Origin of the sequence: Falsiphaeobacter marinintestinus (genome assembly GCF_007923355.1) — a bacterium.
GTDB classification, from domain to species: domain Bacteria; phylum Pseudomonadota; class Alphaproteobacteria; order Rhodobacterales; family Rhodobacteraceae; genus Phaeobacter_A; species Phaeobacter_A marinintestinus.
The window spans coordinates 281,652-336,755 of sequence record NZ_VOGO01000006.1; the positions used below are offsets into that span (position 1 = coordinate 281,652).

59 protein-coding genes (1 of these 59 cut by a window edge) are annotated in these 55,104 nt (G+C 56.5%); 37 read left to right on the forward strand and 22 right to left on the reverse strand.

Translation table 11 applies throughout. The features are described 5' to 3' along the window. The 10 genes from FOY56_RS14915 to pedB form a co-directional block, all read right to left on the reverse strand. A protein-coding gene (locus FOY56_RS14915; protein ID WP_146346656.1) for a TRAP transporter permease crosses the window boundary here: on the reverse strand, positions 1–266 show its 5' portion. 1,741 nt of this gene lie to the left of the window's left edge; the window shows 266 of its 2,007 coding nt (coding positions 1–266); the start codon lies at positions 264–266; the stop codon falls past the left edge of the window. An 83-nt stretch (positions 267–349) separates the two neighbouring features. Further along, positions 350–1,510 (reverse strand): TAXI family TRAP transporter solute-binding subunit, encoded by a 1,161-nt coding sequence (locus FOY56_RS14920; RefSeq protein WP_146346657.1) that lies wholly within the window; start codon positions 1,508–1,510, stop codon positions 350–352. A gap of 337 nt (positions 1,511–1,847) precedes the next feature. Continuing rightward, entirely contained in the window at positions 1,848–2,954 is a 1,107-nt protein-coding gene (gene pqqE, locus FOY56_RS14925; protein WP_146346658.1) for a pyrroloquinoline quinone biosynthesis protein PqqE, read from the reverse strand. After that, positions 2,951–3,226 (reverse strand): pyrroloquinoline quinone biosynthesis peptide chaperone PqqD, encoded by a 276-nt coding sequence (gene pqqD / locus FOY56_RS14930; protein WP_146346659.1) that lies wholly within the window; start codon positions 3,224–3,226, stop codon positions 2,951–2,953. The genes pqqE and pqqD overlap by 4 nt, the downstream gene beginning before the upstream one ends. A 1-nt stretch (position 3,227) precedes the next feature. After that, entirely contained in the window at positions 3,228–4,121 is an 894-nt protein-coding gene (gene pqqB / locus FOY56_RS14935) for a pyrroloquinoline quinone biosynthesis protein PqqB (protein ID WP_146346660.1), read from the reverse strand. A gap of 26 nt (positions 4,122–4,147) precedes the next feature. Then, positions 4,148–4,252 carry a pyrroloquinoline quinone precursor peptide PqqA gene (gene pqqA / locus FOY56_RS14940; protein WP_093916145.1) on the reverse strand — a complete coding sequence of 35 codons (105 nt, stop codon included), beginning with the start codon at positions 4,250–4,252 and terminating at the stop codon, positions 4,148–4,150. 102 nt (positions 4,253–4,354) lie between these two features. After that, on the reverse strand, positions 4,355–5,038 hold the full coding sequence (locus FOY56_RS14945; RefSeq protein WP_146346661.1) for a response regulator transcription factor: 684 nt from the start codon (positions 5,036–5,038) through the stop codon (positions 4,355–4,357). Positions 5,039–5,047: 9 nt separating this feature from the next. Beyond that, complete coding sequence (locus FOY56_RS14950) at positions 5,048–6,646, reverse strand: sensor histidine kinase (protein ID WP_246139496.1); 1,599 nt, start codon at positions 6,644–6,646, stop codon at positions 5,048–5,050. A gap of 80 nt (positions 6,647–6,726) precedes the next feature. Then, on the reverse strand, positions 6,727–7,518 hold the full coding sequence (gene pedC / locus FOY56_RS14955) for a lanthanide ABC transporter permease protein PedC (RefSeq protein ID WP_146346662.1): 792 nt from the start codon (positions 7,516–7,518) through the stop codon (positions 6,727–6,729). Continuing rightward, positions 7,515–8,234: a lanthanide ABC transporter ATP-binding protein PedB/LutE gene (gene pedB, locus FOY56_RS14960; protein ID WP_146346663.1), complete on the reverse strand. Its 720-nt coding sequence runs from the start codon at positions 8,232–8,234 to the stop codon at positions 7,515–7,517. Before pedB ends, pedC begins: the two co-directional genes overlap by 4 nt. A gap of 180 nt (positions 8,235–8,414) precedes the next feature. Between pedB and FOY56_RS14965 the strand changes: the two genes are divergently transcribed. From FOY56_RS14965 to FOY56_RS15025, 13 genes are all read left to right on the forward strand, one after another. After that, a complete protein-coding gene (locus FOY56_RS14965) occupies positions 8,415–9,332 on the forward strand; it encodes a hypothetical protein (protein WP_146346664.1) in 918 nt (305 codons plus the stop codon). 104 nt (positions 9,333–9,436) lie between these two features. Beyond that, positions 9,437–10,393 (forward strand): AAA family ATPase, encoded by a 957-nt coding sequence (locus tag FOY56_RS14970; protein ID WP_146346665.1) that lies wholly within the window; start codon positions 9,437–9,439, stop codon positions 10,391–10,393. Next, positions 10,390–11,295: a DUF58 domain-containing protein gene (locus FOY56_RS14975; protein ID WP_146346666.1), complete on the forward strand. Its 906-nt coding sequence runs from the start codon at positions 10,390–10,392 to the stop codon at positions 11,293–11,295. The genes FOY56_RS14970 and FOY56_RS14975 overlap by 4 nt, the downstream gene beginning before the upstream one ends. After that, positions 11,292–11,663: a hypothetical protein gene (locus FOY56_RS14980; protein ID WP_146346667.1), complete on the forward strand. Its 372-nt coding sequence runs from the start codon at positions 11,292–11,294 to the stop codon at positions 11,661–11,663. The genes FOY56_RS14975 and FOY56_RS14980 overlap by 4 nt, the downstream gene beginning before the upstream one ends. Beyond that, positions 11,656–12,618, forward strand: a complete 963-nt coding sequence (locus tag FOY56_RS14985; protein ID WP_146346668.1) for a VWA domain-containing protein — start codon at positions 11,656–11,658, stop codon at positions 12,616–12,618. The genes FOY56_RS14980 and FOY56_RS14985 overlap by 8 nt, the downstream gene beginning before the upstream one ends. Beyond that, positions 12,615–13,514: a vWA domain-containing protein gene (locus FOY56_RS14990; protein WP_146346669.1), complete on the forward strand. Its 900-nt coding sequence runs from the start codon at positions 12,615–12,617 to the stop codon at positions 13,512–13,514. Before FOY56_RS14985 ends, FOY56_RS14990 begins: the two co-directional genes overlap by 4 nt. After that, positions 13,511–14,185 carry a tetratricopeptide repeat protein gene (locus tag FOY56_RS14995; RefSeq protein WP_146346670.1) on the forward strand — a complete coding sequence of 225 codons (675 nt, stop codon included), beginning with the start codon at positions 13,511–13,513 and terminating at the stop codon, positions 14,183–14,185. The genes FOY56_RS14990 and FOY56_RS14995 overlap by 4 nt, the downstream gene beginning before the upstream one ends. Next, entirely contained in the window at positions 14,182–15,372 is a 1,191-nt protein-coding gene (locus FOY56_RS15000) for a BatD family protein (protein WP_146346671.1), read from the forward strand. The genes FOY56_RS14995 and FOY56_RS15000 overlap by 4 nt, the downstream gene beginning before the upstream one ends. A gap of 173 nt (positions 15,373–15,545) precedes the next feature. After that, on the forward strand, positions 15,546–16,265 hold the full coding sequence (locus FOY56_RS15005; protein ID WP_146346672.1) for a LuxR C-terminal-related transcriptional regulator: 720 nt from the start codon (positions 15,546–15,548) through the stop codon (positions 16,263–16,265). Positions 16,266–16,276: 11 nt separating this feature from the next. After that, on the forward strand, positions 16,277–17,434 hold the full coding sequence (locus FOY56_RS15010; RefSeq protein WP_146346673.1) for an FIST N-terminal domain-containing protein: 1,158 nt from the start codon (positions 16,277–16,279) through the stop codon (positions 17,432–17,434). A gap of 95 nt (positions 17,435–17,529) precedes the next feature. After that, the gene (locus tag FOY56_RS15015) at positions 17,530–19,704 is read left to right on the forward strand and encodes a hybrid sensor histidine kinase/response regulator (RefSeq protein WP_342779808.1); all 2,175 of its coding nucleotides are present in this window, start codon (positions 17,530–17,532) and stop codon (positions 19,702–19,704) included. 33 nt (positions 19,705–19,737) lie between these two features. Further along, a complete protein-coding gene (locus tag FOY56_RS15020) occupies positions 19,738–20,400 on the forward strand; it encodes a hypothetical protein (RefSeq protein WP_146346675.1) in 663 nt (220 codons plus the stop codon). Between the two features lie 56 nt (positions 20,401–20,456). After that, positions 20,457–20,756: a hypothetical protein gene (locus FOY56_RS15025; protein ID WP_246139497.1), complete on the forward strand. Its 300-nt coding sequence runs from the start codon at positions 20,457–20,459 to the stop codon at positions 20,754–20,756. Between the two features lie 204 nt (positions 20,757–20,960). Here FOY56_RS15025 and FOY56_RS15030 read toward each other — a convergent pair whose 3' ends face one another. Then, the gene (locus FOY56_RS15030) at positions 20,961–21,776 is read right to left on the reverse strand and encodes a quinoprotein dehydrogenase-associated SoxYZ-like carrier (RefSeq protein ID WP_146346676.1); all 816 of its coding nucleotides are present in this window, start codon (positions 21,774–21,776) and stop codon (positions 20,961–20,963) included. Positions 21,777–21,958: 182 nt separating this feature from the next. Here FOY56_RS15030 and FOY56_RS15035 point away from each other — a divergent pair, with 182 nt between their 5' ends. Then, complete coding sequence (locus FOY56_RS15035) at positions 21,959–23,002, forward strand: quinoprotein relay system zinc metallohydrolase 2 (protein WP_146346677.1); 1,044 nt, start codon at positions 21,959–21,961, stop codon at positions 23,000–23,002. 9 nt (positions 23,003–23,011) lie between these two features. On the opposite strand, the gene FOY56_RS15040 is transcribed toward FOY56_RS15035, so the two are convergent. After that, positions 23,012–23,674 carry a hypothetical protein gene (locus FOY56_RS15040; RefSeq protein WP_246139501.1) on the reverse strand — a complete coding sequence of 221 codons (663 nt, stop codon included), beginning with the start codon at positions 23,672–23,674 and terminating at the stop codon, positions 23,012–23,014. A gap of 127 nt (positions 23,675–23,801) precedes the next feature. Here FOY56_RS15040 and FOY56_RS15045 point away from each other — a divergent pair, with 127 nt between their 5' ends. The 7 genes from FOY56_RS15045 to FOY56_RS15075 all read left to right on the forward strand — a co-directional run bounded on the left by FOY56_RS15045 (position 23,802) and on the right by FOY56_RS15075 (position 30,079). Further along, positions 23,802–24,914, forward strand: coding sequence for an S-(hydroxymethyl)glutathione dehydrogenase/class III alcohol dehydrogenase (locus FOY56_RS15045; protein WP_146346678.1), 1,113 nt, complete (start codon positions 23,802–23,804; stop codon positions 24,912–24,914). A 5-nt stretch (positions 24,915–24,919) separates the two neighbouring features. Further along, positions 24,920–25,744, forward strand: a complete 825-nt coding sequence (gene fghA / locus FOY56_RS15050) for an S-formylglutathione hydrolase (protein ID WP_146346679.1) — start codon at positions 24,920–24,922, stop codon at positions 25,742–25,744. 31 nt (positions 25,745–25,775) lie between these two features. Then, positions 25,776–26,177 carry a c-type cytochrome gene (locus tag FOY56_RS15055; protein ID WP_146346680.1) on the forward strand — a complete coding sequence of 134 codons (402 nt, stop codon included), beginning with the start codon at positions 25,776–25,778 and terminating at the stop codon, positions 26,175–26,177. A 126-nt stretch (positions 26,178–26,303) separates the two neighbouring features. Then, entirely contained in the window at positions 26,304–28,106 is a 1,803-nt protein-coding gene (locus FOY56_RS15060) for a methanol/ethanol family PQQ-dependent dehydrogenase (RefSeq protein ID WP_146346681.1), read from the forward strand. An 80-nt stretch (positions 28,107–28,186) separates the two neighbouring features. Further along, on the forward strand, positions 28,187–28,702 hold the full coding sequence (locus tag FOY56_RS15065; protein WP_146346682.1) for a c-type cytochrome, methanol metabolism-related: 516 nt from the start codon (positions 28,187–28,189) through the stop codon (positions 28,700–28,702). Further along, on the forward strand, positions 28,683–29,528 hold the full coding sequence (locus FOY56_RS15070) for a substrate-binding domain-containing protein (RefSeq protein WP_146346683.1): 846 nt from the start codon (positions 28,683–28,685) through the stop codon (positions 29,526–29,528). The genes FOY56_RS15065 and FOY56_RS15070 overlap by 20 nt, the downstream gene beginning before the upstream one ends. Next, positions 29,525–30,079: a PQQ-dependent catabolism-associated CXXCW motif protein gene (locus FOY56_RS15075; protein WP_146346684.1), complete on the forward strand. Its 555-nt coding sequence runs from the start codon at positions 29,525–29,527 to the stop codon at positions 30,077–30,079. Before FOY56_RS15070 ends, FOY56_RS15075 begins: the two co-directional genes overlap by 4 nt. Before the next feature lie 27 nt (positions 30,080–30,106). On the opposite strand, the gene FOY56_RS15080 is transcribed toward FOY56_RS15075, so the two are convergent. The 3 genes from FOY56_RS15080 to FOY56_RS15090 form a co-directional block, all read right to left on the reverse strand. Further along, positions 30,107–30,919: a quinoprotein dehydrogenase-associated SoxYZ-like carrier gene (locus tag FOY56_RS15080; RefSeq protein ID WP_146346685.1), complete on the reverse strand. Its 813-nt coding sequence runs from the start codon at positions 30,917–30,919 to the stop codon at positions 30,107–30,109. Beyond that, complete coding sequence (locus tag FOY56_RS15085; protein ID WP_246139498.1) at positions 30,916–31,782, reverse strand: YncE family protein; 867 nt, start codon at positions 31,780–31,782, stop codon at positions 30,916–30,918. Before FOY56_RS15085 ends, FOY56_RS15080 begins: the two co-directional genes overlap by 4 nt. Before the next feature lie 64 nt (positions 31,783–31,846). Further along, positions 31,847–32,392 carry an SRPBCC family protein gene (locus tag FOY56_RS15090; protein WP_146346687.1) on the reverse strand — a complete coding sequence of 182 codons (546 nt, stop codon included), beginning with the start codon at positions 32,390–32,392 and terminating at the stop codon, positions 31,847–31,849. A gap of 482 nt (positions 32,393–32,874) precedes the next feature. Between FOY56_RS15090 and pedA1 the strand changes: the two genes are divergently transcribed. The 8 genes from pedA1 to FOY56_RS15130 all read left to right on the forward strand — a co-directional run bounded on the left by pedA1 (position 32,875) and on the right by FOY56_RS15130 (position 39,263). Next, the gene (pedA1, locus tag FOY56_RS15095; RefSeq protein ID WP_146346722.1) at positions 32,875–34,047 is read left to right on the forward strand and encodes a lanthanide ABC transporter ABC transporter substrate-binding protein PedA1; all 1,173 of its coding nucleotides are present in this window, start codon (positions 32,875–32,877) and stop codon (positions 34,045–34,047) included. A gap of 66 nt (positions 34,048–34,113) precedes the next feature. Then, a complete protein-coding gene (locus tag FOY56_RS15100; protein ID WP_146346723.1) occupies positions 34,114–35,031 on the forward strand; it encodes a YVTN family beta-propeller repeat protein in 918 nt (305 codons plus the stop codon). A gap of 43 nt (positions 35,032–35,074) precedes the next feature. Continuing rightward, the gene (locus FOY56_RS15105; RefSeq protein WP_222434992.1) at positions 35,075–35,515 is read left to right on the forward strand and encodes a cupredoxin domain-containing protein; all 441 of its coding nucleotides are present in this window, start codon (positions 35,075–35,077) and stop codon (positions 35,513–35,515) included. An 18-nt stretch (positions 35,516–35,533) separates the two neighbouring features. Further along, complete coding sequence (locus FOY56_RS15110; protein WP_146346689.1) at positions 35,534–35,782, forward strand: PepSY domain-containing protein; 249 nt, start codon at positions 35,534–35,536, stop codon at positions 35,780–35,782. A 27-nt stretch (positions 35,783–35,809) separates the two neighbouring features. Then, positions 35,810–36,775 carry an ABC transporter substrate-binding protein gene (locus tag FOY56_RS15115; protein WP_146346690.1) on the forward strand — a complete coding sequence of 322 codons (966 nt, stop codon included), beginning with the start codon at positions 35,810–35,812 and terminating at the stop codon, positions 36,773–36,775. A 5-nt stretch (positions 36,776–36,780) separates the two neighbouring features. Further along, entirely contained in the window at positions 36,781–37,536 is a 756-nt protein-coding gene (locus FOY56_RS15120; protein ID WP_146346691.1) for an ABC transporter permease, read from the forward strand. Continuing rightward, positions 37,533–38,132: an ABC transporter ATP-binding protein gene (locus tag FOY56_RS15125; protein ID WP_146346692.1), complete on the forward strand. Its 600-nt coding sequence runs from the start codon at positions 37,533–37,535 to the stop codon at positions 38,130–38,132. Before FOY56_RS15120 ends, FOY56_RS15125 begins: the two co-directional genes overlap by 4 nt. A 723-nt stretch (positions 38,133–38,855) precedes the next feature. Beyond that, positions 38,856–39,263, forward strand: a complete 408-nt coding sequence (locus tag FOY56_RS15130; protein ID WP_146346693.1) for a helix-turn-helix domain-containing protein — start codon at positions 38,856–38,858, stop codon at positions 39,261–39,263. A 611-nt stretch (positions 39,264–39,874) separates the two neighbouring features. On the opposite strand, the gene FOY56_RS15135 is transcribed toward FOY56_RS15130, so the two are convergent. After that, entirely contained in the window at positions 39,875–40,306 is a 432-nt protein-coding gene (locus tag FOY56_RS15135) for a hypothetical protein (RefSeq protein WP_146346694.1), read from the reverse strand. Positions 40,307–40,546: 240 nt separating this feature from the next. Between FOY56_RS15135 and FOY56_RS15140 the strand changes: the two genes are divergently transcribed. After that, positions 40,547–43,162 (forward strand): AsmA family protein, encoded by a 2,616-nt coding sequence (locus tag FOY56_RS15140; protein WP_186766340.1) that lies wholly within the window; start codon positions 40,547–40,549, stop codon positions 43,160–43,162. A 126-nt stretch (positions 43,163–43,288) separates the two neighbouring features. On the opposite strand, the gene FOY56_RS15145 is transcribed toward FOY56_RS15140, so the two are convergent. From FOY56_RS15145 to FOY56_RS15160, 4 genes are all read right to left on the reverse strand, one after another. Further along, a complete protein-coding gene (locus FOY56_RS15145) occupies positions 43,289–44,587 on the reverse strand; it encodes a TolC family protein (RefSeq protein ID WP_146346696.1) in 1,299 nt (432 codons plus the stop codon). Between the two features lie 19 nt (positions 44,588–44,606). Further along, positions 44,607–45,116 carry an HlyD family secretion protein gene (locus FOY56_RS15150; RefSeq protein ID WP_146346697.1) on the reverse strand — a complete coding sequence of 170 codons (510 nt, stop codon included), beginning with the start codon at positions 45,114–45,116 and terminating at the stop codon, positions 44,607–44,609. Positions 45,117–45,212: 96 nt separating this feature from the next. Then, entirely contained in the window at positions 45,213–45,752 is a 540-nt protein-coding gene (locus FOY56_RS15155; protein WP_146346698.1) for an HlyD family secretion protein, read from the reverse strand. 3 nt (positions 45,753–45,755) lie between these two features. Further along, the gene (locus tag FOY56_RS15160) at positions 45,756–45,986 is read right to left on the reverse strand and encodes a hypothetical protein (RefSeq protein WP_146346699.1); all 231 of its coding nucleotides are present in this window, start codon (positions 45,984–45,986) and stop codon (positions 45,756–45,758) included. Between the two features lie 401 nt (positions 45,987–46,387). Here FOY56_RS15160 and mprF point away from each other — a divergent pair, with 401 nt between their 5' ends. The 7 genes from mprF to cyoD all read left to right on the forward strand — a co-directional run bounded on the left by mprF (position 46,388) and on the right by cyoD (position 53,634). Next, positions 46,388–48,976, forward strand: a complete 2,589-nt coding sequence (gene mprF, locus FOY56_RS15165) for a bifunctional lysylphosphatidylglycerol flippase/synthetase MprF (protein WP_146346700.1) — start codon at positions 46,388–46,390, stop codon at positions 48,974–48,976. Positions 48,977–48,986: 10 nt separating this feature from the next. Next, a complete protein-coding gene (locus FOY56_RS15170) occupies positions 48,987–49,307 on the forward strand; it encodes a YidH family protein (protein WP_146346701.1) in 321 nt (106 codons plus the stop codon). An 11-nt stretch (positions 49,308–49,318) separates the two neighbouring features. Next, entirely contained in the window at positions 49,319–49,921 is a 603-nt protein-coding gene (locus FOY56_RS15175; RefSeq protein ID WP_146346702.1) for a hypothetical protein, read from the forward strand. A gap of 89 nt (positions 49,922–50,010) precedes the next feature. Beyond that, positions 50,011–50,802 (forward strand): ubiquinol oxidase subunit II, encoded by a 792-nt coding sequence (gene cyoA / locus FOY56_RS15180; RefSeq protein ID WP_146346703.1) that lies wholly within the window; start codon positions 50,011–50,013, stop codon positions 50,800–50,802. Beyond that, positions 50,799–52,760 carry a cbb3-type cytochrome c oxidase subunit I gene (locus tag FOY56_RS15185; RefSeq protein ID WP_186766341.1) on the forward strand — a complete coding sequence of 654 codons (1,962 nt, stop codon included), beginning with the start codon at positions 50,799–50,801 and terminating at the stop codon, positions 52,758–52,760. The genes cyoA and FOY56_RS15185 overlap by 4 nt, the downstream gene beginning before the upstream one ends. After that, entirely contained in the window at positions 52,757–53,344 is a 588-nt protein-coding gene (locus FOY56_RS15190) for a cytochrome c oxidase subunit 3 (protein ID WP_146346704.1), read from the forward strand. Before FOY56_RS15185 ends, FOY56_RS15190 begins: the two co-directional genes overlap by 4 nt. Next, positions 53,344–53,634, forward strand: a complete 291-nt coding sequence (gene cyoD / locus FOY56_RS15195; RefSeq protein ID WP_146346705.1) for a cytochrome o ubiquinol oxidase subunit IV — start codon at positions 53,344–53,346, stop codon at positions 53,632–53,634. The genes FOY56_RS15190 and cyoD overlap by 1 nt, the downstream gene beginning before the upstream one ends. Before the next feature lie 53 nt (positions 53,635–53,687). On the opposite strand, the gene FOY56_RS15200 is transcribed toward cyoD, so the two are convergent. Both FOY56_RS15200 and FOY56_RS23615 read right to left on the reverse strand, forming a co-directional pair. After that, positions 53,688–54,269: a disulfide bond formation protein B gene (locus FOY56_RS15200; RefSeq protein ID WP_146346706.1), complete on the reverse strand. Its 582-nt coding sequence runs from the start codon at positions 54,267–54,269 to the stop codon at positions 53,688–53,690. Between the two features lie 10 nt (positions 54,270–54,279). Continuing rightward, positions 54,280–54,435 carry a DUF5993 family protein gene (locus tag FOY56_RS23615; RefSeq protein WP_186766342.1) on the reverse strand — a complete coding sequence of 52 codons (156 nt, stop codon included), beginning with the start codon at positions 54,433–54,435 and terminating at the stop codon, positions 54,280–54,282. Positions 54,436–55,104 lie beyond the last annotated feature (669 nt).

Below are 55,104 nucleotides of genomic sequence, written 5' to 3' on the forward strand. Positions count from 1 at the left end.
ACATGGGTCGATCTGGATCCGCTGGCGCGAAACGTGATGAATGTCAGGCTGAGGAAAAGCGCGGCCAGGACGTAAAGATACATGCCCTCCAAAAGGGAATAGCCAGCGATCCGCAAATTGAACAACTGATTGATGGCGACACCGATGGCAGCAACGGTGCAAAATATGATCATCCAGCGCGCAGCGCCGGTAAACACCATGCGTTCGACCGCGCGTTCGGCCTCGATCGCCGAAAGTCCACGGTCACGGGTATTGGTTTGCGTCATGAAATCCACACTGATCTTGCCCGCCATACCGCGAGCGAAAAGGGCGGGCCTGAAAGCCCGCCCCGAAAGGTCACTTCATGTGGTCAGAAGACAACGCCGAAACCACCTGCGCTTAACGCATCGCGGCGCTTTTGATCCCAGGCCTCGGCCCAGTTGTCGGGGTTTTCGGCCTTCAGTTCGCTCCAGGCAGCGCTCAGCGCGGCCTGACGCGCGATCAGGGTGTCATTATGCGCCTGTGCGGCATCGTTCCAGACGCCGATTTCCTTGTAATACCGGATTGCCCCATCGTGATACGGTGCCACCCACTGGAAGTTCTGCTTATCAAGCGCCCAGCCGTTGATACCCGGTGCATTGCCTGCAAAGCCATCGAAGAAAACGTTCATCGCCTTCGTCATGTTATAGGTCAGGTCTTCGTCCTGTGCGGCATAGGTCATCAGAACGGGATAGGCATAGCCCGCAGTCGGTGTGCCCGGTGTCCCGTCAATTGTTGCGCCAACGGTCGCAATCATTGGACTGAAGAACGGAGCAATCTCCTGCATCCGCTCCAACCCAGCAGCATCGTTGGCATCAATGGGAGGCCAGAAAACACCGCGCGGTCCGGATTCAGCTTCGTAGGCGCGGCCCGAGTTTGTCGATGCAAACGCAGCATCAACGCTGCCGTCGATCATCCCGGCCCATGAATCGCCAAAACCACCAAACTCAACGCGTTCGACATCGTCCCAGGTCAATCCACCATAGGCCAGATAGGCCTGATTGTTGACATTCAGCGCCGGTGCACCCTTGACCCACGCCACACGCATGCCTTTGAGGTCGGAATAGGTGAACCCCTCGCACCCGGGCTTTCCAGCCTTTTCGCAGGCCTCGGCCGCGACGGCCAACGATAGGCCCACGGCACCACCGTTGTTTGCTGCCAGAATGCGAACCGGTTGCGGCCCCCAGTTTTCGGCCCCAAACTGAAACACGCCTTCCTGCGCCATGAACGATCCGCCCACGCCATTGGCCGAAAACTGAACCTTGCCCTGCCGCAGCGGTTCGGTACGGGCGATATCATTCTTGCCCGGCAAAACCCGCAAATTCACATCCAGCGCTTCTTGCAGCGCAGCACCGATCGCAATCGACTGGTTATAGCCCGCCGATCCGGTTCCATACGCCGTCCAAGTCAGTTGTTTTGGCAGTTCAACCTGTTGTGCCAGCGCTGGCATGGCTGCCAGACAAAGGGACACCGCTAGTGAAGTAACACGCATGATTTTTCCTCCCAGATTACGTAAGTCGAATGAAGTCCGTCCAATTCTATGAAAGTGTCCGTACGCAGTGATCACTTGTCAACTTGACGCAGCTTCAGCCTCGCATTGACGCTACGTTACTGTCTGTTTGCGCGTTGGCGACCGGATCACTTGTCCAAGCGCCTTGACCAACAGTGGGTGTCGGGTTCCGGTTCTTCGAAACTCCACCACTCTGGTCTTCTTTTCTGACCTACAGGACCGAAAGCGCCAAGGTTTGTTCGGGGGAGGGAGAGGGTGACATCACGGAAACAGCTGATCAGCGTCGCTTTCCCAAAAATCGGCCGCGTGGAAACAGGCCCTAGTTGATCGGGTCGGATGATTTTTGGGGCGCTTCGCGGTAGATAAGCGGTGCGTCGTCCTGTGCTGAGAATGCACTTGCCTGCGTTTGCAGGCTTTCGTGGTGTGGCGACTTGATGCAAACCGGATCGGTCGCCGCAGGGTCACCGATCACCGCCATAGCCTGACAACGGCAGCCGCCAAAATCTATGGTTTTGCGATCACAACTGCGGCAGGGTTCCTGCATCCAGTCAGTCCCGCGGTAAGCATTGAAAGCAGCGCCATTGTACCAGATTTCGTTCAGCGATTTGTCCTGAACCCGGTCAAACGTCAGATGCGGAATCGACTGAGCGGCATGGCAGGGCAGGACCTGCCCATCTGGTGTTACGTTCAGGCCAGTTGTGCCCCAACCGCCCATGCAGCGTTTGGGGAAATCTTCATGATAATCCGCCGGCACATAGTCGATCACCAACCGACCTTTAAGCCGTTTGCGGGCTTGTGTGACAATCTGATTGGCCTCTTTCGCCTGTTCACGGGTCGGCATCAGAGCCGCGCGGTTTTTCAACGCCCAGCCGTGGAACTGGACAGTCGCCACTTCGATCCGCCGGGCCCCCATCTCCTGGGCCATTTCCAACGCACGGGGCAATTGGTGCAGGTTGCGCCGGTGCAGAACGGCATTGAGCGTAAGCGGGAAACCAATTTTTCCGATCCACTCCGCAACCTGCAATTTGCGTGCAAACCCGCCACGATACCCGCCGATTTCATCGGCCATTTCGGGGTTGGTGCCCTGAAGAGACAGCTGCACATGATCAAGTCCCGCGTCGTCAAGCTGCGTCAGCCGCTTTTCAGTGAGACCAATGCCGGAGGTGATCAGGTTCGTATACAGGCCTGCCTTACGCGCGGCGGACACAAGATCGGTCAGATCCCGGCGAGAGGCCGGCTCTCCGCCTGAAAGGTGCAATTGCAGGACGCCCATCTCGGCGGCTTCGCGAAACACACGCGCCCAGTCGGCAGTGTCCAACTCGCTGTCCTGCGCGGCCATTTGCACCGGGTTCGAACAATATGGGCATGACAGCGGGCAACGGTACGTCAACTCGGCCAACATGGCGATGGGGGCAGGAGCGGTCATTCTGAAACATCCAGAAACCGACGGCTGCGCAAGGCGTCGAGAAAGCCGGAACTGTCCGTGCGAATTTCATCGACCGGCGCGCTGTAGCGTTCGGCCAGCGCGCCGGTGATTTCGCCAAAGCTGCGGGTTCCGTCCACTTCGTTCAGGATCGCATGTCCAACGGCATCCAGTGTAATCGCCCGTTCAGGGGCCAACAGAACCCAGGTTCCGCGGACTTTGTCGTGATGCAGCCGAACGCCGCGGGGCAGGATGGGGATATCGGTGGTCAACATGTCAGGTGATCTCCATTCCGTCCTGGCCAATCGTCCATCCGGCGGCTTCTGCAGCGGCTTTTTCAACCGAATTCGGTCGAAGCACCGGGTTCGTGTTGTTCATATGTACATAGATTTTTTGCCCGATACTCAGGGACTGAAAAGCAACCAATGACCCGTCGGCACCATTCATTGACATATGCCCCATGCGCTTGCCGGTTTTCTGGCCAAGGCCAGCGCGGACCATTTCATCATCCTGCCAAAGCGTCCCATCAAAGAAAAGCAGATCAGCCCCGTCAAGCCGGGTCCGCAGATCGTCGTTCAACAGGGCACATCCGGGGATATAGAAGACCGTCTTACCAGCCGTTTCAAGTTTTACGCCCACCGTCTGATCGCCGATCAGATCAGTCTGGATCTCGCCTTTCTCAAGGTACAGCGGCACCTTGCCAGGGACGGCAAACAGAGTGGCCGTCATGCCGGGCAATATTGAAAAAGGCGTGTCGAGCGCGATGGTCTGGCGTGTCACCACATCGTGGTTCAGCGCGTCGAACATCGGGTTCTGGGCCAATACGTCATGGATACCAGTTGTGGCAAACAGCGTGAATGGCTGCATTTCGCGCAATGTCAGCAACCCTGCGACATGGTCGATATCCCCGTTTGTCACCAACACCGCGCTCAGGGGCAGACTGCGCAGATCGGTCGGATGCAGGGGCGTGGCATCGGCAAGTTGTTGACGCACGTCCGGAGACGCATTCAGAATGGCCCAAGATTCGCCATCGGCGGTAACCGCAAGCGAAGACTGTGTCTGTGAAGGGATCGCACCTGTGCGTGCAAGATTGCAGATTTCACAACCGCAGTTCCACTGAGGCAATCCACCGCCGGCAGCCGCCCCAAGGATGTACGCGCGGAAAGTCATGTTTGCCTTCCGCACGCTGTATTGATTTAGAACAGTACGCCGCCAGCGTCTTCGCCGTCGCCATCTGGTCCGTACATGTTGATTTCCATGCCGCATTCGATTTCGCGGATGATAGGTTTGGTCCAGGCCATTGTCGTATCCTTTCCAGAGATTGAATTCTGCAAACAGGCTGACAGAGAAGACGTTTTCAAGCGACTCTTAATTACTAAGAACCGTTTAGACTTTGGTGGGTATCAGGCATCCGTTAAAATCGGAGCCTGCCCCGAAAGAACAAAGCCCTTGTTGCGTAGAGTTTTGATTTCAAAATGAAAATCATTGGAGGCCAGCTTTTTCCGCAGATATCCGATATAGACATCGACGACGTTCTCGTTGCCTGAACCATCGCTGGCCCACAGGGTATCATAAAGGGTGCCCCGTGAAACTGGTCTGTCAACATGTTGCATCAGAAGCGTCAAAAGCTCGTACTCACGTTCTGTCAAAGTGGTTTGCGCAGCCCCTTGTTGCAGAATGCGGGTTCGGTGCGACAACTGGCTTGGGTTGGGGCGCTGGGTGCTGACGCGGTGTTCCTGTACACGCAATCGCGCCACCAATTCTTCAAAGTCAAACGGTTTGACGACATAGTCATCGGCACCGGCCTCCAGGCCTGCGGTGCGATGTTCGACGTCAGACAGGGCCGAAAGCATAAGTATCGGCAACACCGCACCCGAGGCACGGATGGTGCGCACAAGATCAATACCGCTGTCTGCCCCCAACATGACGTCGACAATTGCTCCGGAATAATCGGCGGACTGAAGCCGTTGCAAAGCGAGGTCCGCGCGGTTTTCTGTTTCGGCCGCATAGCCATGCAGTGCCAGCCCGCGTGCCAAAGCAGATGTGATTTCGGGGTCGTCATCAATGATAAGCAGGCGGCCAGACATACCTGCAGATTACCCTTGGGCAACTGGAAGGAGAACCGAGATTTTGGTACCGGGTGCATCGCCGATTGCCTCAGATCGCGAGAGCGGGCTGGTCACCGCGATTCTGCCGCCCTGTTCCGTGATCACCCAGCGGGCAAGGGCAAGTCCGACGCCAAACCCCTGACTTCGGTGTTTGGAAGACCCCTGCGCGAACCGGTCAAAGATGCGCGATTGATCCTGGGGGTCGATGCCGGGTCCATTGTCTGTGATCGATAAACCGGCAAGTTCTTCGCCGGTTGCCAGAGCCAGTTGTACCATCTTGCCATCACGGGCATGTCTGACAGCATTCCGGATCAGGCTGACGACCACTTGCCGGACCCAGTTGGGATCAATCTGAAGCTCAATGTCGGGCACGTCTTCGACTTCAAGTATCATCCCCGCGTTATCAATTTCAGCCTGTATTTCTGACTGCACCTCAGCGACCAGAACTGGCAAACCTACGGGGTGTGTTTCCAGCGCGAGTTGACCTGTTTCAGACCGCGCAAGACGCAGCAGATCATCAACCCGACGGTTCAGACGCAGCGCCCGCGCTTCGATGATCGCAAAAGCGTCTTGCGTATCTGCGGGACCTTTTTTGCCAATCTGCGCCTCCATCAGAATGACAGTCAGTGGCGTGCGCAATTCGTGGCTTATGTCTGCAAAAAAGCGCCGCCTGTTCCCGTCGATCTCTTCAAGCGCTGTGTTCGCGGCACGCAACTCTTCGGTGCGCTCGGCAATCGTCTCGGTCAGACGTGCCCATTCGGCTGCGACCTTCTGCTGTCTGTCACGCAATGCGGCGGCCATTCGGTTTGTTTCTGCTGCAAGCAAACCGATTTCATCCTGATGCGTGACAGGCAAGGCAACGGCAAAGTCTGCTTTTCCGATTTGCATGGCCGCAGCGCGCAGGTGATCAAGTCGGCGAAACTGTGGCCGGACAAGACCAAAGTAGAAGGCGGCCACCAAGGGAACCGTTGCGGCCGCGATCAGCAACGCCAACCACGCCAGCCGCTGCCTTAACGTGTCGATCCCGGCCAGAATGGTATTTCGAAACATGACTTCTGTGTTGACCGCCTGACCCAGCAATGGATCAAAGCCCGAGGCGAAGCTGTCGATATGGGCGCGAAGGCGCGACTTGTCTGCTGTGTCCACAGCCAGTCCCCGAAGGGTTGTGTCCAGCAAGGCCTGCATTCGGGCCACTCCAAGCGACTGTGTGCCATAGCGGGATTGTTCATCCAGGCCGTGTGTCTCGGCGGCTTTGACGGCTTGCGCCACGTCGTCATGCAGTTGAACAAAGGTGCGGCGCATCTGATCGACCACTGGCGAAATGCGGTCTGTGCGAACGTCTGCGGGCAGACCAGACTGCACAGCCTCTGTTGCCACAACAAGAAAAGTTGCGGCCTGTGTCGAGAGGCTTGCATATCGTGACATCCGCAGTTCCGAGGCAAGCGCCGTGTCCAGCCTGCGCCCGACCTCGCCCAATCCCAAGAAAAGCATCAAAGCAGTCAGGACCGTCGCTGCCCCCAGCAAAGCGGCCCCGATCGCTAGGCGGAATTTCAGAGAGGTGGTGGATTTGAGCACTGGGTCATTCACAGAATGCGTGTCCCTGTGTGCGCGGCTCAAAAACCGCTGCGCAGTGCTTTTTGCTGAGTAGGAGGCCTGATTGCATCAGTTCAGCCTTTGCGTTTCATCAGACCCCGCGCTGGATCGTAACCCCAGACGGCGACCACGCTCAGCACCATCGTGCTGATAACCACCCATGCCAATGCGTAGAGGTTCAGCTGCAGATACAACAGAAACCGGATCAGTTCGACCACATGGGTAAAGGGGTTAAGCGCACAGATATCGCGCAATAACGGCGAGCTTTCGGCCATTTTCCACAGCGGGTAAAGCGCGGAAGACAGGAAGAACATCGGGAAGATCACAAAGTTCATGACCCCGGCGAAGTTCTCAAGCTGCGAGATGAAACTGGACAAAACCAACCCAAGCGCGCCCAGCATCAAACCGCCCAAGATCAAGCCGGGGAGAACCGCGACATACCCCCAAGCGGGCATCGTGATGTCAAAAAGTGCGGCGATGCCCAGGAAGACATAGACCTGCAAAACCGAAATCATGGTCGAGCCGAACAACCTGCAAAAAAGCAGCCAAGATCGGGGGTATGGGCTGGTCAGCAGCAAACGCATGGACCCCATTTCGCGATCATAGACCAAGCTGAGCGAGCTTTGCATGCCGTTGAACAGCAGTACCATCGCGCAAAGTCCCGGTACGATGTAAGTTTCGTACGTTATGTACGTCTGGTAAGGCGGAATGATCGACAGGCCAAGCGCGGCGCGAAAGCCTGCTGCAAAGATCAGCAACCACACCAAGGGCCTGACCAGCGCTGCGATGAACCGTTCGCGCTGATGGATGAATCGCAAAAACTCGCGCCCGATGATCGCGCGGGCGACCCCCCAATATCCCTTCATGCCGGTGCCCCGGTGCGGGCCAGAAACCAATCAGACAACGGGGTGCCGTCGCGCAACGCCCCGGTTTCGCCGGTCGAAATGATCTGTCCCTGATTGAGGACCAGCAACGCGTCGGTATCACGGACTTCATCGGTCAGATGGGTGGTCCACAACACGCTTAGCCCCTGATCCGCCAAGTCATGCACATGGTCGGTAATTGCCTGACGTGAGGCGGCATCCAGACCCACGGTGGGTTCGTCCAACAGCAGCACCTTGGGATCATGCAGCAACGAGCGGGCCAGTTCTGTCCGTCGTCGGTGGCCACCATTCAGCGAGCGGACCTTTTCATTGCTGCGTTCACGCATGCCCAGCTGATCGAGTGCGGCATCAATGCGGGCTGGCACCTGAGCCCGTGGTAATCCGTGAAGAGCTGCGAAATAGGCCAGATTTTGGCGAACCGTCAGGCTGAGATCCAGCGTCGATTGCTGAAACACCACACCCAGTTCAGCCATCGCGCGGCGCGGCGCAGTACGCAAATCGTGTCCGGCGATACTGATGTCACCTTTTGGAGCCACCAAAAGGCGCGTCAAAAGCGAAACAAGCGTCGATTTTCCAGCCCCATTTGGACCCAACAGCGCACAGAAGCACCCCGGTGGGATGTCCAGGGATACATCCTGCAAAGCCGCCTTGGCCCCGTAGTTGAAACTAAGCCCCTGTACCGTCAAGCCAGATGTCATTCGATAGCTGTCCAATGAGAATTTGTTGCCACACCGCATCCTGGTTCATTTGTACCGTCACGGATAGTTTGCCCCGAAAGGTAGCGCACAACAAGCAGCCTTTAGGTGTAAGCGAACTGCAACTCAATGGACCTGACCGCTGGATCGAACTAGGTTCAAGCCGGTCTAAGGGGTGGCGATATGCAACTTTTGGTGGTCAGCCTGCTGCTTGCTCTAAGCACTGCATCAGCAGCAATTGCAGAACGGGCGCGATATGTTGAACTCGCGCGTCGTGGGTGGAATTACGAATTGCGTACAACCATGATGGGGCGCGATTTAACGATACCCGTGCACATCAACGGGCGGGATTTCGCAGGGGCCAGTCTTTGCGTTGTTGGGGAACGGCCGCATCCCGCGTCACTTGAAACCCTGAACGCGTTTCGCGGTCTCATAGAACATACTTTTGGCAAGCCGTTAACAATGCGCCATGCCGGGATTTCCGCGGATCAATGTGGCTCTGGGCGGACGGTTGTTCTGAGGCTTTACTCGGGGTTCCCCCCGAATACCGCGCTGACAGCTGATTTGGCGTGGATGAACAATGTGCACTTGCTGGGCCTGCCGCAGGGGTCGTTTTATGCTGCGGCGTCGCCTGCAATGGCTCAGACCTTTTTTGGCAGGCGCGGGCAGGGGACGCATATTATGGTCAAGCAGCCCGCGCTGCCTCGGCTGGGCAAGTTAGAGAGCAGTTTTTACAAATCGATCCTGATTGAAGAATTGTTCCAGGCCTTCACGTTTGGCATGGACATCATGCTGTTTGACCCGTCTGCAGCGTTCGAGTCCAAGCTTCAGGAAACGCCGCTCAACTTACACAGGTTTTCGTGGGAGTCGCGAGACTTCATGCGGGCTTTGGTAAACTCCAACCCAACGGGTCTTTGTGTGTTCGATATTTTCATGATGCATGCCGTCGCTGATGCGCCTGTCGATCAGACGGTCGACCCGGATTTCATTTCTTTCATTGATCAGGAATACGACAGCCTGATGGCTCAGGCGCAAGAAACTTTGGCCGATCCCAGGTTTGCCAGTATCGTTGCGCCGGGGTGTTCGCGGGCGTCCCAATGACCCCTTGGGAGGTGCCGCCCCAATACCTTCGGCGGTGTTTGCGCGAAGGGTCGTTCCGGTTACGCTGACTGCAACTTGCACGCTACGGCGTGGCCGGGAGGGACATGGACACGACACTGGATATCCCACAAACGGGTGTGACGGCTCTTTCAACCCATCTGGCACAGGGGCTGGTGGGGCATGACCAACTGATCGAACGGTTGCTGGTTGCGTTGCTTGCTGGGGGGCATTTGCTGGTTGAAGGGCCACCCGGGCTGGCCAAGACCCGAGCGGTAAAATGGTTGTCGGACGCAGTTGAGGGGTCTTTTGCCCGTATTCAGTGCACGCCGGATCTGATGCCGTCTGACCTGACGGGTACGCCGGTCTATCACCCGCAGAGCGGAGAATTCGAATATGTGCCCGGACCGGTGTTCAACAATCTGGTACTGGTGGACGAAATCAACCGTGCTCCGCCCAAGGTGCAGTCTGCATTGCTGGAAGCGATGGCAGAACATCAAGTCACCGCCGGAAACGAGACCCATGCGTTGCCGGACCCGTTTCTGGTTGTTGCAACGCAAAACCCGATCGAACACGATGGCACCTTCCCGTTGCCCGAAGCACAGCTGGACCGGTTTTTGCTGCATGTGATGCTAGAGCTTCCGGGGATAGAAACCGAACGCCAGATCCTTGATCTGGTTGAGGCTGAGGCGTTGGGTGGTGTGTCGCCGGTACGATCCCTGTCGCAAACTGATCTGGCACTGGCGCGGGCGCAGGTGCAGCAGGTTCATTTGGCGCCGGAACTGCGTGATTACATCGTGCGGTTGGTGATCGCGACACGGGAAGGCCCGTTGGCGCAAGACATCGAACATGCGGTTTCGCCACGCGGGTCACTCTCATTGGCCGCTGCCAGCAAAGCGCGGGCATTTTTGCAGGGTCGCGATTTTGCAATGCCCGAAGACGTTGCTGAATTGGCAGGTGACGCGCTGGCGCACCGTATGGTGCTGAGTTGGCGGGCTGTTGCCGACGGGCGTCGCGCCCGAGACGTTGTGGCGGACATTCTGAACGCGGTCGAGCCGCTGTGAATGCAGCGCTTGAAGTCCCGGGGGTTGCCCTCAAATCTGATGCGTTGATTGCTTTACGCTCGGTGGCGCTGAATTCGGATGCGGCTCCGGTGCTGGCCGATTTGCCCGGTGGTTTCGCCACTAGACGCAAAGGGCACGGCCTGGAAGTGGCCGATATTCGGGAGTATGTGGCCGGTGATGATCTTCGCCACCTTGATCGAGGCACGACAGCCCGCACTGGCCGGCTGCATGTGCGGCAGTTCCAAGAAGAACGAGACCGGATTAGCCTGTTAGTCGCCGATTTTTGTCCGGCAATGTTCTGGGGTTTGCGACGGGCATTTCGGTCTGTTGCTGCGGCCGAGGCATTGACGCTGATTGGCTGGAATGTGGTTGAAAGCGGTGGCCGGGTAGGACTGCTGGCTTTGACGGCAACTGGTTCGGTGATCGTCCCGCCGCGCGGGCGGGCGCGGGGCATGCTGGATGTTATCGGCGGAATGGTACAGGCGCATGCCAAAGGATTGGCCGCAATGGTCGACGGGCAAGGCGACGACACATCGCTGGATCAGGGTTTGGTACGCGCAGATAGGCTTGTTTCACCGGGGGCCGAGGTGGTGATCGCGTCGGGGTTTGACGCACCGGGTGCCGGGTTGGCAGACCGCTTGGATTCTTTAGCTCGACGGCGGTCGCCTCGATTGCTGTTGATAACGGACGCTGAAGCGGCAGCTCTGCCACAAGGGCGCTACCCAATCCGACTACCAGATGGGCGACGGGTCAGGGTGCGTTTAGGGGGGCAGGACAGTACTCCGCCCGGACTTGTGCGCCAGATCGCCGGGCGCACAGCATTGGTACTCGATGCCGGTGAAAGTGTTGAACAGACAGCGCGACGGCTTGCCGCTTACGTGGTTGCGGAACGGGCGGCATGACGGAACAGGCCATGAGCGAAGCCGCGATGCTGGTCAGCTTGCGCGGTATTCATTTGCCAACAGAGGCTGCCGGAGGGGCAGTCGCTGATATCGCAGTTGCGGTCGGTCTTGCGGGCTTGGCCGCCCTGATGATTTCCACAGTTTTGCGGCTGCTGTCCAAGAGGAGGCCAGCCGAGACAGGGCTGGACATGCGATCACGACTGTCAGCGATAGCGGAAATGCCTGAAGACGCGCGCCGCGTTGCCCTGTTGCATGTATTGCGAGACGCGCAGCCAGACAGGTATGCCGCCATCAAAGGCGCGTTGTATCAGCCAGGGGGCGGTGTGGATATTGCCACGCTGGAGGCGGAGGTCGCACGCCTTGTTTGAGCTGGCCGACCCTTGGTTCTTGTTGCTGTTACCAGTGCCTCTTCTTGTGACGCGTTTGCTTGGCGTGGCTCCGATGGCCGGGGGCGCGATCTGGGTGCCAGATCGGATAGGCGAAGCCATTTTGGCGGCAGGTCAGCAACGATCGGGCCCGGGCGGTGCACGACTGCGATCCGGCATTTTATGGGCCATTTGGGGGCTGTTGGTGATCGCAGTTTCAGGCCCGCGCGATCTGGCACCAGTCTCTGCCTTAAAGGTCACTGGGCGCGATCTGGCGATTGTTTTGGATTTGTCGGGGTCGATGGTCCGCGATGATTTCCATTTGGGCGACCGGCAGGTGACGCGGTTGGAGGCTGTGACAACCGTGGGTGCCGATTTTGCCCGCCGACGGGGTGGTGACCGAGTGGCGCTGATCGTTTTTGGATCACAAGCCTATTATGCCGCTCCGTTTACCTTTGATGTCGACTCTGTTGCGCGGCGGATCGAGGCGGCGACAATTGGCATTTCGGGCCGGGCGACGAATATTTCCGACGGGTTGGGGCTGGCATTAAAGCGGATGGCGAACAGCAAAGCGGCATCGCGGGTTGTCATCTTGTTGTCTGACGGCGTGAACAATGCCGGGGCCACAGATCCGCGCGGCGTCGCAGAACTGGCCGCGCAAATGGGTGTGCGGGTTCACACGATTGCGTTGGGTCCCAAGGATCTGACAACTGCCGAGGCTGGCGAGCGGGGCGTTGTGGATGCCGCAACGTTGCGGGCAATTTCCGAGATTTCGGGCGGTGAAAGCTTCCGCGTCAAAACGACGGATGACTTGGCGGCCGTGGCAGGCGCGCTTGACCGGTTGGAATCCACGGACAGCGACGGTTTGGCCGCCGAAGTGTTCCGCGACTATTGGGTTTGGCCCGCGGCTCTGGCCGGTCTGATGGGGCTGGGGCTGGCTTGGAGAGAGCTGTCATGAGCGGGTTGGACGTGACCCTGTTGCGGCCCTTTTGGTTGTTGGCTTTGCCGGTGTTGGCGGTGATTGGGTGGTGGCTGCTGACTCGTCGGGGCGGTTTGGGGGACTGGCACAAGGCCAGTGATCCCGCGTTACTGCAAGCGATGGCAGCATTGGGGCGAATTGACCAGTCCTCCAGCCGGGCGCCGGTGCTGGCGATGCTGGCGACAGTCGTGGTGATAGTGCTGGCGCTGTCAGGACCCGCATTTGAGCGCCGCGAAACGTTGTCGTTCAGGAATTTGGATGGGGTGCTGTTTGTAATCGACACATCGGCCAGCGTGACCGAAGACACCCGGTGGCCGCAAATGCTGGCGATGGGGCGGTTTGGATTGGCCTCGCTCGGGACGCGCCCGGGCGGGCTGATCGTTTATGCTGGCGATTCCTATGTCGCAATGGATGTGACACTGGACCACCTGCAACTGGGCCAAACCTTGTCGCTGATTGACGCCAAAACAGTGCCGGATCAGGGGTCGCGCCCGGAAAGGGCTCTGAAAATGGCTGCGGACCTGTTGGGCGAAGCCGAGGTGATTGCAGGCGATGTGATCCTGTTAACGGACGGTCAGGGGTTGGGACCCGAGAGTCTGCGTCAGGCTGCGGTGATTGCGGCGCTGGGCGCGCGGTTGTCGGTGGTATCGCTGAATGCGCCCTCGTCCGAGATCCAGACCCATGCAGCGGCTGGGGCTGGCTCGGTCTTTACACTGGAACAGACCGATGCGCTGGCCGAATGGCTGGGCGTGTCAACCCGGACACGGCTGCAGGCGCAGGACTATCCACTGCTGTATTGGAAAGACATGGGTCGATACTTGCTGGTTCTGGCGCTGGTTCCGTTTTCACTGCTGTTCCGCAGGCAAGTCACTTGAGGGCGCTTGCACTGATAACGGCCGTGGCGCTGGCCATCGGGCTTCTGACTGGGGGACCGGCCTCATTCGGTCGGACGTTTTTGGCGCTGGGGTTGCCAAGTGTGGCCGCGTTTTTGTTCGATGACCCGAACTGGAAAGGGATTGCGCTGTATCGCGCAGATCAATTTGACGCGGCGGCGGATCAGTTCAGTGACGCACAAGCCTTTTATAATCTCGGCAATGCCGAGGCCCATCGCGGGCAATATGCGGCAGCGCTTGAGGCCTTTGATCTGGCTCATGCGCGCGGACACCCGGACGCACAGGCCAATTTTGATGTCGTTGCGGCGTTTTACGCCGGGTTGGGCATCGATCCCGATGCTCTCGCATTGTTCGAAAAGCGCAAGGACGGCGCCAAGACAGAGAGTTTTGTGGCCCGTGGCAATGCACGGGCCGCAGGAACCGGAAGCGACGTCACCAACAACAATACGATGCTTGGGCTGGCCCAAGTGGACAGCCGGGGCCGTTTGGGTGTGCGGCGCGTGTTCGATGACAAGTTCATGCTGGCTGACACCCGGTGGCTTGAGCAGTTGGGCGACGTCCCCGGAGAATACATGGCGGCGCGCATTTTGCAGGAATACAAGCGCCGGATGAAACTGGGCCTGTCCCCGCCCAAGGCGGAGGATCCGCGATGAGATGGCGGCTGATTTTGATCGTGTTGATCTGTCCGCAGCTGGCTTTTGCGCAGTCCAAATTGGTGCTGCCCAACGATTTGCACATCGAGGTAGAGGTCAACGAGACGGAGTACACGCCGTATACCCGCGAAATGGTTCTGATCACGATCAAAGGCGTGTACCGTCGCCACATCACCCGCGAGAACCTGGTGCAGCCTGATTTCAAGGGGTTCAGCTGGACCCAACTGGGTGATGACGTATGGCGCGATGAACGGATCAATGGTGAACAGGTCAAGACCTTCCGCCGCCGTATGGCCATTTATCCTGACCAGCCGGGCACGCTGACTATCGGGGCTTTTACCCATAAACTAACACTGACAGACGAAGAGGACGATTGGTTTGATTATCAGATCCGATCAGAGCCCGTCACGGTTGAGGTTGCGCCGGAACCCGCTGGTGATGACTGGTGGTTCCCGGTCAAATCATTGAAAATCTCAGATCAATGGTCGAATGCTCCGGATCAACTGGTTCCCGGCGAAGGGGTTCTGCGGGTTGTACGGATTGAAGCGTTGGGTGTGACGCCAGAAATGATTCCGCCGATGCCAACGTTGCATTCGCCCTCGGCGATGATCTTTCCACACCCCGATAAACGATTTGCCGAACTGTCGCCCGAGGGTCCGCAGTCTTTTGCATATTGGCGTTGGACGATCCGGCCCAGCAACGACACGTCAACGATCGTCGAGCCGCTGAGTTTTACCTATTTTGACACAGTGAACAGAGTGAGCCGAGAGGTCACAATTTCTGCGCAAAGAGTGGCATATGGATCCGTGGTGCCGGATCAGACAGATAGCTCTGCACCGGATAGTCAGGTGTCTTCAGTGCGGTTGCCCGGCTGGCCTTTGGCCGTGCTGGCGTTTCTGATCTTCGTCGGCGGTGTGATCCTTGCCTTGAAAGAGTATCGGTTCGTCGGGATTCTGGCACTTAGGCGGTTCTGGATCGCAGACCCGCTGGCACGCCAATTGCTCCGGGCAGCGCGGGCTGGGCGTGCATGGGAAATGCGAAAGCTTGCAGCAGCGATGCTACGGCGCGATGGGGTCACGGCCCGTCGGCAGACCTTGGTGTACAGACTTGATCTTGCGCTTTTTGACCCCGGAAAAACCCCCGAATCCTTGCCAGAGTTTGCTCACGACTTCTTGCGAGCGACCTGACATTTTTTGCAGAACCTAAAGTTGATCTGCGTCAGAGAGTTTCTCTCACAGGAATTTTCCCTTGAAAACAGCGCTTTTTCAGCAAAATCCCGCGCGAATTTTGCAAACCTGCAGCGGAAGTTGTTGAAAACTTAAGTGTTACCGGTAGCTTTGCTGTTGGGAGGATTCTTTACATGGAACATCTAGGTGTGCCAGGCCAGCTGGATTCTGTATCGTCCATGCTGATCGTCGATGACCATCCGTTGTACAGCGACGCATTGGAATCGGCATTGGAACTGGTTTTCGAAGAATGCGATATTCGCAAGGCAAGTACTCTGAAAGACGCGTTGGAGTTGGCAAAAAGCGGGTTCGAGCCTGAGCTTGTCATGTTCGATCTGAAACTGCCGGATGTGACTGGCATTTCCGGTTTTCGCAGTCTGCGAGAACATTTGCCCAACGCACGCGTGTTGGTGATATCATCGCTGGCGTCGTTCGATCTGGTGCAGTCTTTGCTACGCGAGGGCGCGGTCGGATTTTTGCCCAAAGACTCTTCGGCCCGCGTTCTGCGGTCTGTGCTGGCGGAAATTACGGCCGGGGGGATTTATGTGCCAAAGGATTTCCAGAAACCCAGCCGCGGCGATTGCGACGCCATTTGGTCAGAATATGACCATCCCAAACTGATGGAACTGACGCCGCAACAAAAGCGGATCATGCAGTTGATTTGCCGGGGACAACCCAACAAGCAAATCGCGTATGAGCTGTCGTTGGCCGAAGCGACCGTCAAGGCGCATATCACGGCCTTGCTGCGCAGGCTTGGCGTACGCAATAGGACTCAGGCTGTCGTCATGGTCGAAAGTGCGATTGCCCAGCAAGTCGGGGACGAGCCGGAAGCGCGTGCTTTTCTTAGACATTGAAGGTGAAGCCTTTGCCCTCTGAACATCCTCAGCCGACCTGCGTGCGGGTCGCGGTTTCGCGTGCGTCCAGCGCCGAGGTTGCGGCGCAAGAGGCCGCCGCGCAAATCAAAATCTCAGAGACCTGTTTCGTCCTGTGTTTTGTGCCCGATGGGTTGGATTGTCAGGGTGTTGCTGTCGCCCTGGACAAGGCGTTGCATGGCGTGCCGGTTTTTGGCTGCTCAACCGCTGGCCAGATCACCAGGCAGGGGTATGAGACCGAAGCGCTGTTGTTGTTGGCTTTCCCAAAATCCCATTTTCGCTGTTCATCCGTTTTGTTCGAACCGATGAACCCATTGTCATCCACCAAGATAGCAGCGCAGGCGCAGCGAACCGAGCAGCGGTTTCAGCACACAGCGGGTTGGCACCGGCTGGGGCTGATTTTCACGGATGGACTGTCCAAGCAGGAAGACATTCTGATGTCCACGCTGGAAACGGTTCTGAACGATTTGCCGATTTTCGGCGGATCTGCAGGGGATGGGTTATCGTTTGAGAAAACGTTTGTACTGCACAAGGGCAGGGCGGTGAACGACGCGGCGGTGCTGTTGCTGCTGGAAACGGACTTGCCATTTCAGGGTGTTGGGTTTGATCATTTTCTGCCCGCAGGCAGCCATATTATTGTGACTGATGCCGACCCTGAAGAACGCAAGGTGTTTGAGATCAACGGCGCCCCGGCTGCGCGCGAATATGCCCGGCTTGTCGGAAGCACTGTCGAAGATTTGTCACCTGAGATTTTTGCCGAAAATCCGCTGTTGATCCAACACAATGACAACCATTACGTGCGCGCGATTTCGGATGCGGATGAAGATGGCGCATTGTCGTTTCTGGCGGCCATCGACGATGGGCTGATCATGACCCTTGGGCTTGGGCAGGAAATCACCAATACGCTTAAAACGGGTTTGGACATCAGGGATCAGCGCGGTCGCAGCCCCGATTTCATCCTTGGATTTGACTGCGTGCTGCGCAAACTGGAAATTGAGCAAAAGCAGCTGGGCCGTGCCGTCTCAAGTATTCTGAGCGATGCGCGGGTGTTCGGGTTCAACACCTACGGTGAGCAGCATTGCGGGGTGCATATGAATCAAACCCTTGTTGGAGTTGCCTTTTTTGGACCGGAGGAAAGGAGCTTCTATTGAGCATGATCGATCCTGGGGAACCGTTGCCGGAACAAGTAAAACGGCAGTCTAAGATCATTGATGCCCTAATCCGTCGGGCCAGCCAGCAGAAAGATGTGAGCCCATCCGCCTACCGCGCTTTTCAATCAGCGATTGATTTGCAACATCAGGTTGCGGCCCAGACGCTGGAACTGGAAAGCGCGCGATATGAACGTGAACGCACACGCAAAGCGCTTGCCGAAGCGCTTGCCTCGATGGAAGAAGGGTTCGCGCTGTTCTCTGACGGTCAATTGAACATTTGCAACGAATTGTTCAGAGGACTTCTGCCAGACATTTCAGCTCGGATTGTGCCGCAGCTTGAACTGAAACAATACTTTGATCTGATGGCCGCCAGTCGGCATCTCGTGTCGACCGACCGCAAGCTAATCAACGTACCAGAGGCGCTCGAGGGGCGGAACGATTCCGGATCGGTGGTGTCAGTTGTCGCAGAAGTGGCAAAAGATCGATGGTATCAATTGAGCGCCCAAAAAACGTCTCCTGAGAATACTGTGCTGTTGCTGACTGAAATCACCGCTTTGGTGCAGCATAACCGACGTGAAAAAGAGCACCTGATCGACCGGCAGGCGGATTACCTGCGCGCGGTTTTCCAGAATATGAGTGCAGGGGTCTGCACCTTTTCTGCCGACGGACAGGTCATGATGCACAACGGGCGTTTCAGGGATATTTTGGGTGTACCGCTCTCTATTCTGCAACCCGGAACACCATTACTTTCGTTGATAGACTATATAAAAAGTCGCAATCTGATCGAAAGCAGCGTGATGGCGCTGATGGACTCCTGGCGTCAGGAAATGGACAGCAAAGGGTCGCTGACCCGTCGGGTGTCACATGGTGGCGGGCGGGTCTTGGATGTCTATGCAAACGTTCTGCCAGATGGCCGATTTTTGGTTGAACTGAAGGACGTCACGCTTGAAGCGCGATCAACCGAGATGCTGGAAAACCGGGTGATGGAGCGTACAGCAGAACTGACGCGCGCCAATGCCAAGCTGACCCGGCAATACGAAGAAAAGGCGCGTGTCGAAGAAGAACTGCGCGTGGCCAAAGAGCGGGCGGAAGCCGCTGTTTCATCCAAAACCCGATTTCTTGCCGCCGCGAGCCATGATCTGTTGCAGCCGATCAATGCGGCCAAGCTGCTGATTTCCACCCTGCAGGAAACCACCCGCGACACCAAATTTTTCCCTATGCTAGAGCGGCTTGAGGGCGCGTTCGCCTCGGCCGAGTATTTGCTGCATTCGTTGTTGGACATATCGCGACTTGAAAGCGCCGATCCTGATACGGTGTCGCCCAGTGATGTCTGCCTTGGGGTCGTCATGATGGGGGTCATGTCAGATCAGTTGTTGCTGGCAGAGCAAAAATCAGTTCGGCTGGATCTTGTGCCGAGTTCGGTATTTGTCCGCTCTGACCCGGTTTATTTGCTGCGGTCTGTGCAGAATCTTGTCGTCAATGCGATCCAATACACCAACCCGGGTGGCCGGGTGCTTTTTGGCTGTCGGCGCAAAGGCAACAAGGTTGTTCTGGAAGTCTGGGACACTGGGATCGGCATTGCGCGCAAGGACCAAGCGCGCATTTTTGACGAATTCACCCGCGCTGAAAATGTGCCAATCGGATCAGGCGTAGGTCTGGGATTGTCTGTTGTTGATCGGGCCTGCAGATTGTTGGGGCACCGTTTGAGCGTTCGATCCAAACCGGGGCGCGGATCCGTATTCAGCATCGAAATGGACGTTGTGGACGGCGTAACCCCAGAAGCAGCACCTCATGTCCCACTGCGCGAGTTGGGAAACCTTTCAGCCGACTACATCGTCATGATGATCGAGAACGACGCAGATGTGCTATATGGCGCGACGCAATGGCTGGAGCAGTGGGGCGTTAGTGTTTTGCCCGCGAGTTCGACCGCGCAGGCGATGGAATTGGCGTCAGATATCGGTATCGCGCCGGACATAATTCTAGCCGACTACCAACTGGATGGATCCGACACAGGTATTCGGGCAATTGCGGATATCCGGGCGATGACCAAGACCCACGTGCCCGCTATCCTCATCACTGCGGACCAGAGCGACGCTGTTCGACGGCTTGGTAAGCAGCACGATGTGTCCGTGATGACGAAACCAGCGGATCTTACCCGCCTGCGTGCGCTGATCGAATGGAAAATTCGCTGGGAGTCATCAACACCCCAAAAACCCGAGCAATCCGCGAGGGCGGTACAGACAAAAGTCGGCGGTGACAGGGATGGCTGATGCTCGCACACTCCTCTCTGAGAGGACATGATTATGATCAGACGCACCTTGGCCGCAGGCCTTTTCGCGATTTTCGTTGCAGGGATCGGGGCTGCAACGCCGCTGGACGGCGCAAAGACCTATGACATGCTGTTTCGCAATGGCACCTTGGATGAGATTAGCCGAGATGCCGCTCTGATCTATAACCGCGATGTCGTTAACACGCTGAATCCTGAATTGGCCGAACGCGACTCCGGCGATATTGCTTTGACGTTTCGCGACGGTCAGGCGACGATGGCGATGCTGGAATTCCGACAGGATGACAAACATCGCGTGTTGGGGACGTTTCCGGCAAGTGTTGGCAACCCGATGATCATGTATTTCTACGAGGCTGTTGTGCGCGACATGGCTGAAACGACCGGTGGCAGCCCGTTTTACATCCGCAACCGTGTGAAAGAAGCGTTGATCAAGCCATCGGATCTTGAGCAGGGAGAAGCCCAGTATGAAGGGCGAACCGTCAAAACTCAGATCATCCGGCTCTTTCCGTTTGCCGACGACAAGAACAAAGAGCGGATGAAGGGTTTTGGCGACCTTGAGTTGCGCGTGACGATGTCCGAGGACGTGCCGGGCTGGTACTTGAGTTTGGTTGCCGAAGCCGCCGGAGGTTCCGTGTTCCGGTCAGAGCTACAATTTCAACGCCTTGACGGTGCGCAATGACCTGTCGGCGGCTTGCCTGCACGATGGTCGTGTCCCTTTTTACTGCGGGCAGCGCAATGGCCCAGTCGGTTGCGGATCGTCTGAATGACTATCCCACAGCAGCGCGGGCGGATTATGTTTTCGCCTGCATGGTCACGAATGGGCAGACCCGCGAAATGCTGGACAAATGCGCTTGTTCAATCGACGAAATCGCGTCGATCCTTCCGTACGACGAATACCTTCAGGCTGAGACGGTTTTGTCTATGCGCCGGGTTGGAGGCGAGAGAATGGCGATTTTCCAAAGCTCTGCTGCGGCGGAAAACCTGGTGGCAGGATTAAGGCGCGCGCAGGCAGAAGCGGAAATCGTCTGTTTTTGATCCAAGAGTGTACCGAATTCTGCGGTCAATCCGTTTTGATCATAATTAGATTAACAATCTATCAGCCGCGAAGTGAAAATTTTGAAAACAGTTAAACAATGAAATTGTTGTATCGTTGAAACATGACGCTCACCCGAAAAATGCCACTTATGCAATCTTAGGTGGCATGTGGTTATTTAACCTGTTTCGGGTCCTGCCTTTTGGTTAACCGTTGACGGATTTTGGCAATACAGTTTCAAAGGCGTTGCCTTCGGTATCGGTTGCCTTGACCGTCAGATCAGTTGATCCATTATCGTCATAAGAAAAGCGGAACACCGGGTTTTCCGAGATGGAAATGCCGCCATCCATTGTGAACAGCAGTTCGTCTCCCTGCCAGACTTCCATGTGGTCAATGAAATGCGCCGGGATGAAAAGCTGTGTCACCTGATCACGTTGCAACCCCGAATAATTGGGGTGCCGGATCATGATCTGCGCTTCTCGACGGGGTGTCGACATCTGGGCGCTGCCGTCTTCAAACTGGCGTAACTTCATCTTGCCCAAGCCCGCAAGCGCGGCTTCGGGATCTTTTGTGGCGGGTGCGGAACAGCCACCCGAGGCTTTGACATAGCGGCCTGTCATATGCAGCCCGTCAGGTGTTTCAGCGATGACCCGAACGTTGGAATATTGGTTCACCCGCACCCGTAGTTCAAAATCCAGTTGCCCCATAGCTTTGCCGAAACCAAAGACCGCGGCAACCGGTGCGGGGTTTTCATCAATGACCACAGTTGCAGCAGTGATGGTGGCACCGGTGTCCACCTGCTTGAGAACAATGGGAACTGTGGCGGCATCATGCGCGCGATAGGGGGCGTCAATGTTGAGCAGCCCATCGGCACTTGCAAGGACCGCATCGCCGACGACATCGCCCCGCAGATCCACCCAGGTTTCGCTTTCTGTGAGCGGATTCTGTACGGTCTCGGAGGCCCAGGACGGGCCAGCAACCAGAGTAGCCATCAAGGCCGCAGTTGTCAGTTTGAAGAACATTCTGGGCTCCTTCGACATTAAAGCTTGCGTTTTATCGCATTTCTCAAGGGACAATCATACCGATACCTAAGGTTGATTGGGTTTCACGATATCGTGTGGAAGACTGTCCGGTGCATTTTGCAATAGTGTTTTAACTGTTGAGAGGCGGAAGAACTTGGCCGCAAGAACACGGGAGAGTGAATATGTTTGAAGCGATTGTCTCTTTGTGTCTGACGCTTGCTGAAGGGCCATGCCGAGACCAGTTGCTGCCGGGGTACGAGGCCGAAACAATCGAAGCCTGCACGGGATCACTTGCCGCCTCGCCCCCGGTATTCACCACATTAGAAGCGGGCAGTGTTCAAGGTGCCCCCATGTGCAAGCGGGCCGCAGAGGCGCTTGACGTGACCGAAGTGTCCCCGGGCGTATTTGTGCATATCGGGCGGATCGAAGAGCCCGATAGCACCAACCGGGGGGATGTCAGCAATCTCGGGTTTATCATCGGCAAAACAGGAGTCGCGGTCATCGATACGGGTACCGCAAGGTGGATGGGCGAGGCGATGTGGCGCGCCATCCGGTTGCGGACAAACCTGCCCGTGACCCACGTCGTTCTGACCCATATGCACCCGGACCACGTTCTTGGAATGGCACCTTTTGCCGCCGCTGGGGCAAAGCTTGTCAGTCACGCGAACCTGCCTCGTGCGTTGTCGGACCGGCAGGCCAATTACCTTGAGAGCCTGGATCGCTTGATCGGCACCAAGGACTTTCTTGGAACCCAGATTGTTGCCATGGACACATTGGTGATGGACACGTTCGAAATCGATTTGGGCGGGCGTGTGCTGGAGGTGCGGGCTTGGCCCACGGCGCATACCGGGACCGATCTTACCGTGTTGGACAAGACCACGCGGACGCTTTTTGCAGGTGATCTGGTTTTCCACCGACACACCCCGGCGCTGGATGGTCGGTTGGTTGGCTGGCGTGCAGTCCTGGAAGATCTGAAAGCGATGGATCTGGAGCGCGTGGTGCCGGGGCATGGCGGCCCGGCCTTGGACTGGCCGCATGGTGCGACGGCCATGGTGCGATACCTGAGCGTTCTGGAAACTGAGACACGACAAGCGATTGATGCTGGCGCCAGACTGGGCGATGCCGTTGAGACCATTGCCCAGAGTGAAGCTGAGCATTGGGAGTTATTCGAGGCCTATAACCCGCGAAACGCGACCGTCGCCTTTACCGAATTGGAGTGGGAATGACGGAAGCATTTATCCCTTGGTTTCGGCGACCTGTTGTAGCATTTGCGCAATGCTGAACAACCTGCGTTCAATCAGGATCGGCGTCTCGCATAGATACTGAATACTGCGTTGGCGATCTGTATAAATGATCTGATCCCAGTCAAGCTGTTCCTCCAGCGCATCGACGCGGTCATAATCAGGTTCAGACTTGGCCATGATAACATCCATCTCGGCGCGAGACCTGTCGATCTGGTCTGCCAGTGCGATCTGCCCAAAGGAAAAGTCTTCGATTCCGCTGATGATACGGGTTCGGCGCTTAGACAATGCATCGAAGGTGCGGGCAAAAACCAGACCAAGAAGCTTCGGATCGCCATGATGCTCGGTGGCAAAGGCTGCAACATGCGGCTGAACGTCATCCAGATTTAGCCGTCTTAAGGACAGGTAATTTGCCAATTCGTCAATCTGTGTGCGGAGTTTCTCATCCGCAGGTAAATCTGTGGAGTCCACGGGAAACGGCCACATTAGCGCCATGGATAGTTTTTCTACCTTGCGTTGCACGCATGGCCATGTTGGATCTGAAAAATCCGCCGCCGTTCCGGGCAAGGCCGGTGCGATAAGAGCCAGTGCCATAAAGAGGGTCTTAAGCAAGTTCATCAGGTGTCTCCAGCTTGTACATCGACCATGGTCAAGCATCGCGCGCAAGTTGACTGCGACCAATACCCACTATTGTCGTAATTGTTTTGTCAAACATGCAGTCACCATACTGATCCCAACGCAAAGCTGGCAATTCAGCGCCAAAAATGCCCGGGAGAATACTTACATGCGCACAAGAGCGGCGGTAGCCCTTGAAGCAGGCAAGCCACTAGAAATCATGGAGGTCAATCTCGAAGGCCCAAAGCGTGGCGAGGTTTTGGTGGAAATCAAGGCGACGGGCCTGTGTCACACCGATGAATTTACCCGCTCTGGTGAAGATCCTGAAGGGATTTTTCCGACGATTCTGGGCCATGAGGGGGCCGGGATTGTGCTTGAGGTCGGCGAAGGTGTCACCACTCTGGAGCCGGGCGATCATGTGATCCCATTGTACACGCCGGAATGCCGCGAATGCGAGTATTGCCTGTCGGGCAAAACCAACCTGTGCCAGAAAATTCGCGTCACGCAAGGACGCGGTCAGCTTCCCGATGGGACCACCCGGTTCTCCATGCTCGATGGTACACCGATCTACCATTACATGGGCTGTTCGACGTTCGCCAATCATACAGTGGTGCCCGAGATTGCGCTGGCCAAGGTGCGCAAGGACGCGCCGTTTGACAAGATTTGCTACATCGGCTGCGGCGTGACCACCGGCATCGGGGCTGTCATCAATACGGCCAAGGTCGAAATTGGCTCGCGGTGCGTGGTCTTCGGACTGGGCGGCATCGGGTTGAACGTCATTCAAGGGTTGCGCATGGCGGGGGCCGATCAGGTTGTTGGCGTCGATTTGAACGACGACAAGGAAGAGACCGGTCGGTATTTCGGCATGACCGACTTTGTGAATCCCACGAAAGTGAATGGTGACATGGTCGAACACCTGGTGGAACTGACCGGCGGCGGCGCGGATTACACGTTTGATGCCACGGGCAACACGACCGTAATGCGCACTGCGTTGGAAGCCGCACACAAAGGCTGGGGCGAAAGCATCATCATCGGTGTGGCCCCCGCAGGTGCCGAGATTTCAACCCGTCCATTCCAACTGGTCACAGGTCGCGTCTGGCGCGGGACTGCGTTTGGTGGGGCCAAGGGGCGCACGGATGTCCCAAAAATCGTGGACTGGTACATGGACGGCAAGATTGAGATTGATCCGATGATCACCCACAAGCTGAAGCTTGAAGAGATCAACCACGGCTTTGACCTGATGCATGAAGGCAAATCCATCCGGGCTGTCGTGGAGTTCTGAGTGACATGGAGTTGATCTCAGAAAACCGGAGTTTTGGGGGAAGCCAGAAGGTCTTTCGACACTCGTCAAACACGTGTGGTTGCGAGATGACGTTTGCCGCCTATGTGCCGCCTCAGGCGGAAATCGGGCCGGTACCGGTTTTGTGGTATCTCAGCGGGCTGTCCTGCACCCACGAAAACGCGATGACCAAAGCTGGGTTCCAGGAACACGCCGCCGAACATGGGCTGGCTGTGATCTTTCCCGACACCTCGCCGCGAGGCGTCGGTGTCAGCGATGATGCGGCCTATGATCTTGGTCAGGGTGCCGGGTTCTATGTCAACGCGACCCGCGACCCGTGGAAGACCAATTACAACATGTACGACTACATCGTCACCGAGCTGAGATCGGTTGTCATGTCCCATCTGCCATTGCAAGACCGTCATGGCATTACAGGTCATTCGATGGGCGGGCACGGCGCAATCACGATCGCGATCCGCAATGCCGATCTGTTCGAATCGCTGTCTGCGTTCGCGCCAATCGCGCAACCCACCCAGTCAGATTGGGGGCGCAAACAGCTAAGCGCCTATCTTGGCGATGATGAAAGCACCTGGGCCGAATATGACGCGACCCTGCTGTTGGAAGAATATGGCTGGAAAGGTGATCTGCTGGTTGATCAGGGATCGCGTGACCAGTTTCTCGACTTGCTGATGCCCGAGGCACTGGCGGACATGATGGCGCGGCGTCGGCAGCCGGGTCAGGTGCGCATGCAGCAAGGCTACGATCATTCGTATTTCTTTGTGAATAGTTTTGCCCGCGATCACGTCGCCTGGCATGCCGGACGCCTGAATTAGCTAACTCACGACTGACCCAGAGAGGATCAATATGTTGAAAAGAAGTGTCGCGGTTACCCTTTTGGCCATGCTTCCCGGCGGGGTGTTTGCTGATGACCACGTCACCGGTGATGCGACGGCCGGCGAAAAGGTGTTCCGCAAATGCAAGGCGTGCCATGCAGTCGGAGAGGGAGCCGAGAACAAGGTGGGGCCGATCCTGAACGGTGTTGTTGATCGCACCGTCTCTGCGGTGCCTGACTTCAAATACTCAGACGTTCTGATCGAACTGGGCGCATCCGGCCAAACCTGGACCCCGGAAGAGTTGGCGGCATTCCTGGAAAAACCGCGTGCGTATGCCAAAGGCACGAAGATGTCCTTTGCCGGGCTGCGCAAGGAAGACGACCGCAAGAACATAATCGCTTACCTCGCGACCTTTTCGGAGGAGGGATCGTGAGCCCAGAAATTTTTCGCATCGCCCGGACGGCAAAAGGGCAGGCGGGAAAGTACTGATACCATGCCCTGTATCGGGCTTGCGTGTCATTTCAGCGGCAATCCTGCCGCACACTAGGGAGGAACTTTGATGAAAAAGCTAACGCTTTTGACGGCCGGGATCGCCGTTTGCAGTGCCAGTATGGCATTTGCGAACGACGATCTAATGACCCAAATGGACAACTCCGCTCAATGGGCCATTCAGACCGGCGACTATAAAAACCAGCGCTATTCCGAGCTGACCGAGATCAATGCCGAAAACGTCGGTGATCTGCAGGTCGCGTGGACGTTTTCGACGGGTGTCCTGCGTGGACACGAAGGTTCGCCACTTGTCATTGGCGACATGATGTACGTGCATACGCCATTTCCGAATATCGTCTATGCGCTGAACCTTGCTGACGAAGGCAAGATCGTCTGGAAATACGAACCCAAGCAAGATCCGGACGTTATCCCGGTGATGTGCTGTGACACAGTAAACCGCGGCGTCGCCTATGCGAACGGCAAGATCTTCCTGCATCAGGCGGACACAAAAGTCGTGGCGCTGGACGCAAATACCGGCGATGTCGTCTGGGAAGTGCAAAACGGTGACGCAGCAATCGGCGAAACCAACACAGCCACAGTTCTGCCTGTCAAAGACAAGATCATTGTCGGCATTTCGGGCGGCGAATTCGGCGTGCGCGGATCGGTGACGGCCTACAACATGGAAACAGGCGAGCAAGAATGGCGCGCGTATTCGATGGGTCCGGACAGCGATATCCTTGTTGATCCTGTAAACACCACACATCTGGGTCAACCAGTAGGCGAGAATTCCGGCACGAACACCTGGGAAGGTGATCAGTGGATGATCGGCGGCGGTACAACCTGGGGCTGGTACTCGGCTGATATGGACGAGAACCTGTTCTATTATGGCACAGGTAACCCCTCGACATGGAACCCGGCTCAGCGCCCTGGTGACAACCGCTGGTCGATGACCATCATGGCCCGCGACATCGACACAGGTGTGGCCAAGTGGTTCTACCAGATGACCCCGCATGACGAATGGGACTTTGACGGCATCAATGAAATGATCCTTTCGGAGCAGACCATTGATGGCCAGGAGCGCAAGCTTTTGACCCACTTTGACCGGAACGGTCTGGGCTATACCATGGACCGCGTTACGGGTGAGCTGCTGGTTGCCGAGAAGTTTGATCCGGCTGTCAACTGGACCACAGGCGTCGACATGGATCCGGCCTCGGATACATATGGTCGTCCTGCGGTTGTTGCCCAGTACTCGACCGAGCAGAACGGCGAAGACGTCAACTCAACAGGTATCTGTCCTGCGGCCCTTGGGTCAAAAGACCAGCAGCCTGCGGCATACTCGCCAAAGACCGAGCTGATGTATGTGCCAACCAACCACGTGTGCATGGATTATGAGCCATTCCGCGTCAGCTATACGGCTGGTCAGCCTTATGTGGGTGCGACGTTGGCGATGTACCCTGCACCGGACAGCCACGGTGGCATGGGTAACTTCATCGCCTGGGACAACACCACGGGCGAAATCAAGTGGTCGCTGCCAGAGCAGTTCTCGGTTTGGTCCGGTGCGCTGGCAACAGCGGGTGACGTCGTGTTCTACGGCACGCTTGAGGGTTATCTGAAGGCCGTGCATGCTGAAACCGGTGAAGAGCTTTACAAGTTCAAAACACCGTCGGGCATCATCGGCAACGTGATGACTTATGAGCAAGGCGGCAAGCAGTACATCGGCATCCTGTCAGGTGTTGGCGGCTGGGCTGGTATTGGTCTTGCGGCTGGCCTGACCAACCCCAATGATGGACTGGGCGCTGTGGGTGGGTATGCCGCTCTGAGCGACTATACAGCCTTGGGCGGTCAGCTTACCGTGTTCGCTCTGCCGAACTGACTGGTCGGATACACTGAGACATTATGAGATTGGCGCGGCTTTCGGGTCGCGCCTGTCCAAATGACAAAGGGCAAAAACGAATGAAAACCATGGGAAGATTGTTGGCATTATGCCTTGCTGCGGGTCTGTCACAGACCGCCAGTGCCCAAGACATAGACAACCTGACAGCCGCCTATACCGAGGACGGAAAGTATTTTACCGAAGATGATGTGCCGACGTACAACGTGCAGGAAGATGGGACCATTGATTGGCCAACCTATTCCGGCTTTCGGCGCTATCACTCGGAATGCCACGTGTGCCACGGGCCAGAGGGTGAAGGATCGTCTTATGCTCCGGCACTCAAAACATCTGCCATCGACATGGACTATTATGACTTTGTCGACGTCGTCGTAAACGGACGCAAGCGCGTCGGGAGCGCGGAAAATTCGGTGATGCCAGCGTTCGGCGATAATCCCAATGTGATGTGCTACCTCGATGACATCTATGTCTATCTCAAAGCACGCGGTGCCGACGTCGTTCCTCGTGGTCGTCCGGCCAAGAAAGAACCGAAACACGAAGTCATTCGCGAGACCGAAAATGACTGCTTGGGGACATAAGTTTCTTGCCCTTCTGGTAACCGTTCTGCTTGGAGCGGCTTTCTCGGGGACAGCACATGCACAAACGTCAGACCTTGTGTCTGGGAACGCGTTGCGTGTGTGTGCTGACCCCGCCAATTATCCGATGTCGGCGGAGGATGAGAGCGGTTTTGAAAACAAGCTGGCGGAACTGGTTGGGGAAAAACTTGGCCTTCCGGTTCAGTACACCTGGTATCCGATGGCAACGGGCTTTATCCGCAACTCGCTTGGCGCAAAGAAATGTGACGTGGTGATCGGCTATGCGCAGGGTCATGAGCTGGTTCTGAATACCAATCACTATTTCACCTCTGTCTATACTCTGATCGTACCGATCGACGGTGATTTGGCAGCAGTTGAAATGCTGTCTGACCCAGCATTGAAGGGGCGACGGATTGGTATCATCGCCGGGACGCCGCCGTCTGCGCACATGGCGCGCAATGGCCTTATCGCCAAAGCCAGACCGTATAATCTTGTGGTCGACCGCCGACACGAAAGCCCTGCCGAAGACATGTTGTCAGATCTCGCCAAAGGCGAGATTGACGCAGCCATTCTCTGGGGACCGTTGGGGGGACCTCTTGTCCAGGACAACTACGCCGACTTCAAGGTGATCCCCCTGATCAAGGAACAACTGCCACCCAGACTGTTTTATCGGATTACGATGGGTGTGCGGCAAGGCGAGAAAGTCTGGCAACGCAAGCTGAACTCTTTGATCCGGCGCAATCAGGATGAAATTACCGCGTTGCTGCTGGCCGCAGGCGTTCCGCTGGTCAACGATCTTGGGACGGAGGTTCTGGAAGTCTCAAATTGAAACAAGTTCTGGCACTGGCGACTCTCTTGATCTTGCCACTTGCAAGCCTGGCACAGTCAGTTCCAGAGCCTTTGTCTTACCGTATGGACCATTACCGTGCGCCTGTGCCCGGTACGCTAAGCGGCGGCATCGTTGTCGGGCCGGAAGAGGCATATGACTTGTGGCAGACTGGCAAAGCCGCTTTTATCGATGTTTTGCCGCAGCCACCCAAACCAGCCAATCTGCCAGAAGGAACGATCTGGCGTGACAAGCCGCGCAAGTCGATCCCCGGCGCGATCTGGTTGCCCAACGTTGGCTATGGCGCGATTGCAGACGTGACCGCAGACTATTTTCGCGCAGGGCTCGACAAGGTCACGCAGGGCGACATGGGCCATCCCGTCGTTCTGTTTTGCCTTGAGGAGTGCTGGATGAGCTGGAATGCCGCCAAGCGGGCCATTGAATGGGGGCATACGTCCGTTTACTGGCTGCCCGAAGGGACAGACGGATGGCAGTTATGGGGCTATCCGATGGAACGGGTCAAACCCGAAACAGGCCAGCCACAAACCCAATAGCGGACCCGCGTGATCCAGCCCGCGCGATCAGAACCCGGCAAGGTCCTTATGCGTGCTGCTGACAGTGCCGTCTGTATCGGTCATGGTGACATCCACAGACCGCGTGCTTTGCGGAACCGCCAAACCAACACGCGGGTTTTCTGACAGCGAGATAGAGCCGGTCATCTCAACGAAACCAGCCCCATCCAGATCGATTTCAACGGTCTCGACATAGCGCATTGGTATGAACAACAACGAGATTTGATCCATTTGCATTCCCGATAGGGATGGATGCGAGATATCAACATCCATCCGCCCAAGTCGCGAGGCAAGACTGCTCAGCTTGCCAATGCCCTGACCCGGCAACGCGTTCGAGACGCTGATGTTCATCTGCCCCAATGTAGCAAGCGCAAGTTCAGCATCAGTGCCCGGAGGCGCTGCACATGCGCCTGTCCCGGATGTCTTTACAAACGCCTCGGACACAAAAAGACGACCATCTGTTGTCTCGGCTATGACATGCAGGGGCGTCGGTCCATTCACCCGCATGGTGATGTCGAAAAAGAAGCTCGGCAGGGGGGCGTCCAGTGCAAAGACCGCCGACACAGGCATCGGGTTTTCGTCCAGAACGACAGTGACTTTGCCAATCTGAGCCCCGTTGGGCGCTACAATTTGTGCGGCCAGATTGGTACGGGCGTCGTCTTTGGTTCGGTAAGGCGCGTCGATCGCGATGACCCGTGTCCCATCCAGCAAGGCGCGTTCACCAAACAGCTGAGCCTTCACCGAGTCCCAGGCTTCGCCGTCGGCAAAGGCGGGCAGGGCGGTTGCACACATCAAAGCAGCGGATAAAGCAAATCGCTTCATTTTCGGACTCCCAAAACAAACTCCCCGAAAGCGCGGGGTCCATCGCAGGTTTCGATTTCCTTCAGCACGGAAAGCGTAACCGCGTCGATTAATGTCACCGAGTTGTCAAACCAATTGGCGACGATGATATAACGACTGTCGGAACTTGCATCAATGCCTTCCGGGTATTCCCCGGTCGGCAAGGTTTCTAGTGTCTTCAGGCTGTTGGTGTCGATGACGCTGACTGTGTCGGCATATTGATTGGTGACAAAGGCGCGCCCTTGCGCAAAAGCCACGCCATACGGTCTTTCTCCGACCGGAAACGTGGCAACAACGTTGTCCATCTGCGCGCCGATGACGCTAACATCATTGGTACCGACATTGGCGACAAACAACCGACCATCCGGTGCATACCTAAGCCCAAAGGGGCGTGCACCAACGTCAATGCGCGCGTGCAGCGTCAGGGTGTCGGCTTCAAAGACCGAGACTTGGTTTGCATCCCGATCCGCAGACGCGACAAAGCGGCCATCATCTGACACGGCCAATCCAGCCGGGGCCGCACCCGTTGGCAGATCGCGTAGGTGGGTCAGGTCGCCATCTGACAGAACCCAGATGCGTGCGTTGTACCAGTCCGAGATAAAAAGCCGGCCGCGTGCAGGATCATGGGTAACGCCAATCGGACCACCCTCAAGGCGCACCTTTGCGGTGATTTCGCCCGTTGCGGCGTCATGCCGGCGCACGGTCTTGCTGTCCGGCGCGACAGTGAAAACTGCAGTGCCGGACGCTGCAACGCCAGCTGGTTTACCGGGCACCGACCAGCGCGCGACCTGGATGCCTGCATCAAGATCAAGCACGCCGACAGCATCGCCGTTCTGGCAGGTCACAAACGCCAAATCCCCTGCAACCGCGGGCGCAGTTGCGAGGGACAAGGCGATCAAGGCAAGGACCCTAGCTGCCCGGCGCACCAAACGTCTCCACCAACGCATCAAGACCCGCCTGATACACGCCACTTACAGCGGCAATCGCGGCTGCGTCGTTCAGGTTTTCGGGGGGATCATTGTTGGGGTACCCGCGATAGAACGCGCCGCGCCATTCGATCAGTGATCCGCCACCATCGCGCGCTTTGACAGTCAGGTGGGACGAATAATTCGTCACCGGCAGGACTTCGACCAGCACATCTGTGATCCGATAGGAATAGCTCATTTTTTCAGAGCTGTATTTGTAGAGAATTTCAGAAATCGTCGGACCGTCTTCGGCGCCCAGCGTCAAAACGCGTGTGGCATCGATGTCATTGCCATTTGCGCCGGTCGAGGCGTGGACCGCCGGATGCCAGGACATGTCTTGAAAGTTCCCAATCGTGGCCCAGACATCGGCGGGCTCTGCGGCAACTTCTGTCGTCAGAGTTACTTTTTGACGTGTCGGCCCATGAGCCAGTGACATAACTGGCAGCATTGTTGCTGCTGTCAAAACCATCAAGAATTTGCGTTTTTGCATTGGTCCTCCTTCACAAAAATTCTCTTCGGGACATTACGCATGCCCCGTATCCAGCTTTCATGTGTGGTGTTGCGGTTGTTCTCGACGACCCCTTTGGGGTCCAGCCCTTACGCTTTTTACAAGCAGGTTCAAGACCAGCAGAGACACGGTTTTTGACTGTGAACCGCTTAGTGATCATTGGTTTTCAAGTTCTGCCGGGGCCCGTCCTGTCGTGCTGGTCTGACGGGGCGTTTCACCCTCCCAAAACCCAACGACCGCTGCCGCGCTGTTGCGCGCCTGCCGTTGCCGTAAGAAGCAGAAGAGTGAACCAGCCGCATGACACCGTTCTTAAAAAATAAGAATCGAGCTCTAGCGTTGCCCTGATAGGCTAATTCTCACAACCCGGCCAAAAGTATCGGTTCACGTGGCGCCCTATTCGGGTCGTAGTGGTGGAACCTGAAAAACCGGTTCGGACAAGGGAGGTCTGCGTGCTGAAATTACAAATGTATATGATTGCGTCGTTTGCTCTGCTCTTGTCCGTCGGTGCCGCAGCCGCCGTCGACGTGAAGGCTGCGGTGTTGCGCGTCGACTATTCAGTTCTGCTGCCTATCAGCCGCTATGATTTGCCCCCCCCGGATCTTGGTCTGGCCGGCGCCGCGCTTGCAGATGAGGACAACGGAACCACAGGCAGTTTTCTGGGCCACACCTATGAAACCGTGATGCGCACCGTTTCCCCCGAAGACAGTGACAGCGCCTTGGACACGATACTTGCAGAAGGTATCCGGCTGATCGTGGTTATAGCGCGCAAGGACGATCTGGTGCGCCTGACGGATAAGGCCGCAAAAAGCGAGGCGCTGGTTTTCAACGCGGTAACACCTGACAATGACCTGCGCAGTGACTCCTGCCGCGCCAATCTCCTGCATATTGCCCCTTCGCACGGGATGATGGCCGATGCTGTGGCGCAATTTGCCATTTGGAAGAACTGGCGCAAATGGTTCCTGATCTCGGGCACAAACCCGCAGGATATCGCGTTGGCGGATGCATTTCGCAAGGCGGCGCTCAAGTTTGGCGCAAAGATCACCGAAGATCGATCGTTTGAGGACACGGGCGGGTCGCGACGGACAGACTCGGGGCATGTGCTGGTTCAGCGGCAGCTACCTGCTTTTACGCAAGATGCGGATGCTCATGACGTTGTCATCGCCGCCGATGAGACCGATTTTTTTGCCCGCTACCTCAGTTACCATTTGTGGACACCACGTCCGGTTATGGGATCCGGCGGGCTGGTGCCAAAGACGTTCCACGGCGCGCATGAGGCCTGGGGTGCCACGCAGTTTCACACCCGGTTCGAGGCCTTGACCGGACGCTATATCATGCCCGAGGACTATAACGTCTGGCTGGCTTTGCGGGTCATAGGAGAGGCAGTGACCCGCACGTCGACCGCCGATCCGCAAACCTTGAAGGACTATGTGATCTCTGATGCGTTCGAACTCGCGGCGTTCAAGGGTCAGAAAGTTACCTTTCGCAATTGGAATGGCCAAATGCGCCAGCCAATCCTGCTTCATGATGGCTCCATAACCGTGAGCGTCAGCCCACAAGAAGGTTTTCTGCACCAAAGATCGCCTCTTGATACGTTGGGGTTGGATCAACCTGAATCGACCTGCACTGCCTTTGAATGACAGGAGACTCCTTTGAGACATTTTTTCCTAGCAACAGCATTGGCTCTGCTTCCCGGCTTTCAAGTGATGGCAGGCACGGCGTTTGTGTCCAACGAACGCAGCAACACGGTCAGTGTTGTGGACACCACAACATGGGAAGTGGTCCACGAATTTTTTGCCGGAAACAGGCCGCGCGGGATCACGGCCACTCCTGATGGCAGCAAAATCTATGTCTGCGCTTCGGATGACAGTCTGGTGCGGGTTTTTGATGCGCAAACTTACGAAGAACTGCCAAGCCTGCCATCCGGCCCTGACCCCGAATTGTTCGTGCTCGAACCCAGTGGCAAGCGGCTTTATATCGCGAATGAAGATGACAATCTGGTGACTGTGACAGACACCGAAACCCGCACGGTGATCGCCGAAATTCCGGTTGGTGTCGAACCCGAAGGCATGGCGCTTAGTCCGGATGCCAAATTCGTGGTCAACACGTCAGAGACGACCAATATGGCGCATTTCATCTCGACGGACGATTACAAGATCAAACACAACGTGCTGGTTGATCAACGCCCCCGATTTGCCCAGTATTCTGCAGACGGCAGGCTTCTTTTTGTCACTTCCGAGATTGGCGGGACGGTATCCGTCATGGAGATTGCCGAGGACGGAGCCCCAACCGTTATTGGCAAGATCTCATTTGAAGTGCCCGGTGTGCAGCCAGAATGGTTGCAGCCGGTCGGTGCACGCATCACATCTGACGGAAACCGGCTGTTTGTTGCACTTGGTCCCGCCAATCGGGTTGCCGTCGTCGATGTGAAAAGTCTCAAAGTGGTCGACTATATCCTTGTCGGTCAACGGGTTTGGCAGCTAGGATTTACGCCCGACGAAAAGTACCTGCTGACCACCAACGGCAATTCCAACGATATTACTGTGATAGATGTTGCAAAGGAAAAGGCGATCAAATCCGTGCAGGTTGGTCAACAGCCCTGGGGTGTGGTTGTGGTGAACTGACTAACACTCGCCAAGCGTGAAGAACGAATCCAGAAAAGAGAGAATGATGAAGAAAACGATAATTGGTTTGATCCTGGCATTGCTGGCCGGGCCAGCACTGGCGGCACCGTTATGTACCGACATGGGGTTTGCCGGTCTGCTGGCAAAATGCAACCGTGGCGAGACGATCAAACTGACTCTGGCCTCGGGGAAGCCGCTGGGCGAGGATGTTCAATTGCAGTCCGGCGCGTATTACAAGCTGGAAATCACGGCAGATGGGTCCGCAGAACTTGCCCTTGAAGGTGCTGGATTTTTCCGTTCGATCTGGATGAACGAGATCGTGATCAACAAGATTGAAATCCGCCCGATGGCCATCGACAGCATAGAGTTTGATGACGCTGGCACGGTCGAACTTTCGTTCGTCGCGATCAAACCGGGGAACCACGTTCTGCGTATCCCGGGTAGCACCGGTGAAAGCCAGTCCGTGACGATTTCAATTCAATAACACTGCCCGGAGGATAAAATGAAAACTCTTGTACTGATCGCAACGATTTGCCTTGCGGGACCAGCTTTTGCCAGCAGCCAGATCGACGCCGATACTGTGGCAAAGATCGAAGCCTACCTTGCCTCGATCGAGTGCCAGATGGACCCCGACGATATCGAAGTTGAGGATGACGGTTTCGAACTTGACGATGTGATCTGCAAAGGCGGGCTTCAGTTTGACATAATCTTGGACAAAGACCTGAACGAGGTCGCCCGCCGCGCAGAATAAGCGCCACCTAACAAGACGGATGCTATCATGCGACTGATCCAAATTCTGACCGTCCTCGCGTTCGTCTTGTCGGCGCCAGCCAGCGCACAGGATCTGCCGACCATCCGCGCTGCAGTGCTCAAAATCGGGACGGTGAATTGGGAGCTGGCGACAATCACTGCCAACGGTTTGGACAAAAAGCATGGCTTCAAGCTTGAGATACAACCCTTTGCCGACAATGGCGCCACACGCATCGCAGTTGAAGGCGGTGAAGCGGACATGGCTGTTGCCGATTGGATCTGGGTGGCCCGACAACGCGCTGCGGGCAAGGATTATGTCTTCATTCCCTATTCAAAAGCGGTTGGCGGGATTGTTGTGCCGGAAAACAGCACTGCGACCTCGTTAAAGGATCTTGTTGGCGGCAAAATCGGCATCGCGGGCGGCCCGCTGGACAAATCATGGCTGATCTTGCGTGCATATGCCCAACAGGCTTATGGCATCAATCTCAAGGCGGAAACGGAACAGGTATTCGGCGCGCCGCCATTGATTTTCAAATCTGCGATCAATGCCGATTATGCAGGGGCGATCAATTTCTGGCATTTCCTTGCCAAAAGCAAAGCCTCGGGGATGCGAGAACTTGTTTCCGTTCAAGACGCTGGCGCAGCGCTTGGTCTGGACGCCAATACCCCGCTGCTTGGCTATTATGTGAAGGATAGCTTTCTTGCCGAGCATCCCGGGCTGGCGCAATCACTTTTCGCAGCCAGCCGCGAAGCCAAGGAAATGCTTGCAAGTTCTGATGCCGCATGGGAGGCCATCCGCCCGCGCATGAACGCCAAGACCGACGCCCAATTCATTCAACTCAAGACCGATTGGATTGCCGGTATTCCCGACCGTGCACCCGTAGATCGGGTGGCGGTCGACAAGATGCTGGCCCTGATGAGTGATCTTGGTGGGCCAGAATTGGTGGGCAAGGCAACCAGCCTGCCGGACGGCCTTTTTGCCGACGTAAAATAACGCAGATGCGAATTCAAGACACGCGCCTGACGCCCGTATTCTCGATCCTTGGATTGCTGACTCTTTGGGTTGTGGCAGCGTTTCTTACCGATGATGCGCAGGTTCTGCCGCAGCCTTGGGGCCTGTTTGCGCCGTTGCAGCAGGAAGTCGCCTCGGGGGAGCTGTTCAGACACCTTGGGGCGACATTGCTGCGCGTGATCTGGGCGTTTGCTCTTGCGATGGGCATTGGCGTCACTCTGGGGCTTGCGATGGGCCGGTCAGAGCGCTTGAACGCGTGGCTGGACCCTTGGCTGGTGATATTTCTGAACTTGCCGGCATTGGTGCTGATCGTGCTGTGTTACCTGTGGATCGGCCTGACCGAAGCGGCCGCAATCATCGCCGTCACGCTGAACAAAATACCCAACGTGGCCGTTGTGGTGCGAGAAGGGGCGCGTGCATGCGATCCGGCGTTAGATGCGCTGTCTCAAGTCTATCGCATGCCGTGGCGGACCCGAATGCGCCATGTCCTGTTCCCGCAACTCGCACCATACATCGCGGCCGCCGCACGGTCTGGCGTCGCGGTGATCTGGAAAATCGTGCTGGTCGTCGAATTTCTGGGCCGCTCGTCTGGTGTCGGCTTTCAGATCCACCTGTATTTCCAACTTTTCGACGTGGCGATGGTCCTGGTCTATGCGCTCTCATTCATCTGCGTCATGCTGCTGGTTGAATGGGTGATCCTGCAACCGGTCGAACGACACGTCAGCAAATGGCGCCGCGCATGATCAAGGTCAACATTACCTCGAAATCCTTCGCCTCTGTGCCGGTGTTAAGCAGGGTCAGTTTCGAAATCGCCAAAGGTGAAACAGTTGCGTTGGTCGGGCCTTCAGGTATCGGAAAATCAACGTTGCTGCGCATTCTGGCAGGTCTCGACATGGAGTTTGAAGGAACCATTTCCCGACCGGATAATCAGGCCTTTGTCTTTCAGGAACCGACGTTGTTACCTTGGCGCTCGACGCTTGATAATCTGCGTATTGTGCACCCAAAGCTTACCAGCGATCACGCATTGGAGATGCTTGATCGTGTGGGTCTTTCTGGCAAAGAAACGCTGTTCCCCGGCCAGCTGTCACTGGGTCAGCAGCGCCGTTTGTCATTGGCCCGCGCCTTTGCCGGTGCGCCCGAACTGCTGATCATGGATGAACCCTTTGTCTCACTGGATCCGGAGACCGCGAAATCCATGCTGGCGATGACTAGAAAACTGATCACCGAAACCCGCCCCGCAACGCTTTTTGTGACCCATGAAACGATAGAAGCAGACCGTCTGGCTGACCGTGTTCTCAGACTTGAATCTGGACCAGGTGGGGCCACTCTGCGAACATAACAATCACACAAGATGTGATCTGCCGCCCGAAACGTCCCTCGTTCTGATGTCGAATTTGCTCCTTTCAGCGTGGCAAAGACCTAACATGCCTGACCCCGGAAGAACGCCTATTGACCCTACAAGGCCGTTCCGCCTTTATCCGGTGATCAACCCAACCGGGAGAGTAAACACCAGTGATCAGATACGTCACTCTTTCGATGGCACTCGTTGATTTTGCGGCAAGTGCGTCGGCGCAAAACTACTCATGTGGAGAATGGTCGGTCAGCGGTCTTTCAGACCGCGGGACAATCACGGTTCATATTTCGCCTGAACGTCTTGTCTGGAGCAATGGGCGAAAATCCCATGAGGCAGAGTTCTTGAAAGAGGAAGTGCTCTACCGGGTGTTTGGAGATCAGGCCTCGGTCTATTTCGTGTGGCAAATTGGGGGGAGGGTGGACATCCGACGCGTGTTTGCCACGTCTTACGAGAGACAAAACTCCGAACTTCATTGCGAGTAGGTCCGACTTGGGAACTCAAACCACAAAAGATATTGACTTCAGCATTACCCGACCGAGCGTCTGTTTGAACGCAGGCTTTTGAGGGTCCAATGATGTCCCTCTTTTAGTTTGCTTTGCAGACTATTGCCGGGCGATGAAGTTCTGGACTGTCGGCGCCAATCACGGACGCAGTGTCGATTGCTATCACGACGCATGACAAGCAATCACACGAGGAGAAATCAATCATTTGTTCGGCTCGACAGCTCAAATGTTGGCCGCAGCCATAGACGCCTCAGACCTGACCCAGCGCGAGATCGCGGACCGGGTCGGCTTCAAGCATGCCAAAATCATGTCCATGCAGAAGTCGGGAGAAACCCGCGTGCCTCTCAACCGGACACCAGCCCTAGCACAAACCCTGGGTATGGATGAGCGAGACTTCCTGATCCTCGCCATTCAGGAATATCACCCGGGCGTTCATGAAGTTCTGGTCGAGGTCCTGGGCCTGTCTCTGTCTGACACAGAGCTTGGGATTGTCGCGATGTTCCGAATGGCCAGCATGCGGGGCGAGATTGAAATCGAGGGCCCGTTCAGGGCGGCGCCTGAAGGCTTGCTGGATCTGGCCGCGATGGCGAACACCGGGTCGATGATCCGGTGACATGTGACAGGGTGGCGGTGTTCTAAGAGACGCCTTTTGCCCGAACAGAGGCTGTCACCCTGGGTCCCGCCCAGGTGGTGCTTCATGGATGCGCGTATGACGCAAATGGCCGACGGATCACTCCCTTTGCCCCGCTACTAGATGCAATCCCCCGCCGTTGCGCCTAAAGCCCCAATCAGCAGCACCTTCATATCCGCACCCCTGTCGCCATCTCTATCGGTCTCAACTTACTTGAGCCCAGCCTCTATCAGATCACCAGAAAGCTGTCCTGATCGATGCTCAGCCCGCTTGTGAGGGTGGCGAACTGGATGGCTGCTGTACGCCCGGGCGAAAGTCCCAGGCCCAATCTTCTGCCAGGCACTTACAATCGAAAGTGGCGCCGTTGTGAACTCGACTTGCTCGCGGCGGCAACCGAGCAACAAATGGGCGTGCGGCCCAGCCACCTTATCGGGTAGACCGTAGAACACTTCAGTACGTCTGGAACGGCGTCAGAACGCGACAAGATTTGAAATGGCCCATTTGATTGCGTGTTTACCACGACAAGGTAGACAAGCTTTGGAACAAAAGCGGACGACCGATTGTCCTATAAATTTCGATCCAGGCAGGTCTGCTCAGTCCGACATCAGCCAGCCATCCGGACGGCTGTCCGCATCAGAAACGGTTCCATTGGGATTGGCCAGAACGTCATTGAAAATCACCTCCTGATAGTTATGCAATGAGGTGTCCAGTTCGACGTCACTTTGCGAAGTCACAAGGTATTCGCAATAAGCCGCTATCATCAGGTCGCCAATTATGGTTTCTGGGTTGCCGGGCAGGCTGCTTCTCAGATCGTTTCCCAACCCCCGGGTTGCGGGCGTGCTGGTTGCAGCGTTGCCGACTTCATCAATCAATCTGGCCTGATTTATGGTCTCGCCTGTGCCCTGGGGTTGGATCACGTCCAGCACACCTTGCATCGACGGACACTCATTAGTGTCGGCCAAAGCAGCGGTCGGAAGCAGAGTTGCAGCAGCAAGGATGAGACTGACGCGCTTCGGATTGAACATGGCAAGATCCTGAAATTGTGCGGTTCTGAGGGACATCGTTCTGAAGCACTGAGCGCTGCGGCTGATGTCGGGTCTCTCAAATATGTACTATTCGCCTTCGCCCGATCAAGCGCAGAGTGGCATCTTGGCTGTGGTTCACTGGCTTCTGATCTTTCCGCACTGCTCGCCAAGCTAGCTGTGACGAGTAGTACGGATATGGAAAGTCGGCTAGCGTCAAACGGGTTCAGGAGGTGGATACTTTTGACCTTGATTCGAGTTCGGGAAGTGGTGATCACCACTGCGATATTCGCCGGTGTTGTTCTGGTGTTGATCTGGCTGCTGGCGTTTTCGCGGCTGTTTGCTGAACCACGGGGGTTTCTTGCCGCGCAGGTTCTGTCGGAACGTCTGGCTCAAAAAGTGTCTATCGACGGTGGTGTCAATGTGTCTTTCGATCCGGGGTTGCATATTGTCGTTCGCGATCTGACCATATCCGGCGATGCGACGTCCGGCGCAGAACTGGCAAAAGTTGCCCAGATTAGCTTTGCGCTTGACTGGCGAAACTTGCTGCGCGGAAATCCACGGCTGAGTGAAATTCACATCGTCGGGGTGCGGGTCGAGGTGTTGGCCGACTCTGACGGCCCTGCGGATTGGGGCGTGTTGGGAATTGGTTCTTCGCGCCAGAGCAACAGCTTGCAGGATATTGTCACAGATCATCAAATCGCATTCTCTGATGTCGGGCTTCTCTATAAGAATGCCAAAAACGGCGTCGATCTGAACCTGCAGATGTCGTCGATGGTCGTGGCCCAAGGCAAGGAACAGGCGCCTTGGACACTGCAGGGCAAGGGCAAGCTGAATGGGCAGGCGCTGACGGTCGATGGATCGTTCCCGATCGTTCAGCCTTTCACAGTGACGGCGGTGTTCGATCAGATAAACTTGAAGATCGACGGCTCCCCGGACCCTGATGGGTATGCCTCGGGGGTCACGGCGAAACTTTCGGTTGAGATCGCCAAACTTGCCCATCTTCTGGACATTCTGAAGCTTAAGAAATCAATCTCGGGCAAGGGGACCGTTCATGCCGCATATAAGTCGTCCGGCGGCAAGCACAGTCTGGATGACGTGAAGGTTCAACTGGCGCTGGATGGCGGACAGAGTTTGGACTTGTCAGGTGATCTGGGCGAGCTTGGCGATCTGAACAATGCGACCCTTAAGGTCGACATCAGCCTCTATCCGCCCGACGCTCTGCCCGCGCCTGCAAAGCTGCGCCGTGATTTGAAACTGACCGGTTTCGAGATGGATCTGACGGCCCAGCCCGGCGGCGTCCCCCTGCGCACGATGAAAGTGCAAACCAATGGTTTTGTCCTTAACACTCATGGCAAAGGCCCGCCGCCGATCACAGTCTCGGATATCATGATCACACCCGACGGGTTGCTGGATTTTGGTAAAGTCGGGCTGCGGATCGGGCCGCCGGGTGACTATTACCTCGTGTTCGACGGATCGATCAGCGACGCGCTGCGTTTGGAGGGTATCGCATTTGACGCGACGCTTGATCTGCCAATGAGCGTTCTTTTGAACGCTGAGCAGTTCAAAAACGCCGGTGAACTGGGCAAAATCGTCGGCGGTTTTCACCTGAGTGGGACGGGCAAAACACTGGCGCTGTCGAAGTTGAGCGCAAAGACCCAAGGCACGGACGACGTGAAACTGGATGTCACGGCGGCGTCCGGCAATGTGCTGTCACTTTCAGGTATATCTTTGGATCTGAGTGCCGAAGTGCCTTCAGGCGCAAAGCTGCTGTCCGCGCTGAAGCTGGCGTCGGTGCCGACCGGCGACATAAAGTTCGATACAAAGTTTTCCGGTGACGAACAGAAATGGCAGTCGCAGACTCAATTCTCGGTCGCGCAGTCGAACCTTGATGTGTCGTTGGCTGCGGAAACCGGCAAACCCAATCCACATGTGGACGGTCAGATTGTCAGCGACCTGATCCGACTGAAAGACGCTAAACATGTCTTTACGATGGCGCGCGAAGTGTTTCCCCGTCGCGCCAAAAGCAAGTCGGGCGGGATTTTCAGCGATGTGACTCTGGAGCCCGTGACCACCCAGGTTCTTCAATCTGGTCTTGATATGGATGTGAAGATCGATCTGAAAAAATTGGAAGGCGTGGTGGGGACGTCGTCTGTCAAAACCGACTTCACCCTGAGGCGTGAAAAAGCGCAGCTTGGGCCGGTGAAGTTTGAATATGACGGCGGGCATTTTGACGTCACCGGATCTGTCGACCTAGTGAAGAATCCCGACATCGTCGCGATCAAGGGAAGTGCCGACGGCTGGAACTTTGGCACCATTCTGCAAGAACTGAACGTCAAGCAGCGCGGCAGCGGCGTTCTGAACGCCAACTTTGACCTTGCGGGGGCCCATAAATCGGTCATGGGGTTTGTGACGTCGGCGACTGGGGATATCCTGATTTCGATGCGAGACGGCAGAATCCATACGCGCCTGTTGGATCTGGCGGGTCTGGGCTTTTTCCCGTGGCTGTTCTCGGATGCGCACGGCAAGGTCGCGCCGATCGCCTGTCTGCGCGGGCCATTGCGGTTTGATCACGGGCATATCGCCGTCAAGGAGGCGGCGCTGGAAACTGATAAGGTGCAGGTCGTGGTGACGGGTGACATCGATCTGGACAACGAAACGATTGATGTAACCGGCGAACCCCGGCCGATCGGCAAACCCCTGTCGCGCAGCCCTTGGCCATTTGTCGTGTCTGGTCCGCTCAAACATCCGAAACTGGGTTTGAAGAAAGGTCCACACCGGCAACACCGGGCTGACGGCAAGTCCACAATGCCGACGCATCGCAAACCCTGTATTGCTGACATACTGCAGCTTCGCTAGACGAATTGCTTGTCATATCAGATGGGCTCAGAAGCTTTCACCCAGCGCCATGTAAAGCAATACGCGGTTGTTGAGCAGGGCGGCCTGGGTCTGGATCACGTCGACTTCACGATCGATCTGAAGTTGCTAAAGAAACAAAAGCCCGGTCATATCGATGGTACCTTGATAATATCGGTCATTTACCAATTCCAGTGCCTCGGTCGAATCCTTGAACGCGTTGCGCCAGTGCGCAAGCTCCTGACGCAGCACTTTTTCGTTGGCCAGTGCGGTTTCGACCTCGTTAAAAGCTTCGAGGACGGATTGGCCATATTCGGCAACCGCCGCACGTTGTTTGGCCGACATGCGGGCGATGTTTGCTTCAATCGCACCGCCTGCAAAGATCGGCTGTAACAAACCAACGCCAATCCTGAGAAATTCCGGGTTCGCGCCCAACAGGGCCAGATTTGGTTCAAACAAGGTACCGCCAGCGGTGTTCAATGTGATGCTCGGCAGACGGGTCAGACTCGCCTCTTCGGATTTGAAGAAGGCTGAAATCACCTTGTTGCGCGCCGCTGATATGTCAGGGCGGCGATCCAGCAAAGACAGCGGCAGGCCCGAGGCGGGTATCGCAGAGGACATACTGGGAAAGCTTGAGGACGGTTTTAACGTCAGGCTGGGGTAGCGCCCCAACAGGACCTCAAGGCTGCCAATCGCTTCGTTCTGCGTGGTTTGTATACCGCTTGTCGCTGCCTTGGCCGCGGCCAAACGTGATCGTGCCTGAAGCACATCAAAATCCGAAACCTGCACGGCAGCTTCTTTTTCGTTCGTCAGAACCAGCAGGTCGTCATAGTTTTTCGCCGCTTTCCGGCTGACCGCGATCAGGCGCACCAATTCGACATTGGCGATCCAGCTTCGCGAGATGGTCGCGGCGATCGACTGCTGCAAATACCGCGCATCGTCGGCAACGGCCCGGGCCAATGCGGCTGAAGAGGCCTGACTGGAGCGAAGTTTGCCCCAGATATCCACTTCCCAAGAGGCGGCGACAACGGCCCCTGATTTACTTCTGGAAATGTCGCGATTGGTAAGTTCCGAGCTTTGGCTGCCAGCGTCCAGCCCCACCTGCGGTAACAGCGGTGCACCGGCAATCACGGCGGTTTGTAAGGCCGCTTCGACCCGGGCGGCAGCGGCAACCATATCGCGATTGTTTTGCAGACTCTCCTGCACCAGCGCGGCCATGTTTGAGTCCCGGAACGACCCGACCCAATTGCCTTTGACGGCAGACGTAGGCACGCCAGATGTCGCCCATTTGGACGGGATTGTGGTGTTGACCGGCAAGGCCTCTTGCAGCAATTCAGCGTCGGTCTGCGGCGTGGTAAGTTCACAGCCCAAAACTGTCATCATCGCCAAGCCGACGCCGATCAGCCTGCCAGTTGAGCCTCGTTCCATGGTGTCTCCCAAACTGAGCTTAAAGCGGTAAAGGATAGACCCGGCGGGCCCAGGTATAGGTTCGCAGCGATATCTGACCGATCCAGGTGAAAGGGCTGTCGCTGGTCAGGATAAGGGTGGCCCCGCCGACGCCGATGCCAAGGCGAACAGTTGGGTCATCCAGCGTGATTTTGATCGGCAGACGCGCCTCGGTATGAAGCGGAATGTCGGGAAACAGGGGCAAGTTGCCGGGGGGCGTATATTGCCCGCGTTTGCTGGCCTCCCAGATTTCCTCAACCTTGCCGGTGAAGTGCTTGCCTGGATAGGTGTTGATCGCGACAACAACCGGCTGGCCGACCCGCACGTTCATCAGGTTTTCCTGCCTGTACGCCGCGATCAGATAGGGGTCCTGATTAAGGATCAGCGACGCAATGGCCCCGACGCGCAGAACACCTGAAACCATTCCTTCCTGAACCTGAAGGTTGATGATCGTGCCGTAATTGGGCGCGCGCATTTCAGTTTGTTTTAGGTAATACTGTGCCTGTTTCAACTGGGCCTCTGCCTGAATGACCGTGGTGTTCACCCCGTCGAACTGAGAGTCATAGGTCAGTTCGGCGCGTTTTTGCGATTCCTGAGCTTCCGCCAGCTAAGCCTGAGCGGACTCAACACGGGCCGTCCACTCGTCAGCGGATTCCTGAGAACCGGCCCGCTGGGACGCCAGCGTATCAAAGCGCTTTTGTTGAATCTGCGCAAAATCAAGCTCGGACTGGGCGCGTATGACGCTGTCCTTGGAAATTGCGATGTCAGCTTGCAGGACTTTGACGTCTTGCTTGGCGGCAACAAGGCCTGCTTGGGCGGCATCAACCTGAGCCTTGTAGATGGTCTGGTCGAACACGAACAGCAGATCGCCTTTCTTGACCGGCATGTTGTCCTGCACATGCACTTCGGTGACCATTGTCGGTTCGGGAAGTCGGGGAACCAACTGGATCGTGTGGCGCACAACCCGCGCATCGCTGGTGAATGGTGACTGCATCCGGGTGCCGACCAAAGGCACAATCAGCAAGTGCAAGACGAAGAAGGCCGATACGAGACCCCAGGCTGGGGTGAAGCGCATCCATTTGAACTTGAAAAAAATTAGCCAGACAAGCGAAACATAGACCAGCGTTATGGCGACGACACCCATCATGGCTCAGATCTCGGGATTATCGCGTGGCGCGGGGGCGTCTGTCGGGGGCGTCTCATCCGGTTCCGGTGCGTCCACTTTCCCGTATGCCACTTTTTTCAGATGGGCAATGTCGCGCTTGAAGGCCTCGGCCTCTTCATCGGGGAAGCGGCGGATATCAACCACGTCGATGGGTTTGAACGTCCAGATGAAGGCATTGATCCAAGGGATAACGGCCAGAAACCCCGCCCATCCCATCGCATAGACCGCTCAGCCTCGGGATGGTTGCGCGCGACCGCGATGCGGCCCGGAAGACCCAGCAACCATGCAAAGGCGGCAAGCCCGCCAAACACGCAGGTCATCCCGCAAAGTAAAGTGATGATATCTCAGAAGTAGTACGAGTTTTGGATCGCGGCCCAACCGCTTTCAGCGTTATCCATACCCACTCCCGACAGTTACTACCGGATGGATTGCGAAGGGCCACAGCGCGACTAATCTTCGGGTACACAACGCTTCCGGTACTCGTGTTGCGTTCATCACTCTCTGGACTAGATGACGATTCGTCCAGTAATTGATAACGGTTAGGGGCATCTTTCTATTTTGGGGATGATCGCATCGAACACGGCGACCAATAGCAGACCAGTTTGAGGAGCAGCTAGATGGCCAACGACGAAAAAAGCACACCGGCAAGCCGCCTTGTGCGGGTCATCGAAAGCCCTGTTTTCCGGATTGTTGTTCCCCTGTTGATTGTCGCGATTTCAGTCTTTGTTCTCCACAAACTGGCGTCAGAGGTACACTGGAGCGACGTCAAAGCGGAAATCGATGCCAGCACGTGGACAACGATAGCAGCTGCCGTGATGTGGACAGCGGTGAGCTTTCTGGGGTTGTCATTCTACGACATTCTGGCGGTTCGCAGCGTGGCCAAAGAGCGTATTCCCAGCTGGGTCGCCGGGTTGGCAGGCAGCAGCGGTTCGGCCGTGTCCAACCTGCTTGGGTTCTCATACCTGACCGGAACGGCCGTGCGGTACAGGGCGTATGCGTCGCTTGGGTTGGATCTGGGCCGGGTTGCAGGGGTCATTGCCACGTCATGGGTCGGCCTTTGGATGGGTTTGATTTTGCTGCTAGGTGTCTTCCTGACCCTGCACCCGGCAAACCTCTCCACGGTATTGCCGCTGGACTCGACCACCGAAGTCATACTGGGCACCGTGCTTTTGATCGGTTTGGCAGCGTTACTGTTGTGGCTGGCACGGGGCGGACGACGGTTTTCTTTTGCCGGCATCGAATTTGACCTGCCCAATGGGCGGTTGGCGGGGGGGCTGACCATCGCCGGCGTTGTCGATCTTGGGGGCGCTGCCCTGACATTGTATGTTCTGATGCCGCCCGACCTTGTCCAGAGCTTTCCTTATTTCTTTGTGGTGTTCGTCGGGGCCGTTGCGCTTGCCATGCTGAGCCACGCACCAGGGGGCTTGGGCGTCTTCGAAGCAGCAATCATCGCCGGAATGGGGGCAGCGGGACGCTCCGACGTTCTGGCGGCGCTACTGCTTTATCGGGCAATCTATACGATTTTGCCGTTTCTCGTGGCGGTCACCGGGCTTGGCATTGCGTGGGTGGCCACCGAACGGGGAACGGTCACCAAGACAGCGACGCTGGTTTATGACCTGACCCGCCCTTTTGTTCCCTTCGCGACTGCGGGCATTGCGTTGCTGGCCGGAACGATCCTGCTGATCTCGGGCAACTTACCGGCGGATACGACCCGACTGGGGGTGCTGCGTGACGTGGTCCCGTTGTCATTTATCGAAGCCTCGCACCTTGTGGGCAGCATTGTCGGCTTGCTTCTGATCGTGATTTCGCGCGGGCTGTTCCGCAAGCTTTACCGGGCCTGGGTCATCGCAATGATCCTGATGGTGGTGGGGTTTGTGGTTTCGTTGGTGAAAGGGCTGGATTGGGAAGAAGCGCTTGGATTGTTGGTGACCATCGGGCTGCTTGGCTTGTTTCGCTCGGCCTTTTATCGGGTTGAAAGCGCATCGGTGTTTCGCCTGAACGGCACCTGGATTGTGAGCCTTGTTACGCTGGTGGTCGCGATCACCTGGATCGGGGCGTTGTCTTACAGCAACGTAGAGTATCGCGACGCGCTTTGGTGGGATTTTGCGTGGCACAGCGATGCGTCGCGGTACTTGCGGGCAAGTCTGGTCGTGGCGTTTCTGTTGGCGGCCATTTCGCTGGATTCCGTTCTGTCCAACCGGCGCACGCCAAAACGCGGTGAACCGATCCCGGATGTGGTCCGCCAACTGGTTGCTGAAAGCGAAGACACCGAGGCCAATATGGCTCTGATCGGGGACAAGTCATTTCTTATCTCAGGCGATGGAAAGGCCTTCATTGCCTATGCGGACACCGGCACGTCACTGATCACCAAGGGTGAGCCGGTGGGCGCGGAAGAGCAGGGCCGGGACCTGATCTGGGAGCTGCGCGAACGCGCCGACCGCGAAGGCAAACGCTGTGCCTTTTACGCGGTTTCGCCCCGCTACCTGCCAACCTATCTGGATCTTGGGCTGTCGATCATGAAGATTGGCGAAGTGGCGCGGGCCGACCTTAAGGGTTTCACATTGAATGGATCCTCCAAGAAAGGCTTTCGCCAATCCCGCAACCGGGCCGAGCGGGAAGGGTATAGTTTTGAGGTCATTCCAAAAGAAGATCTGAGCCGGGTTCTGCCCGAGCTTAAGGCGATTTCGGACAGCTGGCTGGCCTCGAAGCAAGGTGAAGAGAAAAGCTTTTCACTTGGCGGGTTCGAAGAAAGCTATGTGTCGAATTTCGATCACGCGGTGCTGCGCGATCCGGACGGAAAAATCGTCGCCTTTGCGAACTTGTTTCAGGGCGGAAATAAGCACGAATTGTCGCTTGATCTGATGCGCTATGTTCCCGATGGCCCCGGATTTGCGATGGATGCGCTGTTTGCCGAGATGATGTTGTGGGGCGCGGCGCAGGGATTTCGCTGGTTCTCGCTGGGATCGTCCCCATTTTCGGGCATCGACAATCGACAGCTTGCGTCGTTCTGGAACCGGGTCGGCGGGTTTGTCTATGAGCATGGCGAGCATTTCTATCATTTCGAAGGGTTGCGGTCGTTCAAAGAGAAGTTCGACCCGGTCTGGGAGCCGAACTATCTGGCCAGCCCCGGCGGGTTGGCGGTGCCGCGCATTCTTTATGAAGTGAACGTTTTGGTATCTGGTGGCATTCGCGGATTGGTAAAGTGAGGGGCTCTGCATGACTGGACGTTTCAGCGACCATGCGGCGAACGAGCGGACCTTTCTGGCATGGGTTCGCACGGCTATTGCTATCATGGGGTTCGGCTTGGCTGCCGCGCGGCTTGGCAGTCAGCACGTCGATGTGACGACCGAAAGGTTGATGTTGGCAGCCGGCGGACTTGTGATCGTCTGCGCCTTTGTCAGGATGCGCCACATGCGAAGGTATATCTCAAAGTCAGGCGAACTCGGACAAGAAGAAATGCCGGCCGACACGCTACTACTGGTCCTGATCGCGTCGCTGGTTGTGCTTTTGGGCACGTTTGCCGTGCACGTGGCGTAGGGGTACCGATGATGTCCCGGGTGCCTTTCACGCTGTTCTTTCTGTGCGTCATGATCTTGGCAAACCTGTTGGCAGGCACGTTGAGCGAGGTAGGGCCGGAAAGCAGCGTGTCCGATTGGGGGATCAGCCACCTGAGTGTCCGACAGGGCGACCTGTTTCGTCTGGTGAGCGGCACGTTCCTGTCGCATCATTTCAGCATGTTCATACGTCAGGTGGCCTTTGCAGCTGTTGTGATCGGCGTGTACGAGTGGACCCAAGGCACGTGGCGCGCGCTGGCCATGTATCTTTCCATCGATATCGTCGGCACTTTGCTGGTTCTTTTTGCGATCCTGCCGGGGCTGGTTTTGCTTCACCCTGCAATCGATACGCAGGCTCTTGCGGTGTTTGACGTCGGCATGTCCGCAGGTGGGTTCGGTTTGATCGGGGCGCTGGTTGCGTTGCAAAAGCACCGCTGGCCAATTTTGCTGGCCGTCTGTGCTGCGATTTTCGTCAAGGTCTGGATCTCTTTTGACCCGATTGCGGATTCCGCCCACTTTTTGTGTCTTTTCCTGGGGTTTGCGGCTCAGATAGCGTTAAGCGCGTTCTCCGACAAACGGGACGCTGCGCAACTTTGAAACTTTCGTAGACAATTGAAAATCAGGCCGTAATCTTGCCCCAAACCTGATAGTTCGCAGCGGGTTTGCAGGGATTGAAGAGGCATGTTGTGACGGGACCAATCGCTGACGCAGTAGACGCTTTGATGTGGCAGGCGTTTGGTCTGATGCTGGTGATTGTTGTGCCCGTGATCGCTTTGACCCTGTTCATAGCGTGGCGGTACCGCGCATCGGGCGGCTCCGGAACTCATCAACCTGACTGGGACCATTCGCGCGCTGTCGAGATCACCGTTTGGGGGATACCTGTTTTAATGATCGCGATCCTGGCCACATGGGTCTGGGAAAAGACCCACGCGCTGGACCCTTACAAGGTGCTGCCGGGGGCAAAACCCTTGCAGATCGAGGCCATCGCGCTGGATTGGAAATGGTTGTTTATCTATCCTGAACTAAACATCGGCACGGTGAACGAACTGGCATTTCCGGTTGGGCAGCCGGTTACGTTCCGGATCACGTCCGAGGTTGCGATGAATTCATTCATGATCCCCGCGCTGGGTGGGCAGATCTATGCAATGGCGGGGATGGAGACAAAGCTTAACCTTCAGGCCAACGAGACCGGAACCATGCAGGGACGCAACATGCAGTTTTCCGGCGATGGTTTTGCCGGACAGACGTTTGAAGCGCTGTCCATGTCCCAAGACGATTTCGAGGCTTGGGTTAGCAAGGTTCAAGACAGCGATACGCCGCTTGACCACGCGACCTTCGCTGAGGTCCGCAAGCCCAGTGTCGATGCACCTGTCAGGTATTTCTCGACCGTGCCACCGGATTTCTTTTCGAAACGTGTCGCGCACTTCATGGGTATGGAGCATGAAATGATGCACGGTACAAAGGCGGCAAACGAATGACGGAACATGTCTCACTCCTGCTGGGTCGTCTGGGGCCGGATGCGTTGCCGTTTTATAGCTGGGTGGCGTTCAGCGGGGCGCTGGTAACTCTGGCCGGTGGCGTCGGTTTTCTGGCGGTCGTGACATGGTTGGGTCAGTGGCGCGCACTTTGGACAGGATGGCTGACTTCGGTCGATCACAAACGCATCGGGATCATGTACATCGTTCTGGCGCTGGTCATGCTGGTGCGCGGCTTTGTCGATGCGATCATGATGCGCCTGCAACAGGCATTGTCTTACAACAGTGACGGCTATTTGCCCCCCGAGCATTTTGAACAGATTTTCAGCAGTCACGGCACCATCATGATCTTTTTCATGGCCATGCCGTTCATGACCGGGTTGTTGAACTACATCATCCCGCTACAGATCGGCGCACGGGATGTGGCTTTTCCCGTCCTGAACGCGATCAGCTTCTGGCTAACGGCGGCCGGTGCCGGGCTGATGCTGATCTCACTTGTGATCGGGCGGTTTTCGACGGCGGGCTGGACAGGATATCCGCCTTACTCTGGCGTCGAATTCACACCCGGTGTCGGAGTCGACTACTGGATCTGGTCGATTATGGTCAGCGGGGTCGGCACCACGATGACCGGGATCAACTTTGTCGTCACGATCTTGCGCAAGCGGGCACCGGGCATGCTGCTTATGCGCATGCCGATGTTCACCTGGACCGGGCTGTGTTCCAGCATCCTGATCATTTTTGCCTTTCCGGCCCTGACCGTTGCGACCGGAATGCTGGCGTTGGACCGAACGCTGGGGATGCATTTCTTCACCAATGACGCCGGCGGAAACATGATGAATTACATGAACCTGTTCTGGATCTGGGGACATCCAGAGGTCTACATCCTGATTCTGCCTGCCTTTGGTATCTTTTCAGAGGTGGTTGCCACGTTCTCTTCCAAGCGTTTGTTTGGGTATCCGTCGCTGGTTTATGCCACGGCCGTGATCGCGATCTTATCTTTCACCGTGTGGCTGCATCATTTCTTCACTATGGGCGCAAGTGCCAATGTGAACGCGGTTTTCGGGATTGCGACCATGGTGATCGCGGTTCCAACCGGCGTGAAAGTGTTTGACTGGCTGTTCACCATGTTTCGGGGGCGCATCCGGTTCGAACCCCCGATGCTGTACACCATCGGTTTCATGTGCCTGTTCGTCATCGGAGGCATGAGCGGCGTGCTGCTGGCAATTCCGCCGATCAACTATTCGACCCATAACACAACCTTTTTGGTGGCCCATTTCCACAACATGGTCATCCCCGGCGTGCTGTTTGGCTATCTTGCGGGCTATATGTACTGGTTTCCCAAGGCCTTTGGATTTCACCTTGACCCGACATGGGGAGCACGGTCGTTCTGGTTCTGGCTGATCGGGTTCCTGCTGGCCTTCATGCCGCTGTATCTGCTGGGCCTGATGGGGATGCCGCGACGGATGGAGACCTATGGCAATGCCGAATGGCAGCCGCTGCTGATCGTCGCCTTCATCGGCGCTTGCCTGATCCTGATGGGCATCGTGTGTCTGGTCATACAGTTGTGGGTCAGCATCAAGTATCGCAGAGCGTTGCGGGACACGACCGGCGATCCCTGGGATGGGCGAACTCTGGAATGGTCGATGCCCTCCCCGCCGCCAGAGTGGAACTTTGACGCCGTGCCGGTGGTCACCACACGGGATGCCTTTCACGAGGCAAAGTACTCCGGTACTCCCATGAAATCCGTCCCGCAGCCCGGAACGTTGCACGTGCCCCGCAATTCGGTTGTGGGACCCTGCATGGGATTTGGCGGATTCTGCGTCGGGTTCGGGGCCGTCTGGTTCATCTGGTGGCTGGCGCTGGCAGGCTTGGCGGTTGCCGTAGGCGCACTGATCGGACGGGCCTTTGTTCAAAACACGGAACGTGAAGTTGCCCCCGACCTCGGAGCAAAGACGACATGATCGCAGCATCTGACGCCGTTGAAGAACAGATCGACAGCGAAACCGAATTCGGCTTCTGGCTTTACCTGATGAGCGATGCCGTTCTGTTCAGCCTGATCTTTGCCACCTTCGCAGTCATGTCGACAAATCTGGCCGGAGGGCCCGGTGGGGCAGACCTGTTCGACATAAAGAACCTTGCGGTGCAAACCGGGTTGCTTCTGATCAGCAGCCTGACCATTGCACTGGCGCATCACGCGGCGGTTGGCGGACACGTGGCGCGTGCTGCGGTTTGGTTGGTGGTGACTTGCATTCTGGGGGCGGGTTTCCTTGTGCTTGAGGTGCGCGAGCTAACGGAATTCGTTGTAAAAGGGGCAGGACCGGACCGCAGCGGGTATTTGTCGGCCTTTTTCACACTGGTTGGCACGCATGGGTTGCACGTTACCGCCGGTCTGATCTGGGCCCTGACGCTGATCGTACAGACGACATTAACACAGCCCGGGCCGCGACTGCTGTCGCGTTTGTCGCGCCTAACGCTGTTTTGGCATTTTCTTGATATCGTGTGGATCGGGGTGTTTTCGCTGGTCTATTTGCCGGAGTTCTTGTGATGCAAGAGATGCGCAAAATTCTGATCGGCTTTGGCCTGGCCGTTCTTTTGACGGCCCTGCCTTTTGCTGCTGTGGTCGGCCATTGGGTGCCAAGAGACGCTACGCTGTGGTTGATCGCCATAGCAGCCGTTGTGCAGATCCTGGTTCACCTGCATTTCTTTCTTGGCATCGGGTTTACTGGCCCGCACCGCGAAAGGCTAAGCTCTTTGATCTTCGCCTGCGTGCTGATCTTTATCATGATCGGCGGAACGCTGTGGGTCATGGGTAACCTCTATCAGCGCATGATGTGATCACGCGCTGATGACAAAGACCTGGCGTTTCAATGCTTGAAGCGGTGCCGACCCTAATCACTGCCCTCGAGCTTATCCAGAAACTTGTAGTCCAGCGGGGGGTCATCACAGATGCCCGGGCCACATTCCAGCAAAGTGGTGCCGGCATTGGCGACACCAAGGAACAGCATCAGAAAGAAAGCGCCTTTGGCCAACCCACTGCCACCAAAGCGTGCCGTTTGGTCCTGAGCGTCGTTGGGTGCATACTGACTTTCGGACAACAGCATGACCGCCGTGCCGACGATGATCAGGAAAAAGCAGATCCCAGCCCATGTGTAGTAATGCATGCCAAGAACTGGTGAGCCATAATGCCCGGTCCCCGGAACGATATGAAGCAGGATCTGGCGGATCGAAACGCTGACGCCAAAAATCGCGGCGATCAGCATCAGGCCATAGTGCCGCGGCTTTGGGCCATACAGCAGGTTGAGACCCAGGCCAAACCCCACAGCAACAAATCCGACTCGTTGCAAAAGGCATAGCGGGCAAGGCAACTCATACAAGAGAAACTGATAGAAATATGCCGCGATCAGAACGACACACACGGCCAGCATCCCCAGCGCGTTCAGTGTTCTTGAGGTTTCCATCGACAGTGTCATCGTGTCCCTCTCAAAGCTGAATGGTCAGTTGCGTTGACGCATGAAAATCAAGCCAGTACGCACTGATCGCGATTGTCACGGCGAACACGGCATACGCGACTTTGCGCATGTCGAAATAGGCAAGCACCATCGTCAGCGACAGTAGTGCGAAGAGCAATGCAATCATTTCTTTCCCCTACAGAAAGGTGTCAGACTTTTGTCGTGCTGTGCCCCTAGTCGGATGATTTGAGACAGCAGGCGTTTTGACTTCGATGAGCCATTGCGCGTCTGTTTTCAGTTAAACAGCGGATTTGGTATGCCGCAAGCGCCTTGGTTTCTTTGCCCTTCTGTGTCTAATCCAGCTCAATCAGGGTTGGTTGGCCTCGGCCGTCAAAACATCAGACAGATGGCAGGTTTGGCAACGCCATCCTGCGCGGTGGAACGACTGGCAATACGTTGGAGGGCAGCGAGGTCGTCGATTGGGTGCCATACGTCGGCTTGGCAGCAGGCGTCGCGGTTAGTCTCACCGAAAACGATGTACGCTCCGGGAATACCACTGCACCCAATTCAGGCTGCGATACGTTTTTATCAAATGGTAGCGGAGGAGGGACTTGAACCCCCGACACGCGGATTATGGTTATACCATGGGAGGTCACGAGTCTGTGTTGCATATACGTTTCTACAACGTTCATGCGACGGGTAAACACCAGCCGGAACCGCGACCTCGTAGAGTGTTCGGAGTTTTGAGTCCCACTTTGTTCAAAGTCAGAGGGTTAGGCTGTTGAATGTCACTGAGAACTGACCCGGTATCGCCCTGAATTGTCACTGAGAATTGACCCATGTGAACACACTTCCC

Coding starts and splice junctions, on each gene's coding strand:
- FOY56_RS15170 (WP_146346701.1), top strand. CDS start 48,987: ATGACTGGACGTTTCAGCGACCATGCGGCGAACGAGCGGACCTTTCTG.
- FOY56_RS15190 (WP_146346704.1), top strand. CDS start 52,757: ATGATCGCAGCATCTGACGCCGTTGAAGAACAGATCGACAGCGAAACC.
- pqqD (WP_146346659.1), bottom strand. CDS start 3,226: ATGTTGACCACCGATATCCCCATCCTGCCCCGCGGCGTTCGGCTGCAT.
- pqqA (WP_093916145.1), bottom strand. CDS start 4,252: ATGGCCTGGACCAAACCTATCATCCGCGAAATCGAATGCGGCATGGAA.
- pedA1 (WP_146346722.1), top strand. CDS start 32,875: ATGTATATGATTGCGTCGTTTGCTCTGCTCTTGTCCGTCGGTGCCGCA.
- FOY56_RS15155 (WP_146346698.1), bottom strand. CDS start 45,752: ATGATGGGTGTCGTCGCCATAACGCTGGTCTATGTTTCGCTTGTCTGG.
- fghA (WP_146346679.1), top strand. CDS start 24,920: ATGGAGTTGATCTCAGAAAACCGGAGTTTTGGGGGAAGCCAGAAGGTC.
- FOY56_RS15065 (WP_146346682.1), top strand. CDS start 28,187: ATGAAAACCATGGGAAGATTGTTGGCATTATGCCTTGCTGCGGGTCTG.
- FOY56_RS15160 (WP_146346699.1), bottom strand. CDS start 45,986: ATGGGATGGGCGGGGTTTCTGGCCGTTATCCCTTGGATCAATGCCTTC.
- FOY56_RS14990 (WP_146346669.1), top strand. CDS start 12,615: ATGAGCGGGTTGGACGTGACCCTGTTGCGGCCCTTTTGGTTGTTGGCT.
- FOY56_RS15045 (WP_146346678.1), top strand. CDS start 23,802: ATGCGCACAAGAGCGGCGGTAGCCCTTGAAGCAGGCAAGCCACTAGAA.
- FOY56_RS15200 (WP_146346706.1), bottom strand. CDS start 54,269: ATGACACTGTCGATGGAAACCTCAAGAACACTGAACGCGCTGGGGATG.
- FOY56_RS14980 (WP_146346667.1), top strand. CDS start 11,292: ATGACGGAACAGGCCATGAGCGAAGCCGCGATGCTGGTCAGCTTGCGC.
- pedC (WP_146346662.1), bottom strand. CDS start 7,518: ATGAAGGGATATTGGGGGGTCGCCCGCGCGATCATCGGGCGCGAGTTT.
- FOY56_RS14970 (WP_146346665.1), top strand. CDS start 9,437: ATGGACACGACACTGGATATCCCACAAACGGGTGTGACGGCTCTTTCA.
- FOY56_RS15175 (WP_146346702.1), top strand. CDS start 49,319: ATGTCCCGGGTGCCTTTCACGCTGTTCTTTCTGTGCGTCATGATCTTG.
- FOY56_RS15025 (WP_246139497.1), top strand. CDS start 20,457: ATGGCCCAGTCGGTTGCGGATCGTCTGAATGACTATCCCACAGCAGCG.
- FOY56_RS15110 (WP_146346689.1), top strand. CDS start 35,534: ATGAAAACTCTTGTACTGATCGCAACGATTTGCCTTGCGGGACCAGCT.
- FOY56_RS15145 (WP_146346696.1), bottom strand. CDS start 44,587: ATGGAACGAGGCTCAACTGGCAGGCTGATCGGCGTCGGCTTGGCGATG.
- FOY56_RS15030 (WP_146346676.1), bottom strand. CDS start 21,776: ATGTTCTTCAAACTGACAACTGCGGCCTTGATGGCTACTCTGGTTGCT.
- FOY56_RS15040 (WP_246139501.1), bottom strand. CDS start 23,674: ATGCTTGACCATGGTCGATGTACAAGCTGGAGACACCTGATGAACTTG.
- FOY56_RS15105 (WP_222434992.1), top strand. CDS start 35,075: ATGATGAAGAAAACGATAATTGGTTTGATCCTGGCATTGCTGGCCGGG.
- FOY56_RS15185 (WP_186766341.1), top strand. CDS start 50,799: ATGACGGAACATGTCTCACTCCTGCTGGGTCGTCTGGGGCCGGATGCG.
- FOY56_RS15100 (WP_146346723.1), top strand. CDS start 34,114: ATGGCAGGCACGGCGTTTGTGTCCAACGAACGCAGCAACACGGTCAGT.
- FOY56_RS23615 (WP_186766342.1), bottom strand. CDS start 54,435: ATGATTGCATTGCTCTTCGCACTACTGTCGCTGACGATGGTGCTTGCC.
- FOY56_RS15055 (WP_146346680.1), top strand. CDS start 25,776: ATGTTGAAAAGAAGTGTCGCGGTTACCCTTTTGGCCATGCTTCCCGGC.
- FOY56_RS14965 (WP_146346664.1), top strand. CDS start 8,415: ATGCAACTTTTGGTGGTCAGCCTGCTGCTTGCTCTAAGCACTGCATCA.
- FOY56_RS15115 (WP_146346690.1), top strand. CDS start 35,810: ATGCGACTGATCCAAATTCTGACCGTCCTCGCGTTCGTCTTGTCGGCG.
- FOY56_RS15125 (WP_146346692.1), top strand. CDS start 37,533: ATGATCAAGGTCAACATTACCTCGAAATCCTTCGCCTCTGTGCCGGTG.
- FOY56_RS15000 (WP_146346671.1), top strand. CDS start 14,182: ATGAGATGGCGGCTGATTTTGATCGTGTTGATCTGTCCGCAGCTGGCT.
- FOY56_RS15005 (WP_146346672.1), top strand. CDS start 15,546: ATGGAACATCTAGGTGTGCCAGGCCAGCTGGATTCTGTATCGTCCATG.
- FOY56_RS14920 (WP_146346657.1), bottom strand. CDS start 1,510: ATGCGTGTTACTTCACTAGCGGTGTCCCTTTGTCTGGCAGCCATGCCA.
- FOY56_RS15070 (WP_146346683.1), top strand. CDS start 28,683: ATGACTGCTTGGGGACATAAGTTTCTTGCCCTTCTGGTAACCGTTCTG.
- pqqE (WP_146346658.1), bottom strand. CDS start 2,954: ATGACCGCTCCTGCCCCCATCGCCATGTTGGCCGAGTTGACGTACCGT.
- FOY56_RS15020 (WP_146346675.1), top strand. CDS start 19,738: ATGATCAGACGCACCTTGGCCGCAGGCCTTTTCGCGATTTTCGTTGCA.
- FOY56_RS15035 (WP_146346677.1), top strand. CDS start 21,959: ATGTTTGAAGCGATTGTCTCTTTGTGTCTGACGCTTGCTGAAGGGCCA.
- FOY56_RS15060 (WP_146346681.1), top strand. CDS start 26,304: ATGAAAAAGCTAACGCTTTTGACGGCCGGGATCGCCGTTTGCAGTGCC.
- pedB (WP_146346663.1), bottom strand. CDS start 8,234: ATGACATCTGGCTTGACGGTACAGGGGCTTAGTTTCAACTACGGGGCC.
- FOY56_RS14945 (WP_146346661.1), bottom strand. CDS start 5,038: ATGTCTGGCCGCCTGCTTATCATTGATGACGACCCCGAAATCACATCT.
- FOY56_RS15120 (WP_146346691.1), top strand. CDS start 36,781: ATGCGAATTCAAGACACGCGCCTGACGCCCGTATTCTCGATCCTTGGA.
- FOY56_RS15090 (WP_146346687.1), bottom strand. CDS start 32,392: ATGCAAAAACGCAAATTCTTGATGGTTTTGACAGCAGCAACAATGCTG.
- pqqB (WP_146346660.1), bottom strand. CDS start 4,121: ATGACTTTCCGCGCGTACATCCTTGGGGCGGCTGCCGGCGGTGGATTG.
- mprF (WP_146346700.1), top strand. CDS start 46,388: ATGGCCAACGACGAAAAAAGCACACCGGCAAGCCGCCTTGTGCGGGTC.
- cyoD (WP_146346705.1), top strand. CDS start 53,344: ATGCAAGAGATGCGCAAAATTCTGATCGGCTTTGGCCTGGCCGTTCTT.
- FOY56_RS15080 (WP_146346685.1), bottom strand. CDS start 30,919: ATGAAGCGATTTGCTTTATCCGCTGCTTTGATGTGTGCAACCGCCCTG.
- FOY56_RS15135 (WP_146346694.1), bottom strand. CDS start 40,306: ATGTTCAATCCGAAGCGCGTCAGTCTCATCCTTGCTGCTGCAACTCTG.